General features: G+C 59.1%; 37 protein-coding genes, 12 pseudogenes and 1 riboswitch. Of the genes and pseudogenes, 25 read left to right on the forward strand and 24 right to left on the reverse strand.

The window, feature by feature from the left end; genetic code table 11:
* A pseudogene (locus NKJ40_RS24405) lies at window positions 1-881 on the forward strand (adenosine kinase); the annotation flags it as partial.
* Between the two features lie 32 nt (window positions 882-913).
* Here the strand turns inward: NKJ40_RS24405 and NKJ40_RS24410 are convergent.
* On the reverse strand, window positions 914-1,576 hold the full coding sequence (locus NKJ40_RS24410; protein WP_352468273.1) for a transposase: 663 nt from the start codon (window positions 1,574-1,576) through the stop codon (window positions 914-916).
* Window positions 1,577-1,816: 240 nt separating this feature from the next.
* On the opposite strand from NKJ40_RS24410, the gene NKJ40_RS31960 reads away from it, so the two are divergent.
* Entirely contained in the window at window positions 1,817-2,122 is a 306-nt protein-coding gene (locus NKJ40_RS31960; RefSeq protein ID WP_502903749.1) for an MFS transporter, read from the forward strand.
* 52 nt (window positions 2,123-2,174) lie between these two features.
* Window positions 2,175-3,008 carry a helix-turn-helix transcriptional regulator gene (locus NKJ40_RS24420; protein WP_352468274.1) on the forward strand — a complete coding sequence of 278 codons (834 nt, stop codon included), beginning with the start codon at window positions 2,175-2,177 and terminating at the stop codon, window positions 3,006-3,008.
* A gap of 317 nt (window positions 3,009-3,325) precedes the next feature.
* On the opposite strand, the gene NKJ40_RS24425 is transcribed toward NKJ40_RS24420, so the two are convergent.
* The gene (locus NKJ40_RS24425) at window positions 3,326-3,580 is read right to left on the reverse strand and encodes a hypothetical protein (RefSeq protein WP_352468275.1); all 255 of its coding nucleotides are present in this window, start codon (window positions 3,578-3,580) and stop codon (window positions 3,326-3,328) included.
* Between the two features lie 554 nt (window positions 3,581-4,134).
* Window positions 4,135-4,335, forward strand: a riboswitch (cobalamin riboswitch).
* 95 nt (window positions 4,336-4,430) lie between these two features.
* Between NKJ40_RS24425 and metE the strand changes: the two are divergent.
* A pseudogene (gene metE / locus NKJ40_RS24430) lies at window positions 4,431-6,775 on the forward strand (5-methyltetrahydropteroyltriglutamate--homocysteine S-methyltransferase).
* On the opposite strand, the gene NKJ40_RS24435 reads toward metE, so the two are convergent.
* From NKJ40_RS24435 to NKJ40_RS24445, 3 genes are read right to left on the reverse strand one after another with little or no spacing between them, the layout of a single operon-like run.
* Window positions 6,729-7,139: an FMN-binding negative transcriptional regulator gene (locus NKJ40_RS24435; RefSeq protein WP_352468276.1), complete on the reverse strand. Its 411-nt coding sequence runs from the start codon at window positions 7,137-7,139 to the stop codon at window positions 6,729-6,731. The pseudogene metE and the gene NKJ40_RS24435 overlap by 47 nt on opposite strands.
* On the reverse strand, window positions 7,126-8,028 hold the full coding sequence (locus NKJ40_RS24440) for a dihydrodipicolinate synthase family protein (protein WP_352468277.1): 903 nt from the start codon (window positions 8,026-8,028) through the stop codon (window positions 7,126-7,128). Before NKJ40_RS24440 ends, NKJ40_RS24435 begins: the two co-directional genes overlap by 14 nt.
* A 52-nt stretch (window positions 8,029-8,080) precedes the next feature.
* Window positions 8,081-9,313, reverse strand: coding sequence for a trans-sulfuration enzyme family protein (locus NKJ40_RS24445; RefSeq protein WP_352468303.1), 1,233 nt, complete (start codon window positions 9,311-9,313; stop codon window positions 8,081-8,083).
* A gap of 74 nt (window positions 9,314-9,387) precedes the next feature.
* Here NKJ40_RS24445 and pdxR point away from each other — a divergent pair, with 74 nt between their 5' ends.
* The 5 genes and pseudogenes from pdxR to NKJ40_RS24470 all read left to right on the forward strand — a co-directional run bounded on the left by pdxR (window position 9,388) and on the right by NKJ40_RS24470 (window position 12,817).
* Window positions 9,388-10,893: a MocR-like pyridoxine biosynthesis transcription factor PdxR gene (gene pdxR / locus NKJ40_RS24450; RefSeq protein ID WP_352468304.1), complete on the forward strand. Its 1,506-nt coding sequence runs from the start codon at window positions 9,388-9,390 to the stop codon at window positions 10,891-10,893.
* Between the two features lie 158 nt (window positions 10,894-11,051).
* Window positions 11,052-11,129 (forward strand): annotated as a pseudogene (locus NKJ40_RS24455) (MOSC domain-containing protein); the annotation flags it as partial.
* A gap of 218 nt (window positions 11,130-11,347) precedes the next feature.
* The gene (locus NKJ40_RS24460) at window positions 11,348-11,737 is read left to right on the forward strand and encodes a phenylalanine--tRNA ligase beta subunit-related protein (RefSeq protein ID WP_352468278.1); all 390 of its coding nucleotides are present in this window, start codon (window positions 11,348-11,350) and stop codon (window positions 11,735-11,737) included.
* Window positions 11,737-12,054, forward strand: coding sequence for a phenylalanine--tRNA ligase beta subunit-related protein (locus NKJ40_RS24465; RefSeq protein WP_502903751.1), 318 nt, complete (start codon window positions 11,737-11,739; stop codon window positions 12,052-12,054). Before NKJ40_RS24460 ends, NKJ40_RS24465 begins: the two co-directional genes overlap by 1 nt.
* A gap of 241 nt (window positions 12,055-12,295) precedes the next feature.
* Window positions 12,296-12,817, forward strand: coding sequence for a helix-turn-helix domain-containing protein (locus NKJ40_RS24470; RefSeq protein ID WP_352468280.1), 522 nt, complete (start codon window positions 12,296-12,298; stop codon window positions 12,815-12,817).
* A 277-nt stretch (window positions 12,818-13,094) separates the two neighbouring features.
* Here the strand turns inward: NKJ40_RS24470 and NKJ40_RS24475 are convergent, their stop codons facing one another.
* Together NKJ40_RS24475 and NKJ40_RS24480 are read right to left on the reverse strand one after the other, a co-directional pair.
* Window positions 13,095-14,150, reverse strand: coding sequence for a cytochrome-c peroxidase (locus NKJ40_RS24475; protein ID WP_352468281.1), 1,056 nt, complete (start codon window positions 14,148-14,150; stop codon window positions 13,095-13,097).
* An 811-nt stretch (window positions 14,151-14,961) separates the two neighbouring features.
* Entirely contained in the window at window positions 14,962-15,210 is a 249-nt protein-coding gene (locus NKJ40_RS24480; protein WP_352468282.1) for a DUF982 domain-containing protein, read from the reverse strand.
* 606 nt (window positions 15,211-15,816) lie between these two features.
* Between NKJ40_RS24480 and NKJ40_RS24485 the strand changes: the two genes are divergently transcribed.
* Window positions 15,817-16,296, forward strand: coding sequence for a Ros/MucR family transcriptional regulator (locus tag NKJ40_RS24485; protein WP_352468283.1), 480 nt, complete (start codon window positions 15,817-15,819; stop codon window positions 16,294-16,296).
* 244 nt (window positions 16,297-16,540) lie between these two features.
* On the opposite strand, the gene NKJ40_RS24490 is transcribed toward NKJ40_RS24485, so the two are convergent.
* Complete coding sequence (locus NKJ40_RS24490; protein WP_352468305.1) at window positions 16,541-16,753, reverse strand: cold-shock protein; 213 nt, start codon at window positions 16,751-16,753, stop codon at window positions 16,541-16,543.
* 356 nt (window positions 16,754-17,109) lie between these two features.
* Between NKJ40_RS24490 and NKJ40_RS24495 the strand changes: the two genes are divergently transcribed.
* From NKJ40_RS24495 to NKJ40_RS24505, 3 genes are all read left to right on the forward strand, one after another.
* On the forward strand, window positions 17,110-17,364 hold the full coding sequence (locus tag NKJ40_RS24495) for a hypothetical protein (RefSeq protein ID WP_352468284.1): 255 nt from the start codon (window positions 17,110-17,112) through the stop codon (window positions 17,362-17,364).
* Between the two features lie 961 nt (window positions 17,365-18,325).
* The gene (locus tag NKJ40_RS24500; RefSeq protein WP_352468285.1) at window positions 18,326-19,744 is read left to right on the forward strand and encodes a M16 family metallopeptidase; all 1,419 of its coding nucleotides are present in this window, start codon (window positions 18,326-18,328) and stop codon (window positions 19,742-19,744) included.
* Between the two features lie 507 nt (window positions 19,745-20,251).
* A complete protein-coding gene (locus NKJ40_RS24505; RefSeq protein WP_352468286.1) occupies window positions 20,252-21,709 on the forward strand; it encodes an NAD-dependent succinate-semialdehyde dehydrogenase in 1,458 nt (485 codons plus the stop codon).
* An 830-nt stretch (window positions 21,710-22,539) separates the two neighbouring features.
* Here NKJ40_RS24505 and NKJ40_RS24510 read toward each other — a convergent pair.
* From NKJ40_RS24510 to NKJ40_RS24535, 6 genes are all read right to left on the reverse strand, one after another.
* Window positions 22,540-24,858, reverse strand: coding sequence for a class I tRNA ligase family protein (locus tag NKJ40_RS24510; protein ID WP_352468287.1), 2,319 nt, complete (start codon window positions 24,856-24,858; stop codon window positions 22,540-22,542).
* A 22-nt stretch (window positions 24,859-24,880) separates the two neighbouring features.
* A complete protein-coding gene (locus tag NKJ40_RS24515; protein WP_352468288.1) occupies window positions 24,881-25,660 on the reverse strand; it encodes a phytanoyl-CoA dioxygenase family protein in 780 nt (259 codons plus the stop codon).
* 45 nt (window positions 25,661-25,705) lie between these two features.
* Window positions 25,706-26,260, reverse strand: coding sequence for an FAD-dependent oxidoreductase (locus NKJ40_RS24520; RefSeq protein ID WP_352468289.1), 555 nt, complete (start codon window positions 26,258-26,260; stop codon window positions 25,706-25,708).
* On the reverse strand, window positions 26,167-27,471 hold the full coding sequence (locus NKJ40_RS24525) for a lysine N(6)-hydroxylase/L-ornithine N(5)-oxygenase family protein (protein ID WP_352468290.1): 1,305 nt from the start codon (window positions 27,469-27,471) through the stop codon (window positions 26,167-26,169). Before NKJ40_RS24525 ends, NKJ40_RS24520 begins: the two co-directional genes overlap by 94 nt.
* A 252-nt stretch (window positions 27,472-27,723) precedes the next feature.
* On the reverse strand, window positions 27,724-27,873 hold the full coding sequence (locus NKJ40_RS24530; protein WP_352468291.1) for an iron-sulfur cluster assembly accessory protein: 150 nt from the start codon (window positions 27,871-27,873) through the stop codon (window positions 27,724-27,726).
* A gap of 883 nt (window positions 27,874-28,756) precedes the next feature.
* Window positions 28,757-29,047, reverse strand: a complete 291-nt coding sequence (locus tag NKJ40_RS24535) for a hypothetical protein (protein ID WP_352468292.1) — start codon at window positions 29,045-29,047, stop codon at window positions 28,757-28,759.
* Here NKJ40_RS24535 and NKJ40_RS24540 point away from each other — a divergent pair.
* Both NKJ40_RS24540 and NKJ40_RS24545 read left to right on the forward strand, forming a co-directional pair.
* Entirely contained in the window at window positions 29,038-31,128 is a 2,091-nt protein-coding gene (locus NKJ40_RS24540) for a prolyl oligopeptidase family serine peptidase (protein ID WP_352468293.1), read from the forward strand. The two genes, NKJ40_RS24535 and NKJ40_RS24540, sit on opposite strands and share 10 nt — an antisense overlap.
* 199 nt (window positions 31,129-31,327) lie before the next feature.
* The gene (locus NKJ40_RS24545) at window positions 31,328-32,008 is read left to right on the forward strand and encodes an OmpW/AlkL family protein (protein WP_352468306.1); all 681 of its coding nucleotides are present in this window, start codon (window positions 31,328-31,330) and stop codon (window positions 32,006-32,008) included.
* 368 nt (window positions 32,009-32,376) lie between these two features.
* Here the strand turns inward: NKJ40_RS24545 and NKJ40_RS24550 are convergent.
* Window positions 32,377-32,568: pseudogene (locus NKJ40_RS24550) on the reverse strand (ArdC-like ssDNA-binding domain-containing protein); the annotation flags it as partial.
* Between the two features lie 27 nt (window positions 32,569-32,595).
* Window positions 32,596-33,509, reverse strand: a pseudogene (locus tag NKJ40_RS24555) (IS110 family RNA-guided transposase); the annotation flags it as partial.
* 1,008 nt (window positions 33,510-34,517) lie between these two features.
* On the opposite strand from NKJ40_RS24555, the pseudogene NKJ40_RS24560 reads away from it, so the two are divergent.
* Window positions 34,518-34,686, forward strand: a pseudogene (locus NKJ40_RS24560) (prolyl oligopeptidase family serine peptidase); the annotation flags it as partial.
* 366 nt (window positions 34,687-35,052) lie between these two features.
* Entirely contained in the window at window positions 35,053-36,393 is a 1,341-nt protein-coding gene (ectB, locus tag NKJ40_RS24565) for a diaminobutyrate--2-oxoglutarate transaminase (RefSeq protein ID WP_502903752.1), read from the forward strand.
* A 276-nt stretch (window positions 36,394-36,669) separates the two neighbouring features.
* Here ectB and NKJ40_RS24570 read toward each other — a convergent pair whose 3' ends face one another.
* The 4 genes and pseudogenes from NKJ40_RS24570 to NKJ40_RS24585 form a co-directional block, all read right to left on the reverse strand.
* Entirely contained in the window at window positions 36,670-36,969 is a 300-nt protein-coding gene (locus NKJ40_RS24570) for a hypothetical protein (RefSeq protein ID WP_352468294.1), read from the reverse strand.
* Between the two features lie 216 nt (window positions 36,970-37,185).
* Window positions 37,186-37,494: pseudogene (locus tag NKJ40_RS24575) on the reverse strand (ATP-binding protein); the annotation flags it as partial.
* A gap of 34 nt (window positions 37,495-37,528) precedes the next feature.
* Window positions 37,529-38,243 (reverse strand): annotated as a pseudogene (locus NKJ40_RS24580) (IS21 family transposase); the annotation flags it as partial.
* Window positions 38,244-38,365: 122 nt separating this feature from the next.
* On the reverse strand, window positions 38,366-39,544 hold the full coding sequence (locus tag NKJ40_RS24585; RefSeq protein WP_352468295.1) for a M24 family metallopeptidase: 1,179 nt from the start codon (window positions 39,542-39,544) through the stop codon (window positions 38,366-38,368).
* A 494-nt stretch (window positions 39,545-40,038) separates the two neighbouring features.
* On the opposite strand from NKJ40_RS24585, the gene NKJ40_RS24590 reads away from it, so the two are divergent.
* From NKJ40_RS24590 to NKJ40_RS24605, 4 genes are all read left to right on the forward strand, one after another.
* Complete coding sequence (locus NKJ40_RS24590; protein WP_352468296.1) at window positions 40,039-41,295, forward strand: aminotransferase class V-fold PLP-dependent enzyme; 1,257 nt, start codon at window positions 40,039-40,041, stop codon at window positions 41,293-41,295.
* On the forward strand, window positions 41,259-42,464 hold the full coding sequence (locus tag NKJ40_RS24595; protein WP_352468297.1) for a M20 family metallopeptidase: 1,206 nt from the start codon (window positions 41,259-41,261) through the stop codon (window positions 42,462-42,464). Before NKJ40_RS24590 ends, NKJ40_RS24595 begins: the two co-directional genes overlap by 37 nt.
* Window positions 42,465-42,494: 30 nt before the next feature.
* Entirely contained in the window at window positions 42,495-43,661 is a 1,167-nt protein-coding gene (locus NKJ40_RS24600) for an amidohydrolase (protein ID WP_352468298.1), read from the forward strand.
* A gap of 183 nt (window positions 43,662-43,844) precedes the next feature.
* A complete protein-coding gene (locus tag NKJ40_RS24605) occupies window positions 43,845-45,026 on the forward strand; it encodes a M24 family metallopeptidase (protein WP_352468299.1) in 1,182 nt (393 codons plus the stop codon).
* 405 nt (window positions 45,027-45,431) lie between these two features.
* Here the strand turns inward: NKJ40_RS24605 and NKJ40_RS24610 are convergent.
* Together NKJ40_RS24610 and NKJ40_RS24615 are read right to left on the reverse strand one after the other, a co-directional pair.
* Window positions 45,432-45,737: pseudogene (locus NKJ40_RS24610) on the reverse strand (integrase core domain-containing protein); the annotation flags it as partial.
* A gap of 109 nt (window positions 45,738-45,846) precedes the next feature.
* Window positions 45,847-46,410 (reverse strand): annotated as a pseudogene (locus NKJ40_RS24615) (tyrosine-type recombinase/integrase); the annotation flags it as partial.
* A 603-nt stretch (window positions 46,411-47,013) separates the two neighbouring features.
* Here NKJ40_RS24615 and NKJ40_RS24625 point away from each other — a divergent pair.
* The 4 genes from NKJ40_RS24625 to NKJ40_RS31965 all read left to right on the forward strand — a co-directional run bounded on the left by NKJ40_RS24625 (window position 47,014) and on the right by NKJ40_RS31965 (window position 51,588).
* On the forward strand, window positions 47,014-48,120 hold the full coding sequence (locus tag NKJ40_RS24625) for an ABC transporter substrate-binding protein (RefSeq protein WP_352468300.1): 1,107 nt from the start codon (window positions 47,014-47,016) through the stop codon (window positions 48,118-48,120).
* A 138-nt stretch (window positions 48,121-48,258) separates the two neighbouring features.
* Window positions 48,259-49,362: an ABC transporter ATP-binding protein gene (locus NKJ40_RS24630; protein WP_352468301.1), complete on the forward strand. Its 1,104-nt coding sequence runs from the start codon at window positions 48,259-48,261 to the stop codon at window positions 49,360-49,362.
* A 19-nt stretch (window positions 49,363-49,381) separates the two neighbouring features.
* Entirely contained in the window at window positions 49,382-51,148 is a 1,767-nt protein-coding gene (locus tag NKJ40_RS24635; protein ID WP_352468302.1) for an ABC transporter permease subunit, read from the forward strand.
* A 242-nt stretch (window positions 51,149-51,390) separates the two neighbouring features.
* The gene (locus NKJ40_RS31965; protein WP_502903750.1) at window positions 51,391-51,588 is read left to right on the forward strand and encodes a hypothetical protein; all 198 of its coding nucleotides are present in this window, start codon (window positions 51,391-51,393) and stop codon (window positions 51,586-51,588) included.
* 86 nt (window positions 51,589-51,674) lie between these two features.
* On the opposite strand, the pseudogene NKJ40_RS24640 reads toward NKJ40_RS31965, so the two are convergent.
* Window positions 51,675-51,863, reverse strand: a pseudogene (locus tag NKJ40_RS24640) (IS110 family transposase); the annotation flags it as partial.
* A gap of 118 nt (window positions 51,864-51,981) precedes the next feature.
* Window positions 51,982-52,518: pseudogene (locus NKJ40_RS24645) on the reverse strand (IS5 family transposase); the annotation flags it as partial.

The following is a 52,518-nucleotide window of genomic DNA, read 5'->3' on the forward strand; positions in this document are numbered from 1 at the left end:
ATGAATTTGATCGACACGAGGCGCGCCGAACTGCTCTACAGCCGCATGGGCCCGGCCATTGAAGCCTCGGGCGGCAGCGCCGGCAACACGGCGGCGGGCGTCGCCTCCTTCGGCGGCCGCGCCGCCTTCTTCGGCAAGGTCTCGAACGACGCGCTCGGCGAAATCTACGCGCACGACATCCATGCCCAGGGCGTCGCCTTCGACACCAGGCCGCTCAGCGGCGAGCCACCGACGGCGCGCTCGATGATCTTCGTCACGCCGGACGGCGAGCGCTCGATGAACACCTATCTCGGCGCTTGCGTCGAGCTCGGCCCGGAGGACGTTGAGGCCGACAAGGCGTCGGGCGCCGCGGTCACCTATTTCGAGGGCTATCTGTGGGACCCGCCGCGCGCCAAGGAGGCGATCCGGCAGACGGCCATGCCGCCGGGCGCGAAGTGTCGATGACATTGTCAGACTCGTTCTGCGTCGACCGCTACCGCGACGAATTCCTAGAGTTGATGCGCTCCGGCACCGTCGACATCGTCTTTGCCAACAGCCACGAGATCAAGTCGCTCTACCAGACCGCGTCGTTCGACGAGGCGCTGGCGCAGATCCGCAAGGATTGCAAGATCGCCGCCGTCACCCGCTCGGAAAAGGGCTCGGTGATCGTGCGCGGCGACGAGACCGTGACCATCAATGCGACCAGGATCCGCGAGCTGGTCGACACCACAGGCGCCGGCGACCTCTACGCCGCCGGCTTCCTCTACGGCTACACGCAAGGCCGCAGCCTGAAGCAGTGCGGCGATCTCGGCTCGCTAGCGGCCGGCCTGGTCATCCAGCAGATCGGCCCAAGGCCACGCCAGAATTTGCGCAGAGAGGCCGAGCAGGCGGGGCTGCTGTAGGTGGCGAGCCAAGAACCAGCTGCCCACCCTCCTTAATCCAGCCCGAGCCTTTTCTTCAGTTCCGCATTCTCCTTGCGGAGACGATCGGCAAGCAGGCTCTTTAGCCGCTTGTTTTCTTCCTCGAGCGCGACGAGATCCTTCAGCCCGTCACTGTCCGCCGCAGGCGCCGCCGCCTTCTTCCAAAGATAGTATGTCTGTTCCGAGATGCCGGCTTGCTTCACCGCGCTCTTGAGAGTAGCGCCGCCGCCCATCGAGGTCTCGATCTGCGCCAGCTTCTGGGCACGATCCTTCGCGGAGTAGCTCTTTCGGCCCGTTCGCGCTGACGGCGGTGCTTCAGTGGTCGCGGATATCGGCTTGGCAGGCGCGCTCGCCTCAGCTTCTGGCTTCCTCGACCGCCGCGCTCTCGTCTTCGGTTTTGGCGTTTCCGTTTTGTCTGCCGGTTCGCTATGAACTACTGCTGACTCGGTCTCCAGGGGATTGGCCATGAAATGCTCCACTCGCGGTTTGTGCAAAGGTTCAGCATCAAGGGCCACTACAGTAGAGTCAACAAGCTGACGATTTAACGGCTCGACTTCCTTTGTTGTCTCGGCCATCGCCGCGGCGATGTCGAAATTGCCCCAGATGGAACGTGCGGATTTTTGATAATTGCGCTTTTGTTTGATTTCCACGGTGAATGGTCGCGTCTGCCGCCTCATAGTTCCTTCCTGAATAGGAGAATGAAGTCGCCGCTCGAATTTTTTGGCGCTTCCTGCTTAGCGCGGAGCATTATCGTATAGCCGCTCAACGGGCAAGTGATGCCGGTCTTCGATGGCTGACCATCTGGGGAGATTTGAGCGGCTTCGCACGTCCTGCGCATGCCTGTAAGGCCGCCAAATTTTCTGGGTTAGCAGGCGCGCACTGTGGCAGCTTGGCTTGTACGGCGAGGCCATGGTTGAGTGAGGCGAAACAAATCCAGCCCCGCGGTCAATCCCGAGGCTTCCCACAATGGCGAAGAGAACATCTTCGTTCCTTTTGAGCACAAGACCTTCCGTTCGCTATGGTCGGCTGCACTCATTTCGAACCTTGGCACCCTAGTGGAAGGTGCGGCGGCAGCTTGGCTGATGACGAGCATCGCAGCAGTAATTTTTGATCGCCCATTCGTGCTGTGTACCAGCCCTGTGTCTTGCGCAAGTGGTCACGAACGGCTGCCGGAGCCTCGAAGACGCCCTAAAAACACATGCTGCGATTTTGAACACGCTTGACGTGTTAGATTAATTCATCCACGATGCGTGTGTTGAACACGCGAGGTGAGTTATGAACATGAAAGAGCTTAGGGTTCGACTGGGCATGACTCAAAAAGATTTGGCAGAGCAGATGGCAACGACGCAACAGACTGTGGCCCGTTGGGAAACAGGCAAAACGCAGTTGAACGTCGAGCAGATCAAGGACCTTTGTCTCACGTTGAAATGCACGGTCGAGGAGCTGCTGGGCTGGAAGATTGATGTCGAGGAGTGGCGCACGAGCCCGTTTGCAATTGCCGATGCCGAAACGCGATACGGCACGCTCAGAATCAAGACGACTGTTGGCAGCCGCCAATATCCTATCGATGAAAAGGGGCGTGAATCGATTTTACGTCAGTTGAAGGAACTTCATAATCTGCGTAGAAATAACACAAGCAGGCCATGGCTGTATTGTTGGAGCCTTGACAACAAAATACTCTTGATAAATCCGCAATATGTCCGCACCATTGAGCTTATCGGTGACGATGTAGAGGAGATGCCAGAGTATTATCATCCAGAAATCTATCGGGCTTTGGATGACTGGGATAAGGGTGAGGTTTCAGGAAAGCTGAAGAAAGAATGCGATGCCATCATCGCAGAGATGGGTGATCAGGAAGCCGTGCGCATGGCCTCCTATGTTCGCGTCACATATGACGACGGAGAAGATGAGTGGAACTTCTTGGATGAAGAAACCGCTACGACTTTCTTCGGATTGGAAGCTGCGACCTTTGACGTTCCCCAGTGTAGTTTCGCCGAAGTGGAGGAAGAAGGTTACTACCGAGCGCGATACGCCAACCTTGATCGCGTCGTGGTGATGGAGGTTCCAAGCGACCGTTATCACAGATTGACCGCGCCCGAGGAAGCTTAGAACCATCCACGAAGGGCGCATGTTACATCTCGACCTTGCGTGGTGCGTTTTCAGTACGAGATGACGTTAAGCGTAGGTAGTGGCAGGTAAGTGTGCTCGACCAGAAGCTCAACTGCCTCCTCAATATCGCTGCCGATGTGCCGCAGGACACGTCCACGGGAGCGTGGATAGGCGTGAAGTTCCTGCACTCCATGGTCCGCTCTCCCATCGCCGGTGTGTGCCCGACGCCATCTTGTGGACGAGCTTGGCCGCCTGCACCCGGTTGTATTCCGGCTTGCGGTCCGCCTGGGCGGTCCGCCGCGATGGCTATCTCCATGTCAATCGGCGCCGAACTTTGACTGCCCGCTGCTTTTGATGAATTTGGCGAGGTCCCGCGCATAATCACTCTTGGTCTTCTCCTTGAGGCCCTGTGTCGCGAACTTGTGGTCCAGCAGGGCAAACAGGTCCAAGTCCCCTTCCGCCTGTGGCGCTGGCTTGCCCTCACCGCCCTCGGCTTCCCAATTGGGGACCGCTTCTGCGCGCTGCACCGTGGCGATTGTCCGCCCAAGACGCATCACAAGATCGAACGCCAAACCGTGCGCGTGCACGACGATTTGCCGCTCAGGCCTCATTTGGACAGGACTTGAGCTGGCCCGGTGGTTTGAGCCGGGTTACCTTGAGCCGGTGGGCTGCGAACAAGCAGTTCGAGACATTGGCCTCGATCACTTCGCAACACGCCGCTGCGCCTGGCCTCGGTGTGCTCCCCCCGAAATCGTTGTGTCATATCACCGAGGGCATCACGGCCAACAGCTTCCACATGGGCAACAGCCTCGCCATTGAGCCGAATATGGTCGCGAGCAGATCACCAACGAAGCGGTCGGAACCTCGGAGCCGAAGTTCGACGCCGAGGTGGTTCGCATGATGCGCTAAGCAGCACCACGGCGCTTGCCGGTATGTTTGCTGCCGGCAGCCGACGAACTCCTATCCTCCTGGACAAGGGCGCCGTGCGTCATTGCTTTGATTTACCGGCCGCTCAAGGCTTCCACAGTTTTCGCTTTCGAGGCGACCTTTGGAACATGCCAACGAAAATTAACATAACGACATAAACATTTCTTTATGCGGCGTTGACAAAGAAGCGAACTGCTGTAATTGTCTCCCGCGTCGTGGTTCTCCGTACGGTGCTGCCGCAGCGGAGCTAAGAGGGAAGCCGGTGCGAAGCCGGCGCTGCCCCCGCAACTGTTAGCGGCGAGCCAACCCCACTCATGTCACTGAGGCGAATAGCCTTGGGAAGACGGGTAGAGGCTATGACCCCGCGAGCCAGGAGACCTGCCACGGCGAATTACGTCCACGGGCGGGGTGTCTCGGTGGCCGCTGCAGCCTGGCGTTCGTGCCGGCCTGCTAGCGCCTTCCTTGTCACCGACGCCCCAACCATCGGGGTATGGCATGACTGTCTCTCAGCAAATTCCTGTAGCAACGCTCGGCGTGCCGCGCTTCGGTCGTCGGCGAGAATTGAAATTCGCGCTTGAAAGTTACTGGTCCGGAAAATCTTCCGCCGCTGACCTTCTCACGACGGCGAAGGCGCTCCGTGCCGCTAGCTGGGAGGAGCAGCACGATCGCGGCGTGTCGAAAATCCCGTCGAACGACTTCTCGCTATACGACCATGTGCTCGACACCGCAGCCATGGTCGGCGCCGTTCCATCCCGTTACGGCTGGAATAGCGGCGAGGTCCCACTTGACATCTACTTCGCAATGGCGCGCGGCAACCAGGGTCAGACGGAGGATTGTGGACACGCTGGTCACCAGCAGGCGGCTCATCGGCCTGATGTAACCGCGATGGAAATGACCAAGTGGTTTGACACCAACTATCACTACATTGTGCCGGAACTCGACGATGATCAGACGTTCGCCCTCTCGTCGACGAAACCGGTCGACTACTTCCTCGAGGCTAAAGCTCTCGGCATTCACACACGCCCAGTCATCCTTGGACCGATCACCTTCCTCAAGCTGGCGAAATCGCCTGCCGAAGGCTTCGATCCCATCGCGCTCCTGCCGAGGCTGCTGCCCGTCTACGAGCAACTCCTGCAGAGGCTGAAGCTGTCGGGAGCCGACTGGGTGCAGATCGATGAGCCAGCGCTTGTCCTCGATCTGAACCCGAACGAACGAGCTGCGTTCGAATTCGCCTATGGCCAGCTGTCAAAAGCCGCGCCCGAGTTGAAAATCATGCTGGCTACGTATTTCGGGCCGCTGGGAGACAATCTCGAAACCGCGGTTTCTCTGCCCCTGGCCGGGCTGCATATTGATCTCGTGCGCGCTCCCGAGCAGCTGGAAACGGTGGGTCGGCTCGCACCGAAGGATCTGGTGCTCTCGCTTGGCTTGATCGATGGCCGCAACGTCTGGCGTGCGAACCTGCCCGCCATTCTCGACCGCATCAAACCGATCGTCGCCGGCTGGCCCTTGGACCGCGTCGAGATCGCGCCTTCTTGCTCGATGCTGCATGTGCCGATCGACCTGCGCATGGAGACGGAACTCGACGCGGACATCAGGTCGTGGCTCGCCTTCGCGGCCCAGAAGACCGACGAGTTGGTGTTGCTTGCCCGGGCCTTGTCCCAAGGCAGGGATGCGGTGGCAGGCGCGTTGAAAGCGTCTGCCGAGGCTGCCGCCACTCGCCTGACATCCACGAAGATCCATGACCCGCTTGTTGAGGGGCGGATCGCCAGCATTGACGACAGCATGAAGCGACGAGAGAGCGCTTTTGCCGAGCGCTCCAGAGTCCAGGCCGGCACGCTCGGGCTGCCGCCGTTCCCGACGACGACCATCGGGTCCTTCCCGCAGACGCCGCAGGTACGCAGGGCGCGGGCTGCTCATGCGAAGGGCCAGCTGAGCTATGTCGACTACGAGACCTTCCTGAAGAAGGAGATCGAGGCTGCAATTCGCTGGCAGGAAGAGATCGGGCTGGACGTGCTGGTGCACGGTGAGTTCGAACGAAACGACATGGTACAGCATTTCGGCGAGCAACTGTCCGGCTTCGCCTTCACCCAGCATGCCTGGGTACAAGCTATGGGTCCCGCTACGTGCGTCCCCCCATTATCTTCGGCGACGTATCGAGGCGCAATCCGATGACGGTGCGCTGGTGGCAATTCGCCCAGTCGCTTACGGAAAAGCCTGTGAAGGGAATGCTCACAGGCCCAGTGACCATTCTCAACTGGTCTTTTGTTCGCGACGACGTACCCCGCTCCGAAGCCTGCCGCCAGATCGCGCTCGCCATCCGCGATGAAGTGGCGGACCTCGAAAGATCCGGCGCAAGGATGATCCAGATCGATGAGGCGGCGTTCCGCGAAGGATTGCCACTGCGCCAGTCTGACTGGAAAGACTATCTCGACTGGGCTGTCGAATGCTTCCGGATCGCCTCAACGGGTGTGAAGGACGCGACTCAAATCCATACCCACATGTGCTATTCGGAGTTCAACGAGATCATCGACGCGATCGTCGAAATGGATGCGGATGTAATTTCGATTGAGACGTCGCGCTCGAAAATGGAACTGCTGGACGCCTTCACGAGCTCCAAATATCCGAATGAAATCGGGCCCGGAGTCTACGACATTCACTCACCACGGGTCCCGGAAGTCGGCGAGATTTCGGATCTCGTCATGCTTGCCCGCGAGCGACTGTCCGATGCCCAACTGTGGGTAAACCCGGACTGTGGCCTCAAAACCCGCAAGTGGGAGGAGGTCCGCCCTGCCCTCATGAACATGGTTGCTGCAGCACGCGCGCTCCGGGAGAAAGTGTAGGCCGGAAGGTTTCCTGGTTGCTCACCATGTGGTGAGTTAGCGGCTGCCGCATGTCGGCCTGTGAATGTGCCAAAACGCGATCACATCCTTTGAAATAAGTCACTCGAGCGAGAAAGTGCACTTTCCTTCGGCACGTACTAATCGCGCAGGAATAAGGGGAACCGTTTTCTCCCTGTGACGTGTCGAGTTCGAAGGGGATGTGATTGGCGTCGAGACCGCTCCGGCCATGGGTTATCAGCATGCCAAGTGCGCTGTTCTCGATCAGTTCGTAAAGGACTTCTCGGCTCGGTTCATCGAAATGCGCGGGTACATACATGACAGGTTCCTTCACTGGCCGCCGGCTTCGCTGTTCACCGGTTGACATCCGATGGCAAGCGTTCCAACGCGGCGGCGATCTGGCGCTTCGCTGCTGAGGGCAGAGGCAGGATGGGACGCGGGGGGTCGGCACGGCAAATGTCGAGCAATTCGGCAAGTGCATAGACGACGCGAAGGCTCGAGAACTCCTTGAAGAGGCTCCAGAGCGGCGCAAGCGTGGCATCGATCCGTCGCGCTTCGGCCGCATCGCCCTGTTGCGCCGCCGTGACGATCTTCACGCAGACCTCGGGCAGGATGCCGGCGAGGACGCTGTACCATGTGTGGGCGCCGGCGATCATGGCCTCTGCGGCGTTCCAGTCGCCGCTGTAGCCGATCGAGAACCCTTCCGGCACAGTGCGCCTCTGGTCGGCCAGATGGCTCTTGATCGCATCGCCCTTGTCTGTCGGATTCTTGATAGCGACGATCCCCCGCACCTTTGCCAGGCGGCTGACGAGTGCTGGGGTGAAACGGAAATGCGTCGTTCCTGGATTGTCGTAGATGACCATCGGAAGGCCACTTTCGCGCGCCACCGTGGAGAAATGTTCGAACACCTCGTCATCAGTGAGCGGGGTGTAAGAGGCGGCGGCAAGCAACCCCGCGGCAGCCCCAAGGGCCTTAGCGTCCTGCGCGAGCCTCACTGCTTCGTCGGTGCGCAGCGCGCCCACACCCACCACGACCGGCATGTGTCCCCCGGTTTCGTCCAAGGTCTCGGCGAGCGCCCGTCGCCGTTCCTCGCGCGTCAGATACATGTAGGTGCCGGTGCTGCCGAGAAGACCGATGGAATCGACCTGAGCGGCGCCAAGCCGAGCAATCAGCTTGCGCAGAGCAACGGAATCGACACGGCCGTCCCGATCGGCGGGCGTGATGGGAAACGCGGAAAGACCGCTCAGGAATGCCATGGCAAGGCTCCAGGTTTGTGCGTGAGCGCAGGACTGGCCGGACGACAGGTCATCACAAGGCGTCCAGAGCCCGCCGCAGGTCGGCGATTAGGTCATCGGCGTCTTCAAGACCCACCGAGAGGCGCATGAGGTCCTCGCCGACTCCATCGGCCAGATGCGCATCCTTGCGGATCGGCTGACGAGCACGGGTCAGGCTTGCCGGATGATAGATGAGACTGTCGGCATCGCCGAGGCTGACAGCCCGGGTGATCAGGTTGAGCCGGTCCATCATCCGGCGCGCGCCCTCGAACCCAGCGTGGAGGCCAAAGGCCAACATGCCCGAGCCTTGGGACATCTGCTTTCGCGCCGTCACCTGATCAGGGTGCGAGTCGAGGAAGGGATAACTCACCCATGCCACCGCCGGGTGCGCCTCGAGCGCCTGAGCCACCGCAAGGGCAGTGGCGCTGTGCCGTTCCATGCGCAGCGTGAGCGTCTTCAGACCGCGCAGGATCAGGAAGGCTGACATGGGCGAGAGCGCTGCGCCGGTGATGTAGCGCAGGCCCGTTTCGTGCAGCGTGCGGAGCGTTTGCGCGTCGCCGAGAATCGCCCCGCCAAGGGCATCGCCGTGCCCATTGATGTATTTGGTCAGCGAGTGGAGCACGAGGTCTGCCCCATGTTCGAGCGGCCGCTGGAGCGCGGGGGAGGCGAAGGTGCTGTCGACTGCAACCTTTACACCACGCGCGTGGGCGCGCTCGGCAATGGCAGCGATGTCGAGGATGCGGCTCAGCGGATTCACCGGCGTCTCGAAGAAAACAAGCCGGGTCCGCTCGGTGATCGCGGCATCGAGATTGTGAGGATCGGACAGGTCGACCGCGACGACCTTGATGCCGAAGCGGGGGACCGCCTGTTCGACCATGGCAAGCGTGTTCGCATAAAGTGTCCTGTGGACGATGAGTTCATCCCCTTGGGACAGGAGCGACAGGATCAGCGTCCCGAAAGCCGCCATCCCCGAGGCAACGACCAAACCTGCCTCGGCTCCTTCCAGATTGGCGAGCCGTTGCTCGAGGATCTCCGTCGTGGGATTGTATTCGCGCGCATAGAGCCTTCCGCCAAGCGCGGCGGCGGCCTCGTTCGCTGCCACGCTTTCGAATCCATAGGTCGAGGTCAAGAAGACTGGCGGCTGAACGGCATTGGAAAAGCCGGCCGGATCGTAGCCATGATGGATCGCCCGAGTGGCGAATCCGGGACCGGTGTCGTTGAGCGACCGCGTGAGAGCATCGGTTTCGGATTGATAGGAACGGGTCATTCGGCCTCTAAGATCTTTCTTGGGTTTCCGAAAGATTGACGGCAAACTGGCCAATGTGAAATATCCAGTTGGCGATGAATGAAATGGTCCAGTCTTCAAGTGCCGGTTCTGCAGGTCGCACGCACGCGATGGGTGCACGCCAGATCTACGAGGCTCTTCGCGAGCAGATCCTCGGAAGTGTCTACGAAACCGGCAGTCAGCTGCCGTCCTCCCGAGGCCTCGCAAATGACCTTGGGGTTTCGCGAACGACGGTGACGGTCGCCTATGAGCAACTGGCTGCGGAAGGTTTCATCGACGTCCGTCAAGGCGCACGACCCCGCGTTGCATCTTCGTTGATCGGTCCTGGGACAAGCCGCACGCCTGCGAAACGGGTCGGCCCGGTTCTTCTGTCCGCCTATGGGGGCCGACTGCGCGTTACGCCGCCCTGGCCGGATTATCTGCCGACTGGGCTGAAGGTCGATTTCCGCTATGGCGACCTGGCGCCGTCAGACTTCCCCGCATTGGTCTGGAAACGTGCGATGAACGAGGCGATGGGGCAGCGCCCGTTGCGTCTTGCCTATGAGGATCCGCGCGGCTCGCGCCGGCTGCGCCAGGCGCTCCAGGGCTATCTCTGGCGCGCCCGAACCCTGAGCTGCGACCTCGAGCAGATCATCATCGTCAACGGTTCGCAGCAGGGCCTCGACCTGTGCGCGCGCCTGCTTCTCGATCCCGCCGACCGCTTTGTCATCGAGGACCCGTGCTATAGGATGGCGCGTCAGGTCTTTGCCAGTACGTGTGCCTCGCCCATCCCGGTCACCGTCGACGAGGACGGGATGAAGACGGAGTTGCTGGCGGGGATCGGGGCGCGACTGGCCTATGTCACGCCATCGCATCAGTTTCCGCTGGGCGGCGTCATGCCGATCGCGCGCCGCCATCAGCTTCTGGAATGGGCGCGGCACAACAACGCCTATGTGATCGAGGACGACTACGACAGCGAATATCGCTACGATATCAATCCGGTCCCTCCGCTGCACAGTCTTGAGGACCACGGGGCTGTCATCTACCTCGGCACGATCTCCAAAACGCTCTCGCCGATGCTGCGTATCGGCTATCTCGTCGTCCCGACGGAATTGCAGGAGGTCTTCGCAACCGCCAAACAATTCGCGGACCGGCATTCGCCGGTGGCTGAACAGGAGGCTCTGGCCTGTTTGATCGAGAGTGGCGGCTACGAAAGCCATGTGCGGCGTGTGCGCAGGCTGAACGGCGAGCGTCGGGAGACGTTGTTGGGCGCCTTGCGGCGCAGCTTCGGAGATCGCATCGCTGTCCAGGGAGCAGAGGCCGGACTGCACGTCGTCGTTTGGTTCGACGAACTGCCGCGATCGCGGGAAACGACCCTGGTCGAAGCCGCCCGAGGCGCGGGCCTGGGGCTACACCTGATCTCGCCCCTTTACGAGCGGCAGTCGGACGAAGGCCACATCGATCGCGTGGGGCTTGTCATGGGCTATGCTGCCTTGAGCATTCGGCAGATCGAGAAGGGCGTTGAGGTCCTGCGAGCGGTTGTCAGGCAGGTGCAAGACGCGTTGCCGGGACACGGTGGCTAAAACGGCGGGGACGTGGCGTGCTGGCGAGGAAACCGACCCTTGGGCTGAACCGCGTTTCGTTGCAAAGCCAACTGGACTGGGAAAACGCCATACCATGCTGTTGATCAGGCCAGTTTGGCGGCAGATTTTCGTGCGAGACGAATTTCCGAAAGCGATGCATGACCCGGCAAGAAAAGCTGCTTCACATCCATATCGCGCCCGCTGCCTCCTATGAAATGGAGGATCTGGAGGAGGCGTAGCTTGTTGCCGGCCGAGGTGGGCTCGAGCACCCGCAAGACATAATCGACGATCTCTGTCAGGCCTTGTCCACCGCCGAATGATGGAATTATCCAGCGCATGGTGCGGCATGCACCATGGCGACGCCAGAAGATCTGGACGCTCGACAAGCACCTTTCTTGAAACATTTCCCGAACCACCCGCAGCGCAAAGCCTCCCCATGAGAAAAGAGCTTCCCATGTCTTTCACGCCATTGATTGACCCCGAGATCAAGGCCCGCTACCGGGATTTTCATCTGATCAGCATGGTGGTGCGGAACGCTGAAATCGACGTGCCGGATGCACAGGCGTTGAACGACACGATTGCGGCGGCGGAACAGGCGGCGCTTCGCGATGACGCCCAAAGGGACGCGCATCATGCGGCGTGGGCCGTTGCCTACGAGGCTTTCGGCACAAAGGCCAATCGAACGCCGTGCTCGGCCGCCGCGCTTCTCAAGCGGGTGCGGAAAGATGGCTCTCTCCCGCGGATTTCCCCACTGGTTGATGCCTACAATGCCGTCAGCGTGTTGTATGGCGTTCCGATTGGCGGGGAGGATCTCGATCTCTACCAGGGGTCCCGAGACTTTTAATTGCGAAGGGAGCGGAGCCATTCGGCACGATCGAGCAAGGTGAAATGGTAACCGAGCATCCCGAACCGGGCGAAGTCATCTGGTGCGATGATGCCGGTGTCACGTGCCGCGGCTGGAACTGGCGGCAGGGGCGGCGCACCATGGTCACGGTCGATACCCGCGCCATGTGGCTCGTGCTGGAAGCCCTCGGCCCAATGTCAGCTAAACAGATGACGGCCACCGGAGAGCATCTGATGGGACTTATCCAAGCGTTGTGCCCGGGTGCGCGAATCGAAACAGCGCGGATCGACGAATCCACTACATCTCGTGTCCCTTAGGGCATGGCCCCACCGAGAAACACCCCACTCAGCCCTGTCCGGATCTGGCGCTCCTTGCTCGCTCCGCTGGCCTACACAGTTGATTGCGAACGACCCAGAACGGCTCTCGAAAACGAGCGTCGAACGAAATCAGATCACCGTTTGTTCTCCCTTAGCGTTGTTTGGCGTACTTTTATCGCGATGCCTCCAGTGGGATGGTCCAAATTGCGCAAGCTCGGTCGAGTGATCGCGGAGAAGCTTAATGTCGACTAAATCGAAATTCATGGAGCGGTACGGACAACGGGTGCGAACCCGGGACGTCGTCCCGGTGTCGTCAGGCTCTCCCGTCCGACTGAGCCTCAGTTTTCTTCACGGCGCGAATACTCCTGAGGCCGCCCGGATTCTCGTTAAGAGACAGCTGCCGCTCAGGACGGCCCACGCGATACTCACGGAGATGGTCGATCACGGCAAGGCGTTCGTGACGGTTCCTTGCGTCGACGACCTATTGGCACTGAAGAATGAACTGTCGTCCGCAGGCGTGATCGCGAAGGTTCATGCGCCGCGGCCGATAAGTGTTCGCGAAGTCCGGGATCGCACGAAGCTCTCTCAGGAGGCATTCTCCGTGAGGTATGGCCTCGATCTGGCAACGCTTCGAAACTGGGAGCAAGGTCGCTCGAAACCGGATGCAGCGGCGAATACTCTCCTTTGGACCATCGCCCGGAATCCGGAAGCAGTCGAAGAATCGCTGGACATGGAGGACGGAGTGGCTGCCCCTTCGCCCTAAGGGGGCCGATCACTTCGGCGCGCGGCAATTCGGCCGCCAGCGCGATGGCCGGCCGCCGCGCGGTATCGACAGCGCGCGAGCCTCATGCGTCAGACGCCTTCCTTGGCATGTCGCACGCCAGATCCCAAACATGATTCCATCGCAACGAGCTGGTGACGGAAGCAGTGTCTGCACTTTGGAAACGAGCCATTTGCGTTCTCATGGACGTCGCGACTCGTCTCGTCCAGTAAAAGTCGCAATCATTGTCAATTGCGATGTTCCGCAGTCAGCTGGCCGTTTATTTTCCTAAGATCTGCATTATAGGCCGGGGTGTTGTCGCCGTTTCGGCGGGTAAGATGGGATAGGCGACCTCGGGTGCCTTTCCGGTCAGCGAGTTGAGGAAGGCAACAAGCAGGTCGACTTCTTCGTCCGCCAGTACCACGCCAAGCTGGGTGGTTCCCATGATGGCAACGGCCTGTTTCAGATCCCAAACCTTGCCCGAATGAAAGTATGGCGCGGTGAGTGCAACGTTGCGCAGCGGCGCCACGCGGAAAACATAGGAATCGTCGGCTGCATTGGTGACCGCAAATCGGCCTTTGTCTTTTTCCGGCAGGACCTCGGCGCTGGGCTGTTCCACGAGGCCGAATGGGTAATAGGCTTCCCCACCAACGTTGATGCCGGCATGGCAGGACGAGCAGCCTTTGTCCATGAAAAGCGCCAGGCCCTGTTTCTGTTCGGAAGTCATGGCAAGCTCATCACCATTCAGGAAGCTGTCGAAGGGGGCCGGCGTGACCAGTGTCGCCTCGAAGGCTTCGATTGCCTTGGCGAAGTTGTCGAAGGTGACCCGATCGGCTTCAGCCGGAAAAGCTGCATCGAACCAATCGACATATTGCGGCATCGACTTGAGGGTGGCGATGACTTGACCCGGTGTATTGGCCATTTCGACGCCGGCTTGGACCGGTCCCTTCGCCTGAGCCTTCAGGTCTTCGGCACGACCGTCCCAGAACTGGGCGATGTTGAAGACAGCGTTCAGTACAGTCGGCGCGTTGCGCGGTCCCTTCTGCCAACCATGGCCGATCGAGGTTTCATGATTGTCGTCGCCGCCGGTGGCCAAGTTGTGGCACGAGTTGCACGACAAGACGCCTGACGCCGAGACGCGTGGATCGAAGAACAGAGCCTTGCCGAGGGCGATCTTCTCCGGTGTGATCGGGTTGTTAGCGACTACCGGCGTGGTGGGTGGCAAAGCCTTGAAAGTGGCCAGTGCCGTTTCTCTGAGGTCTGCGGGGATCGAATCCGCAGCAAAAGCGATGGCTGTCAGCAAGGGGACAGCCATCGTACTGAATAGGATTTTCATAAATGATCTCGCTGCGTCGTGCACGCAGCCACTCTGGGATATGCGGCTCATGAACGCCCTGCGCTAGATCAGTTGCGGGAGAGGACCGGGTGGTCTGACACCTGTTTTCGCGGCAGAGCTTGGACCGTCCCGGAATTGAACGCTCTTCTCGATTGAATTTCAGGGAGGCGGAGGATCGCTGCTCGGCAAGCGGCGGCGCCGGAGCCCGGAGCCGTGCTTCGGTTCTCTCTGCGCCTTCAACTATGAAGAAATCGGGGCCACCGTGTCCGATTCGGTTTGGGGCCGGTTATCTGTTCCGCAGCAGGTCCTGCTCGACTTCCGCCTGCCTTCGCCAGATCGACGTGGGCCCAAATCGATCCGCGATAGTGTCTTGTAGCACCTTTGCGGGACGATCTTATTTCGACTGTAGAGGGCCGTTTCGGGTGAGCAAAATTACACGAATTTCAAAGGGCGCCCGAGTAGCTGTTTTGATTGGCTTGTGAGGCCTATAGCCTCCATCGAGCGAATATTGGCAGGCGACGGAGCACAATTTTGGCTTCGTTTATCAGCTTCAATAGGCCAACTGCTTTGCTATAATTACAGGGCAATTTACCGTCATGAATTCGAGAGAACCAAGTCCCACGCAGTGATTTTCACACCGGAAGCGTTGCAGTCCTGTCGCGAGACAGCTGGTTTACAACAAGATGATTAACATCGCCATAGCGCGCAAAATATTCTTTGTTCGCTATAGTACGCTCCAGATGCCGGCGAAATCTCGATACAATAACCTCGTCGGCGTAACCCGCCTCAGCCTCACATACGACTGCGACGCCTACACTTGCGCTTTTCCACTGCCCGACATGCAGGCAGCGAGCCATTGCATCGCGGAGGTTGCATCTTCCAATATGGCGACCTGTTCCCCAAAGCGGAAAACAGTCTTGCGCGCTGCGCTCGCAGGTTTTCGTCCGTTGTATGCATCAAAGCACGCCCTGAGGGCGGCTTCGTAGATCCGGTCTCTGCGATCTTCTGGCCATTCGTTGAGAAAATCGATAGCATCCGCAGGACTGGCAATCTCTTGCACGATGTGCGCTGCACGCCTTACGAAAAGTGGGCTGCTGAAGTCCCTGAGCTCATTCGTTCCTCCCGACCTGCTGAACCGCTAGTTTGCGTAAGGCGCCTGCTCTACACCCGCCCACCATTGCGGAATGTGTTGTCACAGCTATAGCGGTTCAATAGCAAAGCAGCGGCGTGATGTCCTCGGTTTACCAGCGGGCCAATCGCTAACATCCTGCTGCGAGAGCGGCTCACCGGATGAATCTACATCGTTTCGACCATTGCGAATCAACGCTTGATAGTTCCTCCACGCGCCACCAGGAAGCGGCCACTGCTCTGCCACCGATTTCACAGCCAAAGAGAGGATGGCGAACAGAAATAGCCCGCTTCGTTTCGAGATCACTGGTCATTTCGGCGCAAAGCTTACGGCCGAGACGCGCCTGAAAATGCGCAAGGACCGCGGCAGGTCGCCAACAACGGGCGGATCAACGGTCACGACGGCGGGATACCGCGCCGTAGATCTCGCTGGACGAACATCGCAACAATCCTGTCGAGACCTTTGTTGCTTTCAGCGGCGACCGCCACTATGAAGCGACGCTTCGCCGACTGTGTTTCACGCCGCCTGGAGAGTTTCATGACAGAAGAAGCCGAAAAAAACATCGATACCCTCATCGAGCTCACGGCCGATGTCGTCTCAGCCTATGTCTCCAACAATCCGATCCCGGTGGGGGATCTCCCTGCCCTCATCGGCCAAGTGCACGCGGCTCTGAAAGGGACGGCCCGAGGTGTCTCTACAGAAGAGCCGGTTGCCCTTACGCCTGCAGTCCCGATCAGGAAGTCGGTGACACCGGACTACCTCATCTCCCTTGAGGACGGGAAGAAATTCAAATCGCTAAAGCGCCATCTGTCGACCCACTATGGGCTGACGCCAGATGGATATCGGGCCAAATGGGGCCTGCCGGCGGATTATCCGATGGTCGCGCCGAACTACGCCGCGGCGCGCTCTTCATTGGCCAAGACGATGGGGCTCGGCCGCAAACCGAAAGCGCCGGAAGCGCCGGAAGCGCCGGAGCCGGCGCCGACGAAGCGAACCCGCAAGAAGGTCGCGGCTTGATTTCGGCAATCGAGATTCGTTCTGGAGCGTTGCAGCCATCGGCTTAATCTGCTCGTCATATAAAAAGGCGGGGCCAACCCCGCCTTCCTTTCAAACAACTTTGTTCATGAGGAATTCGCGACGCCTTGCAGCGATCTGCTGTCTCGGCCTTGCAGTTGAGCCACGTTCTTGCTCGCTGTTGCCGAGCGGCCGTGAGTCCCTCCTGACCTACCGCGCCCACTCTTGCCAGGACGCAAGAGTAAATTCAGCCAGCTTTGCTGAGACTGCCAGCGGAGGATTTGCCAGTACGGCGGTCCTGTTCAATCTCATACTTGATCTTCTGGCCGTCAGCGAGGGTCGAGAGGCCCGCGCGTTCGACAGCGGTAATGTGGACGAAAACATCCTGACCGCCATCGTCGGGTTGGATAAATCCAAACCCCTTGGTGCTGTTGAACCACTTCACTGTTCCGGTCGCCATATACGTATTCCTTTGTAACAATTGCAACGTGGGCAGGCCATTTGGCCAGTCCGATTCATAGCCGAGACTTAGGGGCAGCAAAACGAAAAATTTCAAGGCCGCTTGATTGGTCGGCGGCAACTGGCGCCCTCCATTGTGGCCGTGGTCGCCAGCAAGCACTGTCCTTACACTACCGCTCGAGCATGGCCGGAAGCGCCACACCCTTCCAACGCTCCTCAGCGCCACGTCTATGGCTGGTGCTTGGAGGCACGGGACGTACGGCCGACCGCTGCTCGTGCCGCTAGGTCAAGGGCCGGGTAGTTCACGGAGCTACCTTCGTGCATAACGGCTTGGCAAGCGCTTGAAGGAGTTTCGAATTGGATTGTTTCAAGAGGGTCGAGGGGTTAATCGATGCCACCAGCGTGGAAGCGATCGATAACGCGCGCGTTTTGCTGGACCAGTTCAAGGGCGAGTCAGAAACAATCGCCCAAGCGATCGACGACTTCCTACTTGATTTCATGACCTTGCTGTTTGTGGTAGAAGCTACCCGCGAGCGGTTCCACAATCCGGCGAGGCGGTTGGCGCGCATCAGATTGAGCAGGATCAGGCTGTTACTCACCCGATGCCCTTGACCTAAGGGACCACGCCGCCAGGGATGCGTTTGCAGCCGCAAATAAGGCAAAATCTGTTCGCCGGCAAACCGAGCACAGCCAGGCGGTATTTACGCAGATGAATTCGATCGCGACCGCCAAATTCTCCTGTTTGGTACCCAGCGACGACGGCAAGCGCGGACAGCTTCCGTGCTGCTGTCCTCCAGCGACAAACGTACCTGCATGCCCCCATCCACGGCGAGCTCGACGGTTGTTTCTTACGTTTGGCCAAGGTCCCGCGCAAACACTCCCCTTTCCCGCAGCAACTCATCAGGCTCAACGGCCTCGCGGCAGGCGCATTACGCCAGAATCGCGCAACCGCTTCGTTTTTTCCCGCCCGAGTCCTACGGTCTTCGTTTTCCAGCGCCTCGCGGATATCGCCCAACTCGCCGATCTTTGATCAGATCCGTCTTCGCGCGCGAGCAGGCTCCGCGCTCGAGTTGGCTGGGCTGCTCACGCCTCTGCCCTTCAGCATCGACCCGGTCTGGCTGTCGAGGACAGGGTTCCGCTGGGGCGACCAACATCTCCATTCTCACCGTCAGTGCAGCGGCCATTCGAAGCGCATCCTATACCCCTCCCCCGGCAGCGCGCCCAATCGTCTTCCGAACGAAGAAGATTTCTCAGCCGCGCGCGCGTCGCGTTCGGCCCTGTCCGATGTCCGACAATGTCGGATGCGCAACATGGCAGAGCCCGATTTGTCCACATGCCTCGAACGGTTTTCTGATCTGGCACGGTGCATGCTTGGTCTTCGCAAGGCCGTCGCGGACCAAGGAGAATCCGTCCAATGATCACTTCACCAAGAAATACTGCCGCAGGTCTCCTGGGTCCATCCAAAGATGAGGCTCGAGTAAGGCCTGGCACCATGAAGAGCTTATTCATCTGGCTCGGCGCTGCCCGCCGATCCTCCCACGCAGGGAGACGGGGACGCAGCGCCTTCATCAAAATGAGGAACAAATCACGTTGCCTCGAACCTTGCCTTTCGACCAGCCACCACAACCGGAGCCATCGATCGTCCGCCTGGCTGCGCAACGCGTTCATTGCCACCGCGCTGGCCCTGGTGACGACCGCTCCGGCTCTGGCCGCCACCGACGGCGGCAAGGTGACCGATTTCCTGCTCGACAACGGCATGGAAGTGGTCGTCGTCCCCGATCACCGCGCCCCGATCGTCACTCATATGGTCTGGTACAAGATCGGCAGCGCCGACGAGCCACCCGGTAAATCCGGCCTTGCCCATTTCCTCGAGCGTCTGATGTTCAAGGCGACGACCAACTACGCCGCCGGCGAGTTCGACCGAGCCGTCTCAGCCATCGGCGGCTACAATAACGCCTTCACCGCCTATGACTACACCACCTTCCTCGAGACGGTGGCGCCCTCGGCGTTGGGTGAGATGATGGGCTTCGAGGCCGATCGCATGTTCAACCTCATCCTCAACGACGATGATATCAAGACCGAGCGCGACGTGATCCTGGAGGAGCGCCGTTGGCGCAGAGAGACGAACCCGCAGGCTCTGCTGGACGAGGAGGTCAACGCGACGTTGCGGCAGAACCACCCCTACCGCATTCCGGTTATCGGCTGGATGCAGGAGATGGAGAAGCTGAACGGCACCGACGCATTCACCATCTACAACAAATACTACCGACCGAACAACGCCGTGCTGGTGGTGGCCGGCGACGTAGAGCCTGAGACGGTGAAGGCGCTGGCCGAGAAGACCTATGGCAAGGTTGTGCGCGGGCCGGACCTGCCCCCGCGCAACCGCCCGGTCGAGCCGGAGCAGAACACCAGGCGCACAGTGACGCTGACCGATGCGCGCGTTTCCGTGCCGAGCTTTTCCACTCAATGGGTAGTGCCGTCCTATCATACGGCAGAGCCCGGCGAGGCGGAGGCGCTCGACTTGCTGGCCGAGATTCTCGGCGGCGGCAACCGAAGCCGGCTCTATCAGGAGCTTGTCGCCAAGCAAGGCATAGCCTCGGCGGCCGGCGCCTTCTTCCAGGGCACCATGCTAGACGACACCAATTTCACCATCTCCGGCTCGCCGCGTGGCGATGCAAAGCTCGTCGATCTCGAAGCGGCGGCCGTTGCCGAAGTCGCCCGGATCGCCAAGGATGGCGTCACCAGCGACGAGCTGGACAAGGCCAAAGACCGCTATATCCGCTCGGTTTTTGCGCACGACGAGCTGGACCACATCGCCAACATTTATGGCAAGACGCTCACCACCGGTGGCAATGTGAAGGACGTGCTCAAGAGGCCGGACCGCGTCCGCAAGGTCACCACCGACGAGGTCAAGGCGGTCGCCGCGCGTTATCTAGTGCTCGACCATTCGACCACAGGCTATCTTTTGCCGCAGGAACAGGCGGGGAATTGATCATGAGCTCCATCCGCATGCAAATGCGCCGGCCGGTCTTCCCTCGGCGCGTCTTCGCCACCCTGTTCCTCTCCATCCTCTTTCTCATCTTGCGGGCGCTCGCCCGGTGAAAGGGATCTGTTTAAAGCCGCGAGGATCGGTTTTCGCGGGCCTGCCAGGCATTTGCCGGTTCAGGCGTCATTATTGGGGTGCGCTCCTCCTCAGGCCAGCCTCTCTTCGAGTGGATAGAGTCGCCGATTCGTGGTCCGCAGATTGTAAGCGCAGGCCACCAGCATCCACCCGCGCGGCTGGCGAAGCCGATGTCCGTTGTTCAATCGTTCGACTCGTAGAACCGCGAGGCATCTTCTAGGGTATTCAGGTATTCTCCCTTTCCAGTTGGGTGCCGTGGTCTACCAGCTGTCTGGCCGAGGCCCTATAAGGAACCCGGACGTCGCGGAGTACACACCGCACCTGCTATATATACCTGCTGCGTTGAGGAGGAATCTGGTATTGCCCCTGTGCCTGCCGATGATCCGTCACCTGAGATCCCCTGACCTGTTTGGACCCATTGATCGCCTTCCGGCACTTGGCACGCGGACTAGCGAGCGGACATTCGAGATCCTCAACCCATCGACTGGCGAAGTGCTGGCAGAACTACCCGACATGGGTGTCGAGGAGACATGCGCTGCGATCGACAAGGCCTATGTCGCTCAGCCTGGATGGGCAGGGTTGACCGCACGTGAGCGCAGCGACGTTCTATGGCGATGGCATCAGTTGATCATCGACCACGCCGACGATCTCGCCGAGATTCTCACCGCGGAGATGGGCAAGCCGCTTGCAGAAGCCAAGTCGGAGATATCGCATGCTGCGGCGTATCTGCAATGGTACGCCGAGGAGGCCAATCGCGTCTATGGCGAGACGATCTCCGCACCATCGATGGACCGCCGAATGCTGGTAATCAAGCAGCCCATCGGAGTTGTTGGCACGATAACGCCATGGAATTTCCCGGCCTCGATGGTGGCGCGCAAAATCTCGCCAGCCTTGGCGGCGGGCTGCACGATCGTCCTCAAGCCCGCTGAACAGACGCCGCTCGTGGCGGGAGCAATGTTCGCCCTCGCCCATCAGGCTGGTTTTCCCGAAGGCGTCGTCAACCTGATCTATGCCTCCGAAGGTGACGCGGTCGGCCGCGAGCTTTGTACCAATCCCAAGGTCCGCAAGATCAGCTTCACCGGGTCGACTGAGATCGGGCGCCTTCTCATGCGCCAGTGCTCGGACCAGATCAAAAAAGTCAGCCTTGAGCTCGGCGGCAATGCACCTTTCATCGTCTTCGATGATGCCGATATCGATGCCGCGGTTGACGGTGCGATCCAGGCGAAGTTCCGCAATGCCGGCCAGACCTGCGTTTCGGCGAACCGCCTTTACGTCCAGTCGGGCGTTCACGACGAGTTCGTCGAGAAATTCGTGCAACGGGCTCGCCAACTTCAAGTTGGTGACGGTTTCGCTCCCGGAGTGGACATCGGACCGCTCATCGACAAGCACGCTTTGGCCAAGATCGAATCCCATATTGCCGATGCCGTCGCCAAAGGCGGCGCAATTCGATGCGGGGGCAAACGCATCGGGACGAATGGCACGTTTTTCCAACCGACAGTCCTGACCGGTGTCTCCAGCGAGATGACCGTCGCGCAAGAAGAGACATTCGGGCCGCTGGCACCGATTATTCGCTTTAAAGATGCGGATGAGGTCGTGCGTGAGGCCAACGACACGATCTACGGCCTCGCGGCCTACTTTTATGCCTCCAACCTGAAGCGTGTCTGGCGTGTGGCCGAGGCCTTGGAATATGGAATGGTCGGGGTAAATACCGGCCGGATGTCTTCAGAAGCGGCGCCGTTTGGTGGGATAAAACAGTCCGGCATCGGGCGGGAGGGATCCCGCCATGGCCTCGAGGACTACCTAGAAATGAAATATCTCTGCATGGGCGGCATCTGAATTTTCGGCTTGCAGGGTTCACAGACCGGGTAACCTGGCGAGCGATCTCCATATGTGAATTGTAGGATCGCCTCCTCGATTGGGAACTGAGGGGTGGCTCCGTACCCGAGCAAACACGCAATCCTGAAGGAGCACCCTGGCTGGACTTATCTCTCGACGAGACAAGCGTCTGCATTGTCGGCGAAGATGGCGTGCATGTGACGGAGGATACGCTTCCGAGGGATTTGGCGGCCCTCGCCTACTATCTTCAGGCGACGGGCTGTCTTTGCGCGGGTCTGGTTGGAAGCTTGTGCACCATCGCGATCGTGAACGCTGGTTGTGCGCAATATCCGGTTTCTGGGGCAGAATTTTGAACCTGCTACCTTCCGATTGTCAGTAGCTCAGTTGTTCTTCGGCCGACTGCCGCGCCAGTACAGGCTCGGACAGAATCGAAGATACCATCAGGCAAGCATTCGCATTCGACATTTCCGGTGATCGGCGCACGATCCAGGGCGCGCCAGGTTCACCAAGCGCCTCGAACCGCATGACAGTCTTGACCGGCTGGAGGACGGAAATCCCGCGATGCCGAAGAGGTTGGTCAGCGCAGTCGAGCCCACACGGCATTTGCGGCACTAAACAGCAAGGGTTGGGAAGCGATCGGCCGAGCGGTCCTCGAAGGCGCGGGCCAGGGTGTCGACGATGCGTTGGTTCAGGTCCGCCAATCTGGTCTCTACCGTCTGATAGCGGCTTCGGTCGCCAGTGACAGCGAGTAAAGATATTTGGCATCATCGGCTTTGATTGCCGCGCAGATCTGGTCGAGATTGGGACAGCTCACTGGTGCACCTTTGGGCTCATAGCGCTTCCTCCTCATCGAGATGAGGATTGCCGGATTTGGCGTAGAACATCAACACGGGTCCGAGATCAAAGCGCGTCCCGGGCGCAAGGCGCTGGACGGACCGGGGCCATGTTTCGGTTGAGACGCCATCGATGCCTCGCGCCAGCGTTCTGGCGAATCGGGGCAGCAGCGGAGCGAGTGTCGGTGCCAGGATCGCAGCGGCCGTCGTCTGAAGGGCTAGCGAAGTCCGATTGCGGGCGGGATAGAAACGTCGCGCCGCCGCATAGTCTTGCGCCCGACGGTAGATCACGCAATCGCGCACGAAATCGCAGACCTGAGCGGCCGCGCGCCGGAGCGAGAAGCCTTCGTCCGAATAGGCGCGTTCCATCGCCGCGCGATAGATCTCTATCCGAGCAAAGAAGGCGCGGTCGGCCGGGCTCCAGTCGCCTGCATCGGGTACACGGCCGCCAAAATCCTGCTTGATTTCCTGGTTCAACGCATCAAGCCAGTTCAGCCAAATCCCTTGGAACACCTCGTTCTCCGTGCGGCGCAGCGCGTCCAGCGTGAAATCCGTCCGCTCACTTTCGGGGCGTGTCAGGCCCAAATGGAGGCGCACGACGTCGACTGTCTTTGGGCTCAGAACCTCCTTGCCCCAGACCGCATGGCGGCAGCTGGTTGAGAACTTCTTGCCGTCGAGGAGGTAGAACTCGTTGACGTGATAGCGGATGCGTGGCGTCCAGTGGGAGAAGACCTCGGCGTAAAGAGCGGGGTAGAGTAGCGCGTGGTAGAACGAATTGTCGAAGCCGAAGAAATGGACAATCTGCCAGTCGTTGCCGGGCATCTCCGCCTTCCAGTCGCGACCCAGCAAGCGGCCGAGCGCCTGGATGTTGTAAAGAAAACCGAAGGCCATTTCCGGCCAGACCCAGATCACTTGCCCCGGGAACCCTTCGGCCGGCAGGCCCCAGTCCGAGGGGTGGGTGATGGGCACTGAAAAGTTGCCGCGTCGGCGTAGGCGCGCGAAGAGATCCAAGATCCGTAGCGGGACGCCCGACGCCCTTAGATGCCGGTCGATATTGTCGTAGCATCGGTCCAAGGCAAGTTCCGGGCGGCGGACGGAGCCGACCAGCGGCGCCTCGGCAGACTGCCGTGACCGGGCTGCACCCAAGTCGTGGCAAAGGTTTGGGGCGCCGCATTCCTCGCAGATGTTGCCACCGGCGGAGCCGCCGCAATCGGGGCAGAGGCCGCTAACATCCGGTTCGTAAAGATAGTGCCCTGTCACAGCATCGAAAAGCGCAGGGCTCTGGCGCAGATCTACCGCCGTGCTGCTCAGAAGACTGCGGAAACACGCGGCTTGAAACTCGCCGTAACCGTCATCGTCCATTGTGGGTTGGAAGCTGTGGACGTCACAATCGAGAAGTGCAAGCGTGGCGCAAATCTCGTCGGCGTAGTAGCGCGCCACGTTTGCAGGCGTCGATTGATCGGCATCGGCGCGTATCGTGACGTAGCTCTGGTAATCGTCGCTTCCTGTCAGGTGGTAGGCCTCGACCCCTTTCATGCGCAGGAAACGCGTGTAGACATCAGCGCCAAAATAAGGGCCAGAAAGATGCCCCAGATGCAGATCGCCATTAGGCGTCGGTGGCGTGGAGAAGACGAAGATCGGCCCGCGTGGAGCCGTGGTCTTTGCAGCGGCATCAAGGGCGGCCTCGCCGTCTCGCCAGTAGACATCGACGAAATCTAGGTCTTCGTTTCCGTCGTTGCGCAGCACATGCGCTTCAAAAGGGTGGAACAGAATGACATCGCCGGCCTCGACCGAGATTTCCCCACCGTCGGTAGTGACCTTGCCCGCGCCAGACAGGACGACGAAGGCCTCGATTTCGTCGTGCCGATGGGGCTCGGATGTAGCGCCCGGTGCCAGCCTACCGAACGAAAAACCCGTCCCGACGCTTCCCGTTCCGAGCGTGGCCATGTCGATACCGAACGCCCGCGACAGCTCCGTTCGAGAAAACGTGTATTTGCGCATGACAACGAACCTGAGCTGTTGAAGCCGTGGGATCTTCGGCTGCCAACGCAACAGCCTCCCGTGCAATTCCTGGAGAGAAACGGCCCGATCCGTTGGCGGCCCCGGCCAGGATAATGCAGCTCTGGGCCGCCAGGCGGGCGACGAGGGGGGCGCCAGTCGGGCTGTAGGCGTCATTGAAGACCGCCCCCTGCGACCACCTCCACAATCCACGTGCCGAAGCGTCTTAACGGGCTGCGCTCGATGCTCCGCGAGCCCGCAAATCAGAACGCGATACTCTCCGCGCATTTTTGAGCGGTCGATCAGTTTCGTGTGCATGCCTCCGCCTGGCTGCGTGAGCTCAATCGCGATAGAAAATGCCATTTGGGGGCTTGAGTTTGTCGAGATCGGCCACTTTGCCCTCGGGCGGGTTAAGGGCGCGCTTAAGCACGTTATATTCAGCGCGGGTCGGTCCACCGGTTGAAGCACGCTGGAACACCAAGTAGAGTGTCCGCCGCGAACGATTGCTTTTGTTCGGTCGTGAGTAGTGCGGTGCGTAATCGTCGAAGATGAAGATGTCGCCAGCCTTCGATACTACGGGTTCCCAGGAGAACATTTCGGCGACTTGAGGATCGATCACCCCACCGGCATCCATGGGAAACACCCCTTTCTTGTGGTTGCCGGGGCTGAAGAAAAGCCCGCCGTTTTCCGGGTCGGAGTCGTCGATGCCTATGGCAACCACCGCATGGACCATCCGGTCGGGGAGTTTGTGTGGAATGTGATAAATGTCCTGTTGCGGGAGATAGCCGCCGCTGTCGGGGTAGTGGAAAATCAGCAACTCCTTGAGCCTGCGCGAATCTTCGCCAAGCAAATCCTCGACCGCTGACTTTATGCGCTGATCTTCTAAGAGCAAACGACGCAATGGATCATGGAAGTCGAGAAAATTCTCGATCTTGGAGATGATCTTTCGATTGTCCGTCGTCTTCTCGAACCACATGAGCCATTTATCATCGCTGACATCCCAGCGTGACATATCTTCGACAAAAGTAGAGATATCTTCCCGAGCCGCTGGAGCGAAGAACCTTTCGAGCCTGACGTATCCGTCTTTCTGCCACTTTTCTCTTTGTGCATCAGTCAACATGCGAAAAGCCTCCTGTTGGAAAGACTGGTTGGTCGGACATCCCAATTAGGGCAGTCGGGCGCTGGTCAAGTTGCGGGTCCACGGAGACGGACTCACGTCATGTGGGACGGCGATGCTAAGTGCGTTCCGCTCCGGCGGATATTGTCCGCAGAAGCTCGGCGCGAGACTGCTTATGTCAGGCTCAGCCGGGTCCAGGGGTTCCGTAAACTGGGCCGGATCAATCGCTTCACCCGGTCCAGCCACGACACGCATCGCTAAAGGCCGGCACCATCCGCTGACCGCCGACCCAGCCATGGCCGCCAAGACCACGGCGCTCTTTCGAGTGAGCGACCTCGTACGGTCTTGACAACTGTAGGGGAAATGCACGCCCCCAGAATAATGCGATGCGCCGCTTGGTCCAAGGGCCTGTTCGGTCACGATGATTTCAGAGAAACCTCCGGCCTTCGCCGCAGCGAAGGCGGACATCATTCCTAGGATGCCACCGCCGATGATCAAAAGTCTACGAGTCATATCCCGCTGCCCATTTCTTCGGCTGCGGGGTCGGGCCAGCTCTCGATCGAGGTATGGCTGATGAAGCCCGGATGCTCGGGGTTCGCGCATGGCGCGCGCCCAAGAAGGCTATCGAGGATGCGGCGCGCGCGCCAGGCCAGCAGGCTTAGGTTCGGATCGGCCAGGCCGCGCTGCCCGAGGCTCGCGTTTTGTACGAAGATGCGTCTGTCACGCGGTCCGTCCCAGCTCACAGAAAAATCTTCGCGAATAGCTAATTCATTGTCGATCTGCTCCAGCCGGTGTGCGATGGGTTCCAAGAAGTCTGGCACCGCGTTCTCGTAGCCGGTGGCCAGGATGACGATGTCAGCCGTGACTTCTTCGACTTCGTCCATGCCGTGCTGCAGGGTCAGCCTGTGACCCGCGCCGGCGTTGATGCAGTGCGAGACGGTGCAGCCTGGCCGCAGTGTGATGTCGCATCGGTTTAGCTCGAAAAATGCGTGGCGGTATAGCGCCTGATAGATCGCGCGCAACGTGCTTTCCGAAATGCCGTCCGAGGCAAGCACGAAACGCCGCAGGAGCAGCTTACGCTGCGACTCGCTCATCGCCGCAAAACGATCCGAAAAGCAGGGCATGAACAACTCGTTTGTGAACGGGCTGTCGTCGAGAGGCAGGTAGTTCTCACGCTGCGAGACCCAAATGATCGAGGCAGGCCGCCGTTCTTTCGGCAGGCCGACAAGGTGCAACATCACCTCGGCTCCCGACTGGCCTCCGCCAACCACGCAGACATGCTTTCTTCGCACCTCAGGATGGATGTGCAATAAAATAGATGAGTGGAACAGGTTGCGTCCAGTCCAGCCCTGAAACTGAGGCGGGATTTGCGCCTGCTTGCCAATGCCAACCACGACGTTTCTGGCGCCGAGAACCGCCTTATCCGTCCGCACCCGAAACTCGCCGTCAAAGCGGATTTCGCGCACCGTCTCGCCGCCACGCACAAGTGGGTTCCTGTGGAAGACCCAGCTCAGGTATTGTTCGAACTCCACTCTGAGCACGGCTTCGAACTGTGCGTTCAGGAAGTGATACAGACGCCCGTTCTCGTGCAGGAAGTTTACGAAAGTGTAGGCTGATCGCGGATTCACCAGCGTGACCAGATCCTTGAAGTGGCTGACCTGGAGCTCCGAGGAATCGAATGCGATGCCTGGATGCCAGCGGAAGTCGACCTGCCGATCCAAGAACACCGCCCCTTTCCCAACTTGCTCGTGTATCTGACACGCAAGGCTCAAATTGGACGGGCCAGCACCGATCCCAACGCAAGATAAGTCCACTGCTTCCTCCTATAGAGTCTTCCCACTAGGCGGCTTGTTAGCGGCGAATATCGGCCATAGCCATTGGGCCCCCCTCGCGGGCGTTTTCGATCCCCGGTCCCGACCGGATTTGCGAGAATTTGTCCAGCGCGTTCGGTTGTCGAATGTAGACCGAGCATTCCAGCGCGGTGACAATCGACGGGTCATGCCGGCGACGTGGGTTGGGGGCATCGACGTATATCCTTTCCGCCCGCCTCGATGACCGCGACGTCGTCACGCGAGACGCTTTCCAGGCCCATTAAGGTGTTTGAAGCCGGCGTAATCGCCCGCCTCAACCATGACGCGCCGGCCTTTCGGCGGCTTGATGGCAGGCGAGAGCGCGGTTTTCACTGCGGCGACGGCATTTTCGGTGCGCATGATCATGGACGACCTATCTTTGATGGCGTTCGCAGAATCCCGCGCATGAGCCGTGCCAGAGAAGGAAAATTTTATTAAACAACGGGTTGGCGGATTCGCGATCCTGTCGGAAATCCGACATTGAGGGGGACGCCTCATGGCGGCGCCAAATTTGCCCGGCGATGTCGCCTTTTTCCGAATAGCTAATCGGGCACCTTCTGCACCAGAATACTTCTCTTATGAGACCAGCACGAAGTCTTCATGAACGGACAGTGCAGAAGCTGGTGTCTCTGCCGGACAGATCCCGATGTGCCTTCTCCCATCGAGGTCGGCAGTTGCAAGAGCTGCCAGGTCCTTCGCCCTATCGTGCCGTTGCAGTGGCTCGATCCCGACATCCTCGGAGGCCGCGATCATGAAGACTCATGTCCGTCGCGACGCCTCTCTCATGGGGAAGCAATTCTCTATGTTGGTGTCGGATCGATGCTCTTGATGAGATGGTTGCGGATGGGCGCATGCCCAGACGTAAGCGCATCAATGATTGCGCGATCTGGGGACCTTCACCAACTGGATTGTCGAATCTCTGTAAAGATAGCCGGAAGACAATTGCGGATGACCACTCTGCCGATCCAAAAGCACGTGCGCCATTCGGTCCCTGCGACTCAATCTAGGCGGAGGGATAAGGCCGCAAAGCAGTCTTTTGCGCGCCCACCGGTGGGCCAGGATGGAGCCGTCGTAAACGCAGTTATTCGATGATCGCCGCCGCGGAGTCCTCAGGCGTGCCGCGCCCGACACCGGCGACGTAGTGGTCGTCGAGCGCCCCGTCGCCGATGTCCATCCGAAGCTCGGCCAGTTTCGCGGGAGCTTCACTGCTTATTCCGCAGTGCCCACCGAGCTCGCACAGGAGGTTCTATCAGGCGGTCACGGCTGCATTCGTTGTCGGATCTTCGACGATGTCGGACATGAGACACAGCGCCATCAGGGTGATCGCATTGTTCTGAAATGATTTTCTCATTTGGCACGACACCTGCAACGCAGTCCGCAAAACGCGCTGCGGCACGGACACAGGAGAAATCATCCCATGATCATGCGCGCCGAACATGCGGTCGCAGCCGCGAAAACTGAGCTTTCCCGGGCCGACGGAAGACTTTGCGCCTGTTTTCCAGGCGACATCACTCTTCGGGTTATCCGGACATGACCGCATTCGATTTCCGCCCAACGCTGAATGCTCCCGACGATGATCCCTATCTTTGGCTCGAAGATGTAGAAGGCGAACGGGCACTTGACTGGGCCGCCGGCCAGTCGGCCAGAACCCTGGGGCACTTCGGTGTAACGCAGTTCGATCGCGACCGTGACACCCTGACAGCGATCTTCGACCGTCCTGACAAGATTCCCTTGATCACCCGCCGCGGCCCGTACCTCTACAATTTCTGGCAAGATGCCGGAAATCCGCGCGGACTGTGGCGCCGAACCACCCTTGCCGCCTACATGAAGGCGGATCCCCAGTGGGAGCTCCTGCTCGATGTGGACGCCCTCGCCGCTAGCGACGGAGAGGACTGGGTCTGGGGGGGCGCTTCGATCGAGCCAGAGAGACGGGAAAGAGCCGTTGTACGCCTCTCGCGCGGCGGCAGCGAGGCGGTCGTGCATCGCGAATTCGATCTGGAGTCTCTTAGCTTCGTCGCCGACGGTTTCAACCTCGCGGAGACCAAGGGCGGGGTAAATTGGCTCGATCCTGACACGCTTCTGCTTTCCAGTGCGCTTGGTGATGGCATGGCCACCCGTTGCGGCTACGCGCGCACCGTGCGGCTGTGGAAACGTGGCGCGGATCCGCTCAACGCGCCGGTAATCTTCGAGACCGGTCCCGAATCCCTCGGCGTGTCCTGCCATCTGGACCGCACCGCCGAGAGCGAGCGCCTTTGGTTCATCGAGCAGGCGACCTTCTTTGAGAAGATCGGCCGAATCGGCGACAGGAGCGGGCCGAAGATGCGGATCGACCTTCCTCAGGACGCCTCGTGGAGCGGCTTCGGCGACTGGCTGGCGGTAAAGCCGGGCAAGCCGTGGACAGTGGGAGGGACGACCCATGCCGCGGACGCGCTGATCGGTATCTCGCTTTCCTCCTTCATCGCCGGCGAGCGCAGTTTTGCCACCCTCTTTGAACCAGGCGACAGGCGCTCCCTGCAGTCATTCTTCTGGAATAACGGGAAGCTCATTATCTCCTACCTCGTCTACCTCGTTCCGCGTTTCGACATGTTCACCCCCGACCGCCAGGAATGGACACGCCGAGTGCTGGACACCGTGCCCGCCGAAGGGACTGTTCACCTTCGGTCGCTCGATGCGGAACATCACGAGACCAACGGAGAGGTCCTCGTTTCGGCTCAGGACCCGATCAAGCCGCGGAAGCTTCTCCTATTAGACCTCAATGCCGCGGCGCCTCTCGGCGCTCCAGTAATCCTGAAGCGCAAGCCGGAGAATTTCGACGCATCCGGGCTGGTGGTCACGCGCCACGAAGCAGTCTCGACCGGTGGGGAGATGATCCCCTACACGCAGGTCGGTCCGGCGAACGGGAACGGGGATGCCCCGGTTCACCTCACCGCCTACGGCGGGTACGGCATATCGCTCCTGCCCCACTACAACTCCTCGCTCGGCAAGCTGTGGCTCGAACGCGGCGGCACGTGCGTGGTGGCGAACATCCGGGGCGGCGGAGAGTTCGGCACCCGTTGGCACGAGGCCGGGCGCAGGGAGGGCAAGCGTCTCGCCCATGACGATTTCGCCGCCGTTGCCGCCGACCTCGTGCGAAGGGGCATTACGCTGCCGAGGCGGATTGCCGCCGAGGGCGGCTCAAATGGCGGCCTTCTGATCGCCAACATGCTTACCCGCTATCCTGAGCGTTTCGGCGCGCTGTTCTGCAAAATGCCGCTTGTCGACATGCGCCGCTACACCAAGCTTTTGGCGGGCGCGAGCTGGATTGACGAATATGGCGATCCCGACAAGCCGGAGGAATGGATTTTCCTAAAGGAAATCTCCGCCTATCACGCCGCAACGCCGGGACAGCCCTATCCGCCGATCCTGCTCGCCACCACGAAGCGGGACGACCGCGTCCACCCGGGCCACGCGCGTAAGATGGCCGCAAAGCTGCAGGCTCTTGGCTATCCGGCCTACTTCTATGAGCCCGGCGCGGGCGGGCACGGCTACGGCAAGAACAATCGGGAGCGGGCCGCATTCATTGCCTTGGGCACCAATTTCCTCCGCAGTGCGATCGGCTGGCAAGCTGATGGCGTTCGATAGGTGGGCGGGACCCAGACAAAGAGCAACGTTTCAATCAATGAGTACAGGTCAATGATTGCGAGCACGGCGCGAATAATGTGTGCGCGGTCCCACGCAAACTGCGCTGAGCGCTCCGCCAATCTCACGCAATTCGAGCAAGACTTTTTCGTAGTGCATCATTTCTAAACAGCAAGGAGAGAATATCATGGCGAGAAACCAAATGCGCGCGGCGCGGGGAGTAACAGCGGCCGTTGTCCTCATTGTGATGGGACAGCAGGCCGTCGCGGCGGACCTTGCGCAAGCGGCGAGCGTCCCGCAGGCGGGAGCCTCGGTCACGGAAGCGCCAAGCCCTTGGCAGATCCGCCTGCGTGCGTTGGGGGTCGTCACTGAGGATTCGGGCTACGTCAATGCAGTGCCCGGCTCCGATCTTTCGTATTCGAACACCGTGACGCCGGAACTCGATATCTCCTATTTCTTCACGGACAACATCGCCGCCGAGCTCATACTCGGCACCACCTATGCAAACATCGGGGGCCAAGGTACGATCGGCGGGCTGGGCAATATCGGCAAGGTATGGCTGCTGCCGCCTACGATCACATTGCAGTATCATTTTACCAATTTCGGCGCGTTCAAGCCCTATGTCGGTGCCGGCGTGAACTACACGATCTTCTATAACCAGGGTGCCGGCAGTGCCGATGCTCTCAAGGTTAAGAATACGTTCGGCACCGCGCTGCAGGTCGGATTCGACTACATGGTGGATCAGCACTGGGGCGTCAACTTCGACGTGAAGAAGCTTTTCCTCAAGCCAGACTTCGACGTCACGGTCGACGGCGCGAAGCTGACGGGAAAGGCGGAGCTCGATCCCTGGTTGATAGGCGCAGGTGTCACCTACCGCTTCTAACAACGAAAGGTGGAGGCGGCTGCTGATAGCCGATCGGAAATGAAGGGCGCCTCGTGCGCCCTTTTTTACGGTCGTCCCTGCACGGGCGACACTTGAAGAAGCCGTTGTCGACGGGCGGCCGCCCTCCTCCAGCGGACCAAGAAGGTACCCCTGGTCAATGCGGCCTCGACTAACGCCTGAAATGGACGTGCTTAGATGCGCTTCGGATCAGGATGGCTGTTGGGTATTGTTGATGGGGGCATCAGTCTCCCGGACGTCATGTCAGTGCTATGCGCCTGCGTAAGGCAAGCACGGAGCTCTGACGCCGACAAGACGCCTTGTTCAGCTATGCTGCGACAGCTGCTGTTCTTTTGCTGCAGGAGCGGTGGCTGGCGCCCCGTGGACGCATTCCTCGGCAGGCCAAGGCCTGCCTTTGCCCTGCCCCACGGCTTGACCCATGGCACGGTGCCGCGCTCCAGTTCGGCAACGATGCGATCGGTGATCTCCTGATAGAGGCTGGCGCCCGAGCGCCCGCCCTCGCCTGCCTCTCCGCTGGCGGTACGCTTCAGTCTTGCATGCATCGTTTTATCCTGCGCTTGCCAATCGCGCGCATTAGCGAACTCTTTGCGCGCATCGCGTGCTTTTGCATTGAGAATGACGAGCAGCTTTCTGGCGAGTGCGATGCGGATCACCATCTTTTCCTTTCCGGCGGCCTGCAACCGTTGGTGGAAGGCGCCGAGGTGAGGATCGTAGCGGGCAACGATACGGGCAATGGGGAAGAGGATGGAGCGCGGTCCTGCAGTCCGCCCCGCACCGGCCTTCGGCCACTGCGCTTGCCGCTGTCGTTGGCGATCGGCGCCAGGCCAGCTTGGCGACGGCCTTGTTGGAGAGCAGGCCGATCTCAGGCAGTTCGGCCATCAGCCGCGCCACGGTGCGGGAGGCCACGCCCTTGGGCGAGCGGAAGGCCTGATCGAGGCATGCCCACAGGGGATCGTCGTCGATCAGCGAGGCGATCTCGCCCTCGAGCCGGCGGCCCTGGCGCTTGAGCACGGCAATGGCCTCATCGAGGCTGGCAATGGTTTCGGCATCGGTGGTGGCACTCTTGCGCTGCTTCTGGACGGTGAGATCGTCCGTCACCTGGCAAAGCCGGGCGACCGTCGCGTTGAGCCGCTGCTGGGCCGCGCTCGGCGGCAGCCGCTTGACCTCGCCATAGCGAGCGATGACGGCGGCGTCGATCCTGTCGGTCTTCTCCAGGAAGCCCATCGCCTCGGCGAAGCGGCACACGCTGCGCGCGTTGACGATGCCGCAGGGCTGATCCATCTCCCACAGAAGTAGGGAGGCAAGACGCTCATAGCCGCCACGCCTCTATGACCACGAGCTCGACGCCGTGAGACCGGCAGAAGGCGGCAAGCTCGGCTATGCCTGCCGCGTCATTGCCGAAGCGGCCCGCCGCTCCGCTCGGCACGACATGGGCGTCGAGCCAGTCCTTCGAAATATCTATTCCACAGATGGTCTTGTTCACGGTAACCTGCCTTGTGCGTACGATTGGAGCCAAGCGACTATTCTGTCGTGCGTGACGTTGGCGAAGATCCCAAGCTCATCCACGGTTGTAACCGGGGGGGTAACGGGCGACTTCGCCATGCCTCGGGCCGGATGGCCATCCGACCCGAGGCACAGTCGCTTCCATCGCACAAAAAACCTTCCATGCAGATACCTTTTACGCGAAAATGCGGGGTCCGGATTCCACGGTCATTGACATCGGCGCTCAATGCGTGCATCCGCCTCGCTGATTGCAGGCACTATTGCACTTTCCGCGGGGCCCGACCCTATCTGAGTTGTCATCAGCAGCTCCTAGTATTTGGTTGCCTTGTTGCTATTGCGGTTGCGAGACTCGACACATGCTTGGAGCAACGCGAGTTTGGCTCTGGGATCGCTCTGGCGGTCAGCGAACCGCCGGAGCGCACGAATCTCAGCTTCGCATAGCGTCGCGTGGCTGAAGATTTTGTACCCCATTGGTCGCTAATAGGACTGGTAAGATAGTCTGTTGACGTTTTAAGGAACTGCCAAATCTGGTGGCTTGACGCTTCCACGACACCGCTGCTTAGCCGTCGGCCCGCCGCCACGCGGAATTACGGCGCCAAGTACGGTGCTGTGCAGAGCTCGACATATTGGGTATCGTCATGATCAGCGCGCTGCATACTGCTCTCTCGGCGCCAAAAATTAGATTCGCGACAGAACCGTTCGACTCCACCCTCCAACGCGTGCACAAGTCCAGACATAGCCGCGTTGAAAAAGACGCAGAGCCGCTACTTGTCCGCCGCTCAGCGGCAGACGAAACCCAGATACGTCATGAATAGGACGGGCTAACATCGCCCACGGCGCAGCATTTGGGGTGAAGGCCTCGCCGCGGTCCCGATCTCTCCTCCGGCGCGGCCGCGAGGCTGAAGACGTAGCCAACCAAGCAGTCACTGTGGAGCAGGTGGCCGCGAGCACACTTCCTGTGCTCGGACGCCGCCGCAGATCAACGGCCCTGCTCGCCACCACGAAGCGGGACGACCGCGTCCACCCGGACCACGCGCGTAAGATGGCCGCAAAGCTGCAGGCCCTTGGCTATCCCGCTTACTTCTACGAGCCCAGCGCAGGCGGGGCACGGCTACGGGGAAGACAATCGGAAGCTGGCCGCATTTATTGCCCTAGGCCAAGGCGTCATCCTCGACTTCTCGCGCCGGGTAACCCGACCGACGACGCCCGGTCACAGCGTGGTGACTTCAGCACAATCAGCGTGCAATCGCCGCCCCTGCAATTTGAATTATCTTCAGAGCCCCGGAAACAAGACTGTTACAGAAAATCTTAGATCTTTAACTCACGAACGCGCATTTTTAGGAGATCATGATCCGCGTTTGTTTTGGGTGGCACTCGTGACCCACTCGGTACCCGTCCATCGGACGCTGCTACATTCAGGAAGCGGGCATTCATCGGTCCAACCCTCATACTACAAGCCGGCCTCAGACGGCCGCAGGTTGCCAATTCGAGACCTCGCCCCTATGAACAAGGAGTTTGCCTCTATGAGCAAGAAATCCACCGCTACGAACGATGCGAGTATCGCGATTTTTGAGCGCCTGGAGTCCGAGGTGCGTGGCTACATCCGGTCGTTTCCGATCCTATTCGATCGCGGGCTTGGGACCACGCTGATAGATGCAGACGGTCGTGAATATCTCGACTTCTTCGCGGGCGCAGGCGCCCTCAATTACGGACACAATAACCCGGCCTTCAAGCAACCCTTGCTCGATTATATTGAGCGCTACGGAATCGTGCACGGACTCGATCTTGCCACCTGCGCCAAGAAGGCATTCATCGAGGCCTTTGAGCGGTACATTCTGAAGTCACGTGGCCTGACGTACAAATTGCAGTTCACTGGTCCCACAGGCGCGAACGCGGTCGAGGCTGCGCTGAAGCTCGCTCGCCTAATGACCGGCAGGTCAAACATCGTCTCGTTTACGAATTCGTTTCATGGGGTCAGCGTTGGATCGTTGGCGGCAACCGGAAACAAAAAGTATAGAACTGCTGCAGGCTTCCCGCTCGCTCATGTGACATCTTTGCCGTACGATGGGTATCTCGGCCCTTCGTTGGACACGATTGATTATTTTGAGAAGCTGCTCAACGATCCTAGCAGTGGCCTCGATAAACCTGCCGCGGTCATTCTGGAAGCAGTCCAAGGTGAAGGGGGCATCAATCCTGCTAGTTTTCAATGGCTGCAGCGGCTGCGTGACCTGACCGCACGGCACGGGATCTTGATGATCCTCGATGACATTCAGGCTGGTATCGGTCGCACAGGCAAGTTTTTCAGTTTTGAAGCGGCTGAGATCGTGCCGGACATCGTTACTCTGTCAAAGTCCTTGTCGGCGATTGGAACGCCGATGTCCCTCGTTCTTCTGAAGCCTGAACTGGATGTTTGGTCGCCTAGCGCGCACAGCGGTACGTTCAGAGGCAACAACCTTGCTTTCGTCACTGCTCGCGCGGCTCTTGAGACCTATTGGGCCGACTCCAAATTTGAGGACGAAATCGCTCGCAAGTCCGCGATTCTGGCGGAGGAACTCAAGTCAATCGCAAAGGATTTCCCCAGCCTTGGGCTGACTGTAAGGGGCCGCGGACTGATGTACGGACTCGTATTTCAAAAGCACCACTCATTACCGGTCCAAATCTCACGGGAAGCTCTTCGCCGCGGCTTGCTGATTGAGACTTGTGGCGGCCACAATGAAGTGCTGAGGTTCCTCGTTGCTCTCACCATTGCCGAGGCTGACCTGCGCCGTGGTCTGTCAATCGTTCGCGACAGCATTGGCGCGGTGCAGGACACCATGGCAAAAAGCCTCGCCGAAGCGACTCCCGGCATCGAGGTCGATACGTAGCAGGGTCCTGCTAGTGGACACAACTGATTGAGTCCCTTCAAGGGAACAGCCAAGTGGTGGCGGCAACTCCTCGCTGTGGCGCAATGTGACAAATGGAACATGAGGAAGAGTCAGATTGAATGAGCAGGGTGGCAGGCGGAGAGACGCGGAACGGCGCCGGCGTTGATCATGTGGCGCGACAATTCTGATGAGAAGCCGTATTGCCTCACCGTGGAATGCTCCCGACCGACAGAATCCGTTGCCTCATCATAATGTTCCCCACGACTGGGATCCGGATCAATTCGTCATCGGCTCGATTGCCGGCTCGAACTGCATCGCGCCGAACACCCTTGCGTGCGCCTTTTCCTTCCGCCAGATCTTCAAGCGGCGCTGTAACGTGCGCAGCAACTGATCGGGATATTGCCCCGGACGCTCCACCTGCAGACGCTCCAGCAATTCGCGGCTCGTCGGCCACGGCTCTTCGTCAAACCACGCTTGTAGTTCTTTGGTGACGAGGGCGAAGGGATCCGGTCGCCGACGGCCCCGTTTTTGCTTCGGCTTGGCTTGCGCGCTTGGACGAATTTCACCTCCTTCCAAGCCGTCCGTAGGCCCGACAGGAACCGGTCGAGAGACGGATCGACCGCCACAACCGATGGCGTGCCGGACCTGTCAGCGATGTCGACGAGGCGCTGATGCGCCATCCGCATTTCGCTCAGCAACCGGACAGGGTCCAGCCGCGCATATGTTTGCGCGAGTGCGGCGCGAACCGGTTGCGGCGTCCGCGGATCCGCGAGCAATCGTTGGCAGGGGGTCGCCGGGCGGGCCGAACAGAAGCAGGTTCGCCCCCTTCTCCAGCCAGCTGTCGCCGGCGGTCATCGCCATCACCTCGGCCTTGGAGATCATCGGCACGGCCTCTAACGCGAAGGTGTCGAGGGTCTTGCCCGGCAGGAGGCGGGCCTCGGCGAGGTGGCGTTCGATGCGGCGGCGGTCGCGTTCGGCCAATTCAGGCTCGGTGAGCGCGGCCAGAAAGCGGGCAGCGGGCCAGCCTTCCTTGTCAGCCTGTTCGGCGAATTGCGGCCCCATGAGCTTGATGGCCGGCAAGCGCAGTTCGTTGAGGAGCAGGCTGAGCTTGGCGGTATCGACAGTGGTGTTGGTCTGCCGCGTCTCCCGTCAGGCTGGCGCCGAGCAGGGCTTCATAGGCATTGAGCGGCGCAAGGCGCACGACCACATTCGGCAGCCGGGAGGGATCGGGGGCGAAGCGTTCCCGCAAGGCGGCCGTGTCGGGCAATCGGCGCGCCTGCAGCGCGGCTCCAGTAGGTCGGCCAGTTCGCTCTCGCAGGCGCGCTCGTGAGCCATGGCGAGAAGATCCACCATGATGCGGCAGGCCTGCCGCTCCGGCAACCGCTCCATGAACATGTCGAAGGTGTGCCGATACGCCTCGCGCGGAAAGAGCTGGTCGCGATAGACCATGTTCAACAGCGCCATCGGTTTGCGACGCATCGAATGGATCACATGCCGGTAATTGACGACCTGGTCGTGTTTGCCCGATGGAGAGGCACGTCCGCGCGGCAGCGTCACGGGAAGGGTGCCGCCGATGAAATGTCCAGCCGATTGTAGAAAAGGCGCACCCTGAGCCGGTGGCCGATCAGGCGCGAGGGCACGGTGTAGAACACCTTGCGCAGCGTGAAGCCGCCCGATGAGGTGACGCGCACGGTGACCTCCTCGTAGTCGGATGTGCGCAGGACGGGCAGTTCCTGGAGCTCGGCGCGCTCGATGTCGATGCGCTTGGAATTGCGGGCGTTCACCCGGCTGACGATCTCGTCGACGAAGCGGCGGTAGCAGGCCAGATCGCCGAAATCGTTCGATTTTCGCCGGCCCTATCCCCTTGATTGGGTTGCATAATGGTACTCGTCTTAAATTTCTGGGCTTAACGACCGCGAACCAGAAAGGGGCAGCCCGAGCTGCCCTTTTCATAAGTGCCCGTAACAATCACCTATCGAACGTAAAGCTGGCGCTTCATGTTCGTCAGAATCTCGCAGCCGGTCTCGGTAATTCGGATTGTCTCGCTGGTCCCCACGTCCGCAGTGCCAAAGACTTTTACGATCGAAGGAATATGGAACGTCATATTCGGACGGAGGACCCGCGTTTCTCCGCGCTTAAAGGACAAAATATGTCCTTCGCCCCAATCTGGCGGGTAGTTGACCCCGATCGAGTAGCCGGTCCTCTTGAAACGTCCCTCAAAACCGCCGTCCGCCACGGTCTTTGACCAAACGCTCCAGACCTCTCCTAGCGGACGATCCGGGCGGATGGCTTCAAGCATATTTTCGAGAGCCCGACGGGAGACATCCTCCATTTTCTCCAGCTCACGGCTCGCCGGCTTGGCAACGGACGTTCGCATGAGCGCTGCGCTGTAGCGCCGGACGTTGCCAGAAATCTCCAGAAGAACGGGGTCGCCCTCTAGAACCGTCCTTCCGGACCACGTGGCGTGGGCATGACTCGTGCGAACGCCAGAAGTCACGAATATCGGCGCACCCGGGTATTCGCTTCCCATAAGAGTCACAACACGCTGAATCTCAGCGGCGATCTCGTTTTCGTTGGCGCCCGCCCGTACCTGATTGATGCCAGCTTCCATGCCGGCATCCGCGATCCTCGCAGCTTGACGGATGTAATCGAGCTCATATTCCGATTTGATTGCCCGGATTGGGTCGACAATCATGGAGCCATCTTGAAACTTCGCATTCGGGAGGAGCTCTTTCAGACGCTCGTAATTCGCGATCGTAAAAAACCAAGCCGTTTTTTCAAAGCCGATTGCTGCGTTTGCGTACCCCATATCTTGGATCGTCTGGGCCAAAAGTTCAACGGGCGACTCGTGATCCATATAGCTGGTGCTGCGTTCAAACCACGCCGAAACCCGCACATTCACTTCCTCAATGGCGCGGGTAATATGGATTGGATCACCATCACTCGGAATCAGCAGGTACTGAGCAGCCTGGTAGCCGTTGGTATTGTAGCCGCTGACGTAACACATATTCTCGGGAATGCTGATAACCAGCAGGTCCAGCCCCCTTTCTGCAATCCCATGCCGCACTGCCTTGAAGCGGCGCTCGTACTCGGCCACCGGAAAGGCAAGATCTTTCTGGACAACGGCGGTGTCCATGCCCGAAACCTTCATTTACTCATCCCCTGCTGATTGTTAAGTGCCCGAGATTGGCCAAGCGGCCCGCTAGCGCGATGCTGCCTGACGATACTATGGCAATAAAGGCGCATTCAGCGAAGAATGCCGCGTATGTGCAGGAAACCAGCGTTTTCCGCCTGGTTTTCGCATGTATCCAGCGCGCCGCGTGAGCGGGACGCCATCAACCCTCGACCTTCCTCCCATCGGAAGAATCCATAGAGGCCGCGACGCAGTCAATGCTCAGATAAAGTAGCTTGAACCTGGGCAAGAGTCGAAGGTCTGTACAAAGAGCTGCATGGCTATCAATGGGTCCACCTGATTGCCTGGGAGGACATTCGCTAAAGGTCACTTTTTTCGATGTGGCTCCATTTTCCTATTTCGGACATCTCTGCGCAGAAAAACTGCGCTTCGACCCACGTGAAAGCTGCAAACCGGCAAAGGCGGGCGCTTAAAGTGAGCCCATCCTGGGACGCAAGTCAGCGACCCGAGAGATGAAACGACAGATCTGGATCCTGCCCGTGCACCAAACTGCCCGCCCTGAACCGCTGTTAGCACCAGAGATCCTTCAGCACGAGTTCCCTGCGACGCAAAACTCCATCTATATGGATGTCGCAAATCAGGGGCTTATCTCTAGGACCACGTGGGGTTCGATAGCGCCGCATTTGGAAAACCGGCTGCAAGGCAGGAACGACGAGCTGCCGCTACTGCAACATGTTGAGCATACGCGGGCCCGTTTTGCTCAATTCGTTGCGGCCGATGCAGATGAGATCGCGATCACCAAGAATGCATCGGAAGGTATCAATATTATTGCCAATGCCATCGATTGGAGGCCCGGGGATAATCTCGTGCTCTGCCCCAAACTCGAGCATGCAAATAATATCCTCCCCTGGCTTCAGGTGAAGGAGCATCACGACATCGAAATCAGGGTCGTTGAGCCAATCAACGGCGCACTGCTTCCCGATGCGGTTATTAAGGCAATGGATAGGCGCACGCGCGTGGTTGCCGTTGCTACGGTGACAATGGTGCCGGGTTTTCGGACCGACTTGGTCCCGATTTCTGAGGCGTGCAATCGGTTTGGGGCGTTTCTCCTCGCCGATGGCACACAGTCTGTCGGCATTCTCCGTACCGATGTCCGCAAGCTCGGAGTCGACGGCTTGGCTGTGTCGACGGTTAAGGGTTTAATGGGCCTTTACGGTTCGGGATTCCTATATTGCCGTCGTGAATGGGCCAATCGTCTCAGTCCCGCGTACGTCGGCCGATTTAGCGTGGATCTCGGCAACGCCCCCGAGTCTGCTCCCATCCAAGATACGTTCAGGCTCCGCGCGGGCGCCCCGCGGTTTGATGTCGGGCACTACAACTTTCCCGGGATGATCGCTGCATATGCATCGCTGGGCCAACTGTTGGAAATCGGAACTACGGCGATTGAGGAAACCGTCGTGTCCCTGGCTAAGCGACTGGCGTCCGGACTCCTCGAATTGGGGTTCTCAGTCGCAGGCGGTGCTCCCGGCAGCCACACCGGAAGCATTGTGGCGATTGGCGATGCTGCTTCGCTGAATGGCGCTTCCCCAGCGGACACCGATCTTTCCTCGCTGCAGGAACATCTGACAAGCAACCGCGTCACCGTTTCAGCCCGAAGGGGCATGCTCCGGTTCTCGCTGCATCTCTATAATACCGCCCATGAAGTCGACCAAGTCATCGACTTGGCCAAGAATTGGCTGTCCACATCCGCAAAGCGGCGGCCAAACTAAAAAGGTATCATCATTTCATGTCTTCTATTCGTGCTCCGCTGGTCAAAATGCTCCAGGATCTGATCAAGATCGAAAGTATCAACCCGTCCCTCGCGGCAACTGGAAGTGGAGAACAAGGTGTCGCGCTGTTCCTTGAGCAGTACTGCAAGGAGAAGGGCCTCCCCTATGAGTTCCAAGAAGTCGCAGATGGCCGTGCAAACTTCGTTACCTGGAGGACTGGGCGAGATCCCGACAAACGCGTACTCTTTGTAGCCCATATGGACACAGTCCCGATCGACAAATGGGAGACTGATCCGTTTTCCGGCGAGGAACACTCAGGTCGTGTTCATGGTCGCGGCAGCTGCGATGATAAAGCTTCGCTGGCTGCGATGCTGACCGCCTTATCAACCCTGGGTGATAGCCAACCTGCAACTACGATCGTAGTAGTAGCCAGTATTGACGAGGAGTTTAGGAAGATCGGTGCTCGAGCCATCGCACAATCGGGCGTAACATATGACGCTGCGGTGGTTGGAGAGCCAACTGATCTCGAGTTGGTTGTTGCGCACAAGGGATCCGTCCGATGGCAGCTCGAGGTGCAGGGCGTTCCGGCGCACACGTCAAAGCCCTACCTTGGCGTAAACGCAATCACGGGTATGGCCAAGATCGTCTTGGCGATCGACAAACTGAACGCAGTCCTTGCAAAACAGGACGACCCGCTGGTCGGGCCTCCGGCTATCACCGTCAGTCTCATTGAGGGTGGTATCGAACTGACGACGGTACCGCCCGTATGTCGAATTTGGATTGATCGCCGCCTCAAGCCCGGTGACTCGCCTCAACAGGCGATTCAGGAGGTCGAGGACATTGTGAATACCTTCCGAAGCGGGGAGGATCAGATCAGGGTCTGCTCATTGCTGCCTGCCTGGGAAGACCCGGCACCAAATAGCGCTGAAGGAACGAAGATCGCTGAAGTGGCCTCGCGGGCCTGCGCCAACGTGGCAGGGACGGGAAAATACATCGGAGCCCCGTGGGGCACTGATGCCAGTCAGCTTTCGCTGGCTGGGATCCCGTGTGTCGTTATCGGTCCGGGAAGCGTCGACCAGGCACACACCAGCAATGAGTTCGTCGATATCGAGCAGACGGTGAAAGCCGTAGAAATCTACCGGCAAATCATGATCGAGTATGAGCCCTAACATCTTGCAACCCTTAGCTGAGGACATGCAATGCCTATCGTAAATCGTGTCGCCGACATCCTTCCTGAAGTCATCGCTTGGCGCCGGGACCTTCACGCGCATCCTGAGTTGGGGTTTGATGTTCATCGCACTTCAACCTTTGTTGTCGAGCGCCTGCGCGAATTCGGGTGTGACCAAGTAGTGTCGGGCGTCGGCAAGACCGGGGTTGTAGGTGTGATCACGGGAAGGCCCGGCAACGGCAAATCTAGAACTGTAGGCTTGCGGGCCGATATGGACGCGTTGCCAATCGAAGAGATGACCGGCCGTCCCTATTCGTCGAAACACGAAGGCCTCATGCATGCATGCGGTCACGACGGCCACACCGCAATGCTGCTTGCTGCGGCGCGCTATCTCGCCGAAACGCGGAATTTCGCCGGCAATGCTGTCCTGATTTTTCAGCCTGCTGAAGAGATCGGCGCCGGCGCGGCCGCGATGCTGGAAGACGGCTTGATGGACCGTTTCGAAATTGATCAGGTTTATGGCATGCATACACTTCCCGGCTTGCCGGTCGGGGCGTTCGGAATCCGTCGAGGCCCCGTGATGGCGGCCACGGATACAATCGATGTCAGGATTGAGGGACGCGGTGGTCATCCTGGACTGCCACATCAATGCATTGACTCGATCCTTGTCGGCGCGCAGCTCATACTAGCTCTGCAACAGATCTTGGCGCAGAATATCAACCCTTTCGATTCGGCCGCGATCTCGTTCAACGAGTTCCAGGCGGGCAGCACCCATAGGGTTATCGCTCAGACCGCAGAAATGCATGGCTCAATACGCACGCTAACGCCCGAGGTCCGGGAGTTTGTTATAAAGCGAATTCGAGAGGTGGCGGAGGGCGTCTCCCGGGTCACAGATGCCAAAATCGATTTGGACATCCAAGCCGCCGACGCAGTCGTTTTCAACCAAGATGTGCAGACCGAGTTTGCAATAAAGGCTGCCACGGACGTAGCGGGCGAAGCCAATGTGATCGAGACGCCGCCGATGCTTGGTGGCGAAGATTTCTCCTTCATGGCGAGAGCGCGACCAGGTGCCTTCGTCTGGTGCGGAAACGGCGATAGCGCCGGATTACATCATGCCACTTACGACTTTAGCGACGAGGCGATCCAGTTTGGCACATCATACTGGATCAAACTGGTAGAAAATACGCTCGCCGCATAAACACCAGCGACTGCCGGGTTTCGCGGCAAAGACAGGAGTAGTTGGGGGCCATGCCCAGAGGCTGTCCCGGTTGCGTTTCAAGCTTTGACACAAGGGCCTTTGCCCGCCGTCAACCCAGTGCCGCTTACGCGCAACAAGTGCTTACGGCGAGCCCCATCAAAGGCCAGTAGAGGAGCCATATCCATGATAACAAAGAAATTGAATTTCAGTTTGGAGGAGTACGGAACGCGACTCCAAAAAACTCGGGCTGAAATGCAGAGGCGGGGAATTGACACTCTAATCATTACCGAACCAGCCAATATGGCATGGCTAACCGGGCACGACGGTTGGTCGTTCTATAACCACCAAGCAATCATAGTGCCGCCAGATGGCGAACCTCTGGCCTGGGTTCGCTGTTCGGATGAAAGCGGGGCAAAGCGCACGGTCTATTTCTCCGAAGAGAACGTCTTCAGCTACTCTGACAAGTACGTTCAGACGCCGCTGTTTCATCCGATGGAGGACCTTTGCAAGCTGCTTGCCAGCCGAAAGCTCGACAAAGGCGTCATTGGGATCGAGAAGGACAATTACTATTTTACAGCCCTGGCAGCCGAAGTCCTCTCGGCAGGACTGCCTAACGTCAAATTCGCTGACGCTACGGTACTCGTGAACTGGCTGAAAGCAGTCAAAAGCCCGCAGGAACTAGAATACATGCGGAGGGCCGGAGAAATCGTCACCCTAATGCACGAACGCATCTGGCAAAAAATGGAGGTCGGCATGCGCAAGTGCGATCTCGTTGCGGAAATATACGATGCGGCCCTTCGTGGAACCCCGGAGTATGGAGGCGACTATCCTTCCGCACAGCCCATGGTGCCGTCTGGAGAAGAAACGTCGGCCTGCCATCTCACATGGGACGATACACCATTGAAGAACAACGAGGCGACTTATTTTGAGATCGCCGGTGTCCATAAACGGTATCACGTCCCGACATCTCGAACATTCATCCTGGGCAAAGTACCGCAGAAATTCCGCGACGCTGAGAAAGCCACCCTTGAAGGTATGGAAGTTGGCCTTGCAGTCGCAAGGCCGGGCGCAACCTGCGAAGAATGGGGAGCCGCCTTCTTCAAGGTCCTTGAGAAGTATAAGCTGGAAAAGATGACCCGAGCGGGTTATTCCGTTGGACTATCGTATCCCCCAGATTGGGGCGAGCACACAATGAGCCTTCGGCAGGGAGACAGGACAGTGCTCGAGTCTGGGATGACCTTACACTTCATGACGGGCTTCTGGTATGATGATTGGGGATTTGAAATCACGGAAACCGTCCTCATTACGCCGGAGGGGAACGAGTGTTTGTCAAACGTTCCTCGGAAGCTTTTGGTCAAAGATTAGTCTTTTCGTAGCCACCAATAGACTCAACGCCCCAGAGTCTGGGGGCGTTTTGCGACAAAAGCCGGCAGCTTAAAAGTCGATTGGAGGTTTCCGACTTCCACGAGTCGCAGAGCCGCCGGACAACCGTCCGGGCGAAGAGGCTGGCACGCCTTCCCGTTGGTAATCCCTGCTTTCGTCCGCGAATTAGGCCGGGAAGATTTACGGCTCGCGGAGGACCGTAAGCGCTCACCCGATCCCCTCCTGCCCAGCGCGGGCTGATCGTGCGTAAGCGCTTTCGCGCTCCCCTATATGCCGGGGCTTGACGTCTTACGGAAGCGCCAGGGCATGAGGTCTTCAATGCGGCCTTGCGGATGCCCATTGAGGATCGCCTCGAGGGTTTCGGCGATGTGACCTGCCACCGAATTTTCATCCAGCGGCAATTAGAGCCTCGGCGGGTTGTACGCCGTATGGCGCGGGTGAGCAACGGGCGATCGGCGGAGCTGGTCGGGGTTGTGCAGCTGATCGCCTTGCGGTGAGATTGGCGGAATAAGCCGCGGGCGTGATGTAGCCGAGCGCCGAATGTGGGCGCGATCGGTTGTAGTCGTCCGCCCATTCGGCGATCGTCGTCCGGGCATGGTCGAGGCCGAAGAACAAGGTTTCGTTCAAGAGTTCGTCGCGCATCCGGCCGTTGAAGCTCTCGCAGAAGCCGTTCTGCATCGGCTTGCCCGGCGCGCTGCAGCGCTTCGCCGGCGTCGGCGATGTGGGTCATCAGCGCCGGGCTTGCTTGGAGATACCAGTAAGTGTCCATGACGTGGGCGTGGCCGAGATAGGTGCTCAGGCCGACGATGTGGCGCGATACCGCGGCGGCGCTGCGAGGACAGTGGGAGCGGACGGCAAAGGTATGGCGCAGGTCATGGATCCTGGGCCCGCCGCGGTCTGACGATCCGCGAAGCCCGATGGAACGGATCAACCGCAGGAAGACGGCGATGACCGTGGGATAGGCCACCGCCTCGCCGGTGTTGCCGACCAGCAAGGCGGCGCTCTCGGTGACCGCGCGCAGTCGGACCTCCAGATAGGCGTCCCGCGCACGCCGGGTTGACGGGTGGAGCGGGAGCAGCCGGCTCTTCTTGACCTTGGTCTCCTCAATGACCAGGCCATCATCAATGATGTCGGACAGGCGCAACGCGAAGGCTTCAGATATCCGCATGCAGGTCGCGGCGAGCAGGCCGAACAAGGTGGCGAAGGTGACGGGCCGGATCGTCCCGGCCGACGCCAGCGACGTCGCTGCCGCCATCGAGCAACGGATATCTTCCTCGCTGTAGATGTAAGGGCTCCTGCGAGTGAACAGGCCGCGCCCGAGCGCGTCGGCGGCGGGAATCTCGTGTCGGCTGTCCTCCGCATGCATCGCGATCGCAAAGCGCCGCGCTTTGAGAAGACGGTTGCGCCACTGTTCATGCGACGGGGCTTCGACCGCCCAGGCTAGGACCCGGTCCGCACTGACGACCTGATCGCCGCGGGCCTCTGCGTAGGCCACAAAGTTGCGAGGAGCAGCGACTGGGTGCGGAACTTGAACCCGAGGGCGTGATGAAGGCTGATGTGCCGATCCAGATCCTCACTCAGCATCACGCCCCTCCCGGCCAGGGCTGGGCGATCGTCTCAAGCATTGTCACGTCGACCTTCGCGTAATGCGCTGTCATATCGAGTGAGCGATGACGCAGGACGGCGCCGACGGCCTCGAGCGTCGCGCCCCCAAGGTGTCGAAACGGTTGCGAAAGGGGCGGCGAGCGGGCCTTTCTCGCCGCTACCCGCAATGAAGACGTCACTTCAAGTCGACGAGTAGCACCGTTCGGGGGCCTCTTTTCGGACGCATTTATGCGTCGTGGCCCGAACAACGAAGATTTCCTGCGGGAGGAAGATGCAATTGGAGCGAATCACCCGCCAGGGCTTGGTATCATAGAACTTGAGATTGGCACAAAATCGTCAATGCAGGGGAAAAGGGAGATAAAAAATGGGTATATCCATAAACCGTAGAGACTTCATCAAGGTCAGCTCGTCCGTAGCCGCTGCCGTGGCGCTTCCGTCTATTTCCGGCCCTGCTCGTGCGCAGTCACCTGGCGAACTGCGCGTCTTGGTCTATGGCGGTGCTGCGGGAGAAGCGGTAATCAAAGCTTACGTCAAACCGTTCGAGCACGAAACCGGCGTTAAAGTGACACCGGTCACTGATCAGATCGCGCTGGCCCAAATAGAGCTTATGGTCAAAAATAATAGTGTATCTGTCGATGTTGGCGGACTTACACAAGGTGAAGCTTATGCAGCTGCGTCAAAAGGATATTTGCAGGATATAGATTATTCCATTTACAAGAAGGACGATCTCAACGGAATTGCTAGTTTTGCAAAGGAGCCGTTTGGTGTCGGAACTGCTATCTATGCTTATGTCATGACTTACAACACGAAAACATTCCCGGCCGGCAAGCCGCGACCCACAAACTGGGCCGAGTTCTGGGATACCAACAAGTTTCCTGGAGTCCGCTCCCTCGTCTCCGGACAGTATGGATCCGAAGGCCCATGGGAGGAGGCTTTGCTAGCAGATGGCGTTCCGCCAGATGCGATCTACCCTATGGACCTTGACCGTGTCTTCGCTAGTCTGGACAAAATCAAGCCTCATATCCGAAAGTGGTGGGGAACCGGGTCCGAGATCCAACAGATCATGCGGGATGGGGCAGCGGACTTGGTGAATACCTATGACGGCCGTGCAACCCTATTGATTGACCAGGGTGCTCCTCTCGAGATCAACCGGAACCAGTCGAAATTGACGTGGGACTTCTGGGTGATACCCAAGGGTTCGCCAAATGTGGGAAATGCGCAAAAGTTCATCGAGTTCGTAAGTCGTGCGGACAGGCAGGCGGTCTGGGCGCGGCTTATGCCGTATGGCCCGACTAACGTAAACGCGTTCAAAGCGCTTCCTGATGAAATGGGACGTAAACTCGCAAGCCATCCAGATAATCTGAAGAACAGCATCACAATCAACATGAAATGGTATGGCGAGGTCGGTTCAGACGGCCTGTCGAATACGGAACGCCTTGTTCAGCGCTGGAACGAATGGATTCTGCTGTAGAAGCCAAACCTTCACATAGGATCGATGCGGTTGCGTGTCGACCATGCTATGGTGGATCGCGTACCGTTCCCACAACGGGCTGGATGTACGCGACCACCGGTCAGCTATTCTAACCTATATGATTGGAGCATATCAGTGATGGCTTTTCGCAGCCTTCCGCCACTTGTAACCAGTGGTGCCCACGGAGGCGAAGCGTACAACAGCGTTCAAACGCCCGTTCAGATTGAGTTTCGAAATGTAACTAAGGTGTACGGGCAGTTCGTTGCAGTGAAAGACCTATCATTGGCGGTTAGCGCAGGAGAATTCCTGACTATCCTTGGACCAAGCGGATCGGGCAAAACGACGGCGCTTATGCTCCTGGCTGGATTCGCGGCTCCGACTACAGGAGAGATCTTCATCTCCGGGAAGTCGATCGGGTCAGTCCCCTCATATCGGCGGGACCAAGGGATCGTATTCCAAAGCTACGCCCTTTTTCCACATCTGACAGTTCGTCGGAACCTCGAATTTCCGCTAGAGATGCGCGGGATAAAGTCGTCAGAAAAAGCGGCCCGCGTGAAACGTATGCTCGAGCGGGTTCACTTGGGCGACTTGGGGGACCGGCTACCCTCACAACTGAGTGGCGGTCAACAGCAACGCGTTGCCCTCGCCCGGGCGCTGGTCGCCGATCCGCCGTTTCTCCTGCTTGATGAACCGCTGGGCGCACTCGATCGCAACCTCAGAGAGCAAATGCAGGTTGAGCTAAAAAACCTGCATCGAGAATTCGGCAAAACCACGATTTGCGTCACTCACGACCAGGAGGAAGCTCTGACTTTGTCGGATCGAATCGTTATCATGCGTGCAGGCCAAATCGAACAAATGGGAACACCGGAAGCTCTTTACGATAAGCCTAGAAGCCGCTTCGTGGCGAATTTTCTAGGCGAAGCGAACATTCTAGAAAATGCAGACTTTGAAGTCGGTGCTGGTTCTGCACTGCCCGGCGCCGTGGCCATGCTCCGGCCAGAACGCATCAGGGTGAATGCCTTAGCTGCGCCATACCTGGAAGACACCGATCGTTATGCCACGGCCAAAGGATTCATCGAAGACATGACCTATTGCGGCCCGCTCCGTAAATATCAAGTACGCGTCGGCCAAACCGCTCTCATTACGCGAGAACATGTAAACACAGAAAAACAAATTTTCCGTTCTGGTGAAGGGGTCCGCCTAGACTGGCTGCGGTCTGACGTACGTTTTGTCTCTGCTTGATCTGAAAAGGATAAGCCAGATGCTCTATAAGCTAGGCCGGATGCACATCCTGCTGGCCATTCCAAGTATTGCCCTCCTTCTCACCGTCTTCGGCATACCGATCGTGCTGCTATTTTTCACAAGCCTCAACGCACCAGAATTCACTCTTTCGAACTACACGGCGTTTTTCAGCCAGCCTGCGAACATACGTGTACTTCTACAGACTATTGAAATCAGTGCCGTGGCGACAGCCGCGTGTGTTGTCATAGGTTATCCGACAGCCTATCTGATTGCTAACGCTTCAAAGCGATGGCGTGTCGTGCTTATTGTACTGGTCGTCATACCTTATCTGACGAGCGGACTTGCGCGGACCTACGCCTGGGTGGTTATCCTAGGCGATCGGGGCCTCATCAACAACCTGCTGATGGATCTTTCACTTATTTCGAGCCCTCTTCCACTGATCTATAACCGCTTCGCCGTCTACATTGGCATGGTGCACATCATGCTTCCTATGATGATCCTGCCGCTGATTAGCGTTATGGTGGGCATCGACAAATCTCTTGTGACTGCGGCGCGCAGTCTTGGTGCACGCCCTTTCGCTGCGTTTTGGCGTGTCTTTCTGCCTCTAAGCTTGCCTGGCCTTCGCAGTGGCTCCCTCTTAGTGTTCGTCATTTGCCTTGGCTTCTACATTACTCCGGCGGCTCTTGGGGGACTACGCGATGCAATGCTGTCGACCTTCATTGCCGCCCAAGTCCAGACTTCATTCAATCTAGCCCGTATCGCTACCTCAGCTTTCATCATCCTGGCGATCGCCACGGCCATTCTTCTGATGATGGGTCTGGATTTGTCGGGAAAACCAACCTCGGCATCATCCTCGCGGCGGAAGCTCTGGTTAGGCCGGCTACCAGTCCTTGGCCGGCTAAAGCAGTTCCTGGGTGAGCGCTTGGCCCCCTTTCGCGCTAGGCGCTGGTCTGCTCAACTATACCGCTCTGGGGGGGACGGGACGTGGTCCAGACGAGCCGGCTACGTGTTCCTCGTCCTTGTTCTATTTTACTTACTTTTTCCCGAAATATTGGTGGTGACAGTGTCATTCAGCGCCGAAAGCTTCCTGACATTTCCGCCCTCGGCTCTTTCGCTCCGTTGGTATCGGAATTTCTTTACGGATCAATCATGGGCGTCCGCTGCGTGGACTAGTGTGGAGATTGGACTTGTGGTCGGCACCATCGCTACAATCTTTGGGACCCTCGCAGCCTATGGTCTGAGTCGGATGTCTGCGCGACCACGTATCGTGCTTAATCTTCTGCTTCTGATGCCAATCACGATACCAGTTATCGTTGTCGGCGTTGCGACATATACGGGGCTGGTCAACCTCGGACTTACAGGGACCAGATTAGGCGTCATACTGGCACATACGATCGGCGCAATCGGTTATGTCGTCGTCATCGTATCCGCGACGCTGGCCAACTTCGACCGCCGGCTTGAAGATGCTGCTAAAAGTATGCGGGCATCGCCCTTTGCAACGTTCATGCGGGTAACGTTGCCGCTCATTCGGCCAGGCATCCTCGGAGGCGCTGTGTTCGCTTTCCTCCATTCCTTTGACGAGGTTGTCATAACATCATTAGTTAGCGGCTATGCGGTCCGGACATTACCTCTCAAAATGTGGGAGAACATGCGCAATGAGCTCGACCCGACGATCGCCGCAGTCGCATCAATGCTGATTCTCCTGCCGTTATTATGGCTGCTACTGATCTACCTTACCTGGTGGAGGTCACGGCTCACTAGCAGGGCAGCGACAGACCCGGTTTAACGCGAGATATACCTGCTTCTAAGCATCTAAACTTGCTACCCTAAGAGTCCTCTCTGATTGGGGTCGTCGCGGTCAAGCTGCTCCCGTTCTTTTTTCCGGATCGTATCGTCGTAAGGTAACCTGTCGCCATCGATCTTAAGCGCTTCGCCGCGAGCCTGAGGATGGCCTGGCAGGCTGGGGAGACACGCCTCACGCATCGAAGGCCGTATCGGCGGATCAAACCTTACCCGAACAGGCCGAGCATGCTGGAGCCTTACGAGGCCCGGATTCGGACATGGCTTGAGGCCGAGCCGACACTCTCGGCAGTCACGGTGCTCCAGCGCCTCATGAGTGCCGATCCGTCGCGCTTCACGAAGAAGAGCCTGAGGACAGTGCAACTGGCTGTGAAGGCATGGCGCGTGGAACGGCGGAGCGGATCATCCTCGACGGCGATTGGATGAATCGCGCGGGTCATGTCGGCACCACCACGCTCGGTAACATTCTTCGGTGAGGCAATAGGGGGGTCAGTTTCTCAATCCGGCCGACAAAGCCACGCCGTCAGCGAACACGCTTCCAGGCCGATCCGCCCAAGCGGCAGACCGATTTCACCCAGTGCGTCGATCAACGCCTGCGGGTCGCTCGATGCTCGTGCCTCCTTCGCGATCCGACCACTCTCGTCGACAATACAAATGGCAGTCTCTTCCAAAGACACGTCCAGTCCGGCACAATACTTCATGGCTGCTCCTTCCTGATGTTTGTGGCGATTCAACATCGACCACGTTCTCACATCTCGACAGGAGCAGCCGCTTTCATCTCGGCTCGGAAGAGACCCCAACACCCATCTGTTTTGAAATTCAAGGATGAGCGGTTCGGCGGATGAGGTTTGCGCCCATTGCGACGAGGATCATTGGATCATTGCGTGAGAGACGTCGATGCGCTGCTCGTTGTCGCGCACGAGGCGGCGCCATCGGGTCAACCAGCCGAAGGTCCGCTCGACGACCCAGCGTCGGGGCAAGACTTCGAAGCCCTTCTGGTCATCGGATCGACGGATGATCTCAACCACGAAGTCCAGATAGGCGGCCTTGTCCATGAGCTTTAGCCGATCATAGGCGCCGTCGGCGAACAGATGCTTCACCCAGGGCCAGCGCTGGCAGATACCATCCAAGATCGCCTGAGCGCCGGCGCTGTCGGAGATATCGGCCGGCGTCAGGTTGACCATCAACAGCCGCCCATCCGTATCGACTGCGATATGGCGCTTGCGTCCGACGATCTTCTTTCCGGCATCGTAACCCCTTATTCCAGCTTGCGGAGCCTTGACAGACTGGCTGTCGATCACCGCCGCCGACGGGCTCGCCTCGCGTCCGGCCCGCTCACGATCCAGCATCAGCGCC

This window comes from Mesorhizobium sp. M0119 (assembly GCF_040322615.1).
Taxonomy (GTDB): domain Bacteria; phylum Pseudomonadota; class Alphaproteobacteria; order Rhizobiales; family Rhizobiaceae; genus Mesorhizobium.

Excerpts from the sequence above, each read along its gene's own strand:
- NKJ40_RS24410 (WP_352468273.1), bottom strand. The coding sequence starts at position 1,576 with ATGAGGCGGCAGACGCGACCATTCACCGTGGAAATCAAACAAAAGCGC.
- NKJ40_RS24420 (WP_352468274.1), top strand. The coding sequence starts at position 2,175 with ATGAACATGAAAGAGCTTAGGGTTCGACTGGGCATGACTCAAAAAGAT.
- NKJ40_RS24435 (WP_352468276.1), bottom strand. The coding sequence starts at position 7,139 with ATGTCAACCGGTGAACAGCGAAGCCGGCGGCCAGTGAAGGAACCTGTC.
- NKJ40_RS24440 (WP_352468277.1), bottom strand. The coding sequence starts at position 8,028 with ATGGCATTCCTGAGCGGTCTTTCCGCGTTTCCCATCACGCCCGCCGAT.
- NKJ40_RS24445 (WP_352468303.1), bottom strand. The coding sequence starts at position 9,313 with ATGACCCGTTCCTATCAATCCGAAACCGATGCTCTCACGCGGTCGCTC.
- pdxR (WP_352468304.1), top strand. The coding sequence starts at position 9,388 with ATGAATGAAATGGTCCAGTCTTCAAGTGCCGGTTCTGCAGGTCGCACG.
- NKJ40_RS24460 (WP_352468278.1), top strand. The coding sequence starts at position 11,348 with ATGTCTTTCACGCCATTGATTGACCCCGAGATCAAGGCCCGCTACCGG.
- NKJ40_RS24470 (WP_352468280.1), top strand. The coding sequence starts at position 12,296 with ATGTCGACTAAATCGAAATTCATGGAGCGGTACGGACAACGGGTGCGA.
- NKJ40_RS24475 (WP_352468281.1), bottom strand. The coding sequence starts at position 14,150 with ATGAAAATCCTATTCAGTACGATGGCTGTCCCCTTGCTGACAGCCATC.
- NKJ40_RS24485 (WP_352468283.1), top strand. The coding sequence starts at position 15,817 with ATGACAGAAGAAGCCGAAAAAAACATCGATACCCTCATCGAGCTCACG.
- NKJ40_RS24490 (WP_352468305.1), bottom strand. The coding sequence starts at position 16,753 with ATGGCGACCGGAACAGTGAAGTGGTTCAACAGCACCAAGGGGTTTGGA.
- NKJ40_RS24500 (WP_352468285.1), top strand. The coding sequence starts at position 18,326 with ATGAGGAACAAATCACGTTGCCTCGAACCTTGCCTTTCGACCAGCCAC.
- NKJ40_RS24505 (WP_352468286.1), top strand. The coding sequence starts at position 20,252 with ATGATCCGTCACCTGAGATCCCCTGACCTGTTTGGACCCATTGATCGC.
- NKJ40_RS24510 (WP_352468287.1), bottom strand. The coding sequence starts at position 24,858 with ATGCACACGAAACTGATCGACCGCTCAAAAATGCGCGGAGAGTATCGC.
- NKJ40_RS24515 (WP_352468288.1), bottom strand. The coding sequence starts at position 25,660 with ATGTTGACTGATGCACAAAGAGAAAAGTGGCAGAAAGACGGATACGTC.
- NKJ40_RS24520 (WP_352468289.1), bottom strand. The coding sequence starts at position 26,260 with ATGCGCGAACCCCGAGCATCCGGGCTTCATCAGCCATACCTCGATCGA.
- NKJ40_RS24530 (WP_352468291.1), bottom strand. The coding sequence starts at position 27,873 with ATGATCATGCGCACCGAAAATGCCGTCGCCGCAGTGAAAACCGCGCTC.
- NKJ40_RS24540 (WP_352468293.1), top strand. The coding sequence starts at position 29,038 with ATGACCGCATTCGATTTCCGCCCAACGCTGAATGCTCCCGACGATGAT.
- NKJ40_RS24535 (WP_352468292.1), bottom strand. The coding sequence starts at position 29,047 with ATGCGGTCATGTCCGGATAACCCGAAGAGTGATGTCGCCTGGAAAACA.
- NKJ40_RS24545 (WP_352468306.1), top strand. The coding sequence starts at position 31,328 with ATGCGCGCGGCGCGGGGAGTAACAGCGGCCGTTGTCCTCATTGTGATG.
- ectB (WP_502903752.1), top strand. The coding sequence starts at position 35,053 with ATGAGCAAGAAATCCACCGCTACGAACGATGCGAGTATCGCGATTTTT.
- NKJ40_RS24585 (WP_352468295.1), bottom strand. The coding sequence starts at position 39,544 with ATGAAGGTTTCGGGCATGGACACCGCCGTTGTCCAGAAAGATCTTGCC.
- NKJ40_RS24590 (WP_352468296.1), top strand. The coding sequence starts at position 40,039 with ATGAAACGACAGATCTGGATCCTGCCCGTGCACCAAACTGCCCGCCCT.
- NKJ40_RS24600 (WP_352468298.1), top strand. The coding sequence starts at position 42,495 with ATGCCTATCGTAAATCGTGTCGCCGACATCCTTCCTGAAGTCATCGCT.
- NKJ40_RS24605 (WP_352468299.1), top strand. The coding sequence starts at position 43,845 with ATGATAACAAAGAAATTGAATTTCAGTTTGGAGGAGTACGGAACGCGA.
- NKJ40_RS24625 (WP_352468300.1), top strand. The coding sequence starts at position 47,014 with ATGGGTATATCCATAAACCGTAGAGACTTCATCAAGGTCAGCTCGTCC.
- NKJ40_RS24630 (WP_352468301.1), top strand. The coding sequence starts at position 48,259 with ATGGCTTTTCGCAGCCTTCCGCCACTTGTAACCAGTGGTGCCCACGGA.
- NKJ40_RS24635 (WP_352468302.1), top strand. The coding sequence starts at position 49,382 with ATGCTCTATAAGCTAGGCCGGATGCACATCCTGCTGGCCATTCCAAGT.
- NKJ40_RS31965 (WP_502903750.1), top strand. The coding sequence starts at position 51,391 with ATGCTGGAGCCTTACGAGGCCCGGATTCGGACATGGCTTGAGGCCGAG.